We start from the raw sequence: 57,671 nt of genomic DNA, 5'->3' as shown, positions 1-57,671 counted from the left end.
CGCTATGATTGTGTTGTGCCTCTGCTTTTAATTCTTCTTTGAACGTTTCTATTGAGAAGGTCTCATCCACAATATGATGTGCCTTCATTCTAGGTAACATAATACCAACAAGCCATTCTAAATCATTGTTGTCGGATGTATGAATGATCGCTTCCGCAAAGTAATCAATGTCTTTCATACCTATTTCGTTCAACAAATTGTATAACTTTTGGCCGATATGAATATCGCCACCTTCTTGTGCTACAGTTTGCCATATCCACTGTATCGCTGTTTGATGTAGAGGTAGTTCATCTGCACCCGTACCGCCATTAATAGCATCACTTTCCTGAAAGCAGAATATACCTTCTGTTTTTAAAAAGTCCTTTAATATACGTAACGCTTGTACCACATCTGGTAAATACATGAGTACCCTTCTACCAATAATGACATCGAATTGGCCTAATGTTTCCGGTAATTGATAAATATCATGTTGTTGATAAGACACATGATCATATTGATTATTTTCAACTGTTTTTTCCAACAGTGTTTGATTCATATCAATACCAATCACTTCACCTTGTGATCCAACACGTTCAGCTACTAATTGAGTGACTTCCCCAGTCGCACATCCGATATCTAATATGCGCATGCCTGGTTTAATATTTGCTCTATCTAGCAACTTGATGATAACCTCATTACGTTCATTCATACATCTCTCTCCCTTTTTAAAAATCCCGTTTTCCTATAACCGTAGCGACTTTTATATAATTTAATAATTAAATTGATTTGAAATTTGAGTACTAACCATATATAATATGATATTAATATAACTACATGATTAGAAAGGATAAACATCATGATCAACACCCCCGCTTACTCTATGTCACTTCTATTATTTTAACAGTATTGAATCTTTTTATCGTTTATACGACCTTTTTCACTAATTTATTTAACAATTCTACATTCTCGTTCTGGTATTGGCCAGGCGCTATTCTCATTTTCATTACTATAATTATCCAATTAACCTTACTTTCAAAATGTAAACACAAATTAGTCACCAGTTTATTAGGTGTTTTAAATATCATCTTACTCATCCTATTTTCTACGCCACTCTTATTATCATAATATAAAAGGAGTAGCCTCTGATCATTCGTGCATCACGCAATCACTAGCTACTCCTATACATTCTTATTTAAGCTTCATTTAAATATGATGTTAATAATTCAATATAATAATCAACGAATTGATGATATGTTTCTTTATTTACATGTTCATTGACTTGATGTGGTACGGTACCTGGACCAAACATTAAGAATGAGAAATGTTCATCTTTATCACGTAGTAAATTAGATGCGTCAGTCACACCAACTGATGGTGTTGCAACGACATCCCTCTTGAAAATATGAGCTGCCACTTGTTGACCTAGCGCGATTAAACGATTTTCCCCTGTTGTAAGCACTGGATCTAAGTCTAGGTACATGTCTTCTTCCAGTTGACCGCCTTCGTTATTAATCTGTTCAATATGCTTTTTAAATAAAGCTTTCACCTGATCATTATTAAACTCTGGAACGGTACGAATGTTATAGTCTGTTGTTGCCATATCAGGCACAGAATTGACTTGATTACCACCTTGAATAATTGTATGGTTAATAACCAATCCATTAATGACGCGCTCGATTTCTTCTTCCTCAACTTTGTCGCCCACACGTCCTTTTATTCTCTCAATCACATGTTTGAAATCTAATTGTTCACACTGTAATTCTTTTCTAATGGCTTCGTATTCCTCATCAATATTTCGCACAAAATCTAGTAATGGCTTAATCGCATTTTGTCCGACCACAGGCATAGAACTGTGTGCTGCTTGTCCGCGAGATACAATTTGATAATCCATAGAACCTTTATGCGCATAGACAATACCTGATTCGGATGGTTCAGCAATGACTAATGCATCCACATCATCCATATAGCCTTCTTTATATAATTGTTCTGAACCTAGTTGTTGCATTTCTTCTCCAGCTGTCGCCATTAACTTGATAGTACCTTGTTTTAACGCGCCACTTTGATAGATTTCAATCATTGCAATGACTAGTGCAGCTAAGCCTGCTTTCATATCTGATGTACCACGACCATATAAATAGCCATCTTGTTCTGTTAATTCAAATGGTGGGAATTGCCAATTATTAGGATCGCCTTCTGATACCACGTCCATATGTCCTGAAATCGCCACGACTGGGTGACCTTCACCAATGGAAGCAATTAGGTTAGCACGATTGTCATGACCTTTAATTTCATCGATATCTGCTTTGATATCATGCTTTTCTAATAAATCTTTTAAATATTTTGCTACTTCTATTTCATTATCATTCACTGTTTTGATTTCTACGATATCTTTTAAAATTTGTAAATGGTCCTCTTTTGTAAATACACTCATGTCAAATACTCCTTTATAATTTTATTATTTTCTAGAAGTTTTTGTCTTATCTTTGATGAATAAACATAGAATAAATGCAATCACAATCAAGATGGTTGTAAATATAAATGCTGCATCTACACCATGTACAGTAGCTGCACGCATCATTTCAGTTTTAGACTGACTGGTATGACTACCTGCTAAATCATTTTTAGATACAATGGAAAGAATCGTAATACTCACTGCGGTACCCATTGCCCCAGCGATAATACGTAATGAATTCATAATTGCTGTACCATGAGAAATTTCTTCCGATTGTAATGCATTCAGTCCTGCAGTATTCAATGGCATGATTAATAAACCGACTGAGAACATACGAATCGCATAAATAACGACTACATACCAAAATGGCGTATCTGTTGATAAAAATGTATGAAGAATCGTCATAATAATCAACAGTGTGAAGCCAGGTATCACTAGGACACGTAATCCGAAACGGTCAAATACCTTACCTGTATAAACAGAAATAAATGCATTAAACACAGCACCTGGTAAAATCACAAGCCCTGATAATACTGCTGATAGTCCTAAACCTGTTTGTACATACATAGGAATGAGTAATGCAGGACCAACGATACCAATAAATAGCAACATAGATGCTACTGCTGATAAGGTAAATGTCTTACTTCTAAAGACACGTAAATTTAACAATGGATGGTCAATTTTTAACTGACGGAATGTAAAGATGGCAATCACGATTACACCTAATATAAATGTAATGATTACAGCTGGTGACGTGATACCCAACGTACTGATACTACTAAACGCGAATAAAATGAGGCCGAAACCAAAGGTAGAATATACAACAGAAATCTTGTCTAAAGCAGTATCTTTTGGAGAACTATGGTTTTCAACGAAGAAGTAACCAATCACGAAGGCAATAATAGCAATCGTTGCGACGACGTAAAACGGCATTCTCCAACTAAACGCATCAATGAGCAAGCCCGTTAACGTTGGTCCAATCGCAGGTGCAGATTGTGCGACTATACCTGTTAGTCCCATCGCAAATCCACGTTTTTCTACTGGGAATAAGGTGAACACTGTAAATTGCATGAGCGGTAATAAAATACCTGCACCAATTGCTTGAATCACACGAGCCACCATTAAAATACTAAAGTTTGGGGAAAGTGCTGCCACTAAAGATCCAATTAAAAAGGCAGCCATAGAGAAAATATATAAACCTCGTGTAGAATATCTATCCATTAAAAATGCAGTAAGTGGAATCATGACACCGTTAACTAACATAAATCCTGTAATCAACCATTGTGCTGTCGTTTCAGGAATACCTAAACCTGAAATAATCGCTGGTAAGGCAGTATTTAAAATGGTTTGATTTAACATAGCTACGAATGCACTGATTAACATCACTACTACAATCGTATTTCGTTTTGCTATTGTCATTTCACTACTCGACACGACACCCTACTCCTTTCTTAAAATTGTCCACGAAAAACTGTATCATTTTTAGTTAGCTTAGCAAACCATTTTACTTAAAAGACGCTAAATTATTCCTAACTGTTGAAAATATTTGTGTTTGTTGAAATAAAATGTGTGAAATTGAACGATATACATGGGAGACAATGACTAAATCTAATCTTTTGACTTATTTTATCTATGGATATATTATGTCTATAGAAGTAAAAGGAGATAACTTTAAAACTTATATGTTCTAACACTTATTAGTACATTGTTTTACTTTTCTTTCTTCTTTTTATTACATTACACAATAAAAATAGACCAACAAAAATAAAGGAGGTCTTTATATGAATAATAAAAAATTAATAGCAACATTGTTATCAGTAGGTATAGGTGCACATCAATTAAATACTTATTTTAAAAATAAACATATTGACGGGGCAGGTAAATACGCATTAATAACAGGTGCTTCAAGTGGTTTAGGTGAAGCATTTAGTGAAGCATTTAGTAAAACATTTGCACGACATCACTTTAATTTAGTATTAGTTGCAAGATCTGAAGATAAATTAAACCAATTGGCTCATCAACTAAAAGCACAATATGAAATTAATGTAATCGTCATTCCTGCAGATTTATCTAAAACTGAAGATATTTATCATTTATATGATAAATTATCCGAAAAAGGCATTGAAATAGAACAATTAGTTAATAACGCGGGATATGGAAAAAGTGGTAAGTTAGTGGATATCGGTACAGAACAATTAATTTCCAACCTTAAATTAAATATTACTAGTGTGACATTATTATCACGTTTATTCGGAAAAGATATGGTTGAACGAAACAGTGGAAAAATTTTAAATGTAGCATCTCTAGGGGCTATGACACCTGATCCTTATTTTAATGTTTACGGACCAAGTAGAGCTTATGTGATGAAATTAACCGAAACTATGTATGGCGAATTATTAGATACTAATGTTAATGTTAGTGTTTTATGCCCTGGGCCTTTAGATACCAATTGGGCTGCTAATGCCGGTAAATCTTCATCTGCCTTTGCAAGCAATCCACAAACTGTTGCTAACCATACATTCTATAAAATGCAAAATAATGAACTTGTGATTATACCAACACTATTACACAAAATAGAAAGACAGTTTTTAAATGTTGTTCCTAATAAAATGCTTGCTAAAATTATAGGTAATTGGCAACTACGCCTTATTAATAAATAAACTATAAGATGAGATATCCCCAATTGTTAATTGGATATTTCTTATAAATTTACCTGTTTCAATTTAGGTAATCATAAAACGCTATAACAATGATTCGGAGTGGCTCTATTTGATATCCACTCCTCTTTTATGTACATTTACTTTCAAAAATAATAATGCCGATTATAGTCTTTAAACAGATAACCGTGTATACTTGTCATATTACATACAAAGGAGTATTTAACTATGAAGACGTTACTTATTAACGCACACCCTGATTTTAATAATGACAGTACCTATACTGCTCAAATGAAAGCTATGTTTTTAGAAAAATATAATGAAGCATTTCCTAATGGAGAGATTGAAGAACTTAACTTATATGAAGGTTTATTACCTCGTCTTGATAGCGAGCAATTGTTAAACGTGTGGAATAAACTTGGCGCGGGTACACCGTTATCTGAAGAAGAGCAACAAGTTGCTGACAAATCTACATCTTTAGTACAACAATTTAAAGCACATCATCGTATTGTGATTTTGACACCATTACACAACTTCAATATCACATCTCGTTTAAAAGATTACATCGATAATATTATGATTCCTAGAGAAACATTTAAATATACAGACGATGGCTCAGTTGGACTAATGACAGATGATTATAAAGCATTACTATTACAAGCAAGTGGCGGTATTTATACCAATGAAGATCGTTATACACCACTTGAATTTTCATACCATTATTTAAGAGAAATGTTCAAAGAAGTTATGGGCTTTGATGAATTCTACATTGCACGTGCACAAGGTACATCCATTTTACCTAAAGAAGATATTATCAAAGACGCAGCTAAAGATATCGATCAAGTCTTTGACGCATTTTATTCATAATATATTAATGACCATATAAATCAAGCGTAGTACTTAACAATCATGTTCTGTACTACGCTTATTTTTTAGACTGCCTTAACACTTCCCTGTAGTTAAAAGGCTACTGTACCTATTAACATTGCAATAAGTAACAATACAATAGCAAAGCCCCATACCCAGAAGAAGGCATATTTAATATATGTGCCCATGTTGGCTTCGGCTAAACCAAGTGCAAGCCATACTGCTGGCGCAAATGGACTTACGAAAGTACCTATAATATTACCAATCACCATTGAATAAGCAGTAGACACTTGTGATACGCCAAATTCAGCGGCTGTTTGCTTAACAATAGGTAACAATGCGAAATAGTAAGCATCCGTACTTGTTAATAAATCAAGTGGTACACCAAAGATTCCTACAATAATGTGAATATACGGTCCGACTGGTTGCGGAATAATATGAATGAAACTTGTAGAGATTGCTTTAAGCATACCCGTCTCATCGAGAATACCTAAGAACATCCCTGCTCCTACAATGACAACAGCCATCATTAATGCATTAGGTGCATGTGCTTTTAAGCGATCCATTTGTTCGTCTACACTCTTATAGTTAATAATTAAAGCAATAGAAACACCTATCATAAATGCGAATTCTGGCGGAGCGATATTCGTTAACATGGCAACCATAACTAATAAAGTTAACAATGTATTAATCCACTTAATAGACCTATGCTCTCTGGCACGACCTCTTACTGGAAACTTAATATCTTGTTCATGTTCATAATGCGCAACAAGTTTATGTATATCAATATCTTGAGTTTGTTCAATTTCTCCCTTTGCAATCCCTTTTTGAATACGTTTCTTTTCTCTAAAACCTAAATACACTGCAAGTAACATAACGAGAATAAAACCAATTATTTGAATTGGTATTAAACCATACCATAATTCATTGACACTTTTAGCTTTTAAAACGGTTGCGACACGCGCCATTGGACCACCCCAAGGCACCATATTCATCACTGCTGCACTGAGCGCTAATAATAAAATGAGTAAATAGCGACTCATATTTAATGCTTTGTATAATGGTAATAAGGCAGGAATACATAATAAAAATGTCACCGCACCTGCGCCATCGAGTTGTGCAATCGTTCCAAGTAATGCCGTCATAATACAAACGACGACTACATTACCACGTGTCATCAGTAACAACCGCTTCACAAGTGGTTTAAACAGACCACTATCGTTCATAATACCAAAGAAAATAATCGCAAAAATGAACATAATGACAACGTTCATCACTTGCGCTAACCCTTTATCAAAGAACTTAACCAAATCGGCAACACTATAGCCTAAAATTAAAGCACCGATACATGGAATCAATGTCATACCCACAACCGGACTAATCTTCTTAGCAATTAGCAATCCTACAATTGAAATAATAATTGCTAAACCAACAATCGTTAACCACATACTATCCCCTTGCATGATTAACATCCCCCTTTAAATAATGAAACGACGATATTGCATTTGTTTACAAAATACTAAAATACCAAATCGTTTTAATTTTTAGAAAAATGTAAGCGCTTTAAAATATTTTATCATAACATGGTTTATGAGGAAATATGTAATTCGTATGGGAAATAGGTTGGATCATTACACATCTATATTAAAACAGTCTCGGACATAAATATATATTTCAAGTTACATTCATATTTAGGCAGTAGTTGACTGAAATGAAAATGTGCTTGTACCAAGCTTTTTCATTTCTAGTCACCCTTGCCGGGGTGGGACAACGAAATAAATTTTAAGAAAATATTATTTCTGTCCCTCTCCCTTGAACTCAAATACATCAATCTGTTGTTTAGAGACATAGTAAATTATTTAAAATAATGATATTTACAAGAAACAATAATTATTTCTGAATCATGTACTTTATAAACTAACCTATGTTCAAAATTGATTCTTCTACTATAATATCCTTTAAAATTACCTTTCAAAGCTTCAGGCTTTCCTTCACCTTCGAGTGGGCCATTACGATTTATACATTTTATCAAATGGTTAATCTTTTTTAATAATTTTTTATCATGAATTTGCCAATATTTATAGTCTTCAAATGCATCAGGTGTAAATAAAATATTTAATCTACTCATATGATTCTAAATCTACCTCTATTGTATTTCCACGCTCAGCATCTTCTATAGATTTAGCCAAGTGTTGGGCATTAGCAGGGGATTGTTGGAGGTATAATGTCTCCATCATCGCATTGTAATCTGACTCCGAAATCAGTACAGCATTGCTATCATTAGTTGTTATAGTCACCGCATCTGAATCATTGTTAACTTTATCTATTAAACTTCTAAAATTTTTTCTAGCTATTGAGTACGATACTATTGCCATAATCTGTACCTCCTTTTAATAAATTGTACAAAAAACTGTACAATAAGTAAAGCGTATTGTTACTCACCCCTACCTTTGTTTGATGGAACTTTAAGAAGTTGTAAAGAGAAATTTATATTACGTTCATAATCTTAATTTATGATGGGAGTGTCGTCGGATTTTCTGAAGTACGTTGTTAATCTGTCGGCATTTCATATTAAATGTTGCTCATAATCCAGATTTAACAGATAGAGGTGCTAATAACATGAAAAACAGAAAGAATTCTTATAGTATTCGTAAGTTAAGTGTAGGTGCATCTTCAATCATCGTTGCATCTATGTTATTTGTCGGAGCGGAATCTGCACAAGCAGCAGAAACTGAATCACAAGATCAAACTACTGTACAAAATGTTAAAGAAACAACTGAATCATCTAACTCTAATCAAACACAACAACAACCTTCAGAACCAACAAAAGCGAAAGATTCTGATACAAATAATACGAATGTTGAACGTCCTGAATCGAATTCGACACAAACATCAAATCAAGACACTGACAAAATGCAGGATACATCAACTAATCAAACAAACGAAAATTCTAAACATATTATTGATAAAACTAATGACGTTTCACATGAAACTACAAAGACAAATGATACAGATCAAACGTCATCTCAAGACAATTCAGAACAATCTCTTGAAGTCGACTCAAATGAGGCACCAGCTTCAAATGACAAATCAACTCCAACCAAACAAGAACCTACTAATTCAAAGCAAGATATTGATGAAACATCTAAACCTAATGAAGATTCAAAACTTGTACCATCAAAGTCAAATATAACATCTAAAGCAGATAAACAAGAACAGTCTTCTAAAGAACCTGTTGAGGATAATGCTCAAAAAGATAAACATGTATCACAAGAAGATTCATCTATAGAGAAACAAGGTACACAAGAGGTCCCGCAGACTGACACACATAAAGATGTCAATGTAACACCTTCAAAGTCATCATCAGAACAACAACTATCTACAACACAACACATTACAGCTAAAGATTCTAGTGCTTCACAAGAGGTGCCAGTTCATTCACTAGATTCATCTAAACAAGATCACACAACATCGACTGAGAGCCATATCAATTTAGATAACCTAGATAAACAAGCGACTAAAGATAGTACACCTACAGATAATGGCGATGATCAGTCTAAAGATGGTCTAAATACATTAACTAAAAATGCGGTAGCCATACATAACAACAAATCCAAAGCACAGGCTACTCAACCTACTAAAGATCAGACGAATAAGGTAGCGCCTCAACAACAATATAAAAATCATGACCCTATTATACTTGTACATGGATTTAATGGTTTTACAGCTGATAATGGACCTGGTTTAGGAGATAGTAATTATTGGGGTGGCGAACGTCTTAACATCACACAAGAAGCACGTGCAAAAGGTTATAACGTGAGTGAAGCTAGTGTAAGTGCATTAGGTAGTAATTATGATCGTGCGGTTGAATTGTACTACTATATCAAAGGTGGCACTGTAGATTATGGTGCGGCACATGCAGCTAAATATGGTCATGAACGTTATGGCAAGTCTTATGCAGGGGCCTATAGAGATTGGAAACCAGGCCAGAAAATTCATTTAATCGGCCATAGTATGGGTGGACAAACTGTTCGTTTATTAGAAGAAATGTTACGTAATGGAAATCCTGAAGAAATCGAATATCAAAAGCAACATGGTGGTGAGATTTCACCATTATATAAAGGTGGACAAGATAACATGATTTCTTCCATTACTACGTTAGCGTCACCTCATAACGGTACACACGCCTCTGATTTACTAGGTAATGAAGCGATTGTAAGACAAGCTGTTTATGATTTTGCGAAATCACAAGGTAATAAATTCTCTCGTGCCGATCTTGGTTTAACTCAATGGGGCTTAAAACAGAGACCTGATGAAACCTATATCGACTACGTGAAACGCGTTGAAAATAGTAGCTTATGGAAGACAAAAGATAATGGATTCTATGATTTAACAACTGAAGGTGCACAAGAGTTGAATAATCATACGTCACTCAATCCAAAAATAGTTTATAAAACATATACTGGCGAATCATCTGACCCAGATAAAAATGGTATCCATCATCGTAATAGTCATATGAATATTAAATATTTACCAACAACAAATGTGATTGGTAAATTAGACGATCAAGCTTGGCGAGAAAATGACGGCCTAGTATCAGTAATTTCGGCACAACATCCATCTAATCAAAAATATGTCGATGCTACAGATCAAATTCAAAAAGGCGTATGGCAAGTCACACCTGTCCAACACGATTGGGACCATGGCGACTTTGTCGGAACACAAAAAGATGAAAACGGCATCTCAATCGAGCAATTCCAAGGCTTCTGGGATAACCTATTAAACGATGCTATAAGAAACGAAAAAGTGACTGATCAATAGTGTGAGTTGTAGAAAGCCATAATTATAAAATAAATGCCAATCCACCTATCATTAAAGGTGAATTGGCATTTTTACTATTGCGCGTTATCTATGAGTTACTTTCTTTGATAGCCTCATATAATTCTACAAATTTTTTACCTTCTTTACGTGACACGTAATCAAATATCCAATTTTCATTATTGTTTTCGGTTATTACTATTCTATACGGACTAAATGATAAACCAAATTTCAAACTCTTTATTTCATTAAAGTGAAATTCGTTTTTAATCTCTGAACCTTTCAGTAATCCATCTGCTTCAAAATAAATCACGTCTTTTAGTAAATATAGTGTCCCGGGAACGCCTTGAGATGTAAGTAATTTCATTGAAACTTGAACTTTATACACTGGGTGCTCTAAATTAATTTCCATCCTATCTCTCCTATCATTAATTTATTAACTATGCTTAATAATATTCTGATCAGACTGAAATTTTAAACTATTTATGATTATTTGTTTCTTAATAAAACTATATCCTAAAATATATTTGAAATAGTCATTTTATATAGAAAAAAGGCAACTTCTATCTCATTCATAGAAATTGTCTTTGGTTCTCGTCCCCTTATCTTCGGGGTATTCTTCGATTTGCATCATTCACAAACCTTTTTAAATCAAGGTAAATACAAACATTTTAGTGTCTATAAACTTGACATTCACTATACATAATATAGCCAGCATGTCCTAAAATATGACAACTTTCTTATCATCTACCTATTAATGTAATTATACTATATTCTCTTTATTTTTTCCTGTAATATAAAAAATTGTATAGTGTTTTTTAATTCATTCTACTATTCATCCTTTTGTTTCAAGTTTATGCTTTAGTCAACTTCACTTTGTATATCTCCCCCCTTTGTGGTAATATCATTATGCGTAAAAATGCGAGATACTAATAAAGAAGAAGGTTTAAATATATTATGAAGGAAAATTTTTGGAGTGAATTGCCACGGCCATTTTTTATTTTGGCACCTATGGAGGACGTGACAGATATTGTCTTTCGTCATGTGGTAAGTGAAGCTGCGAGACCTGATGTGTTTTTCACTGAATTTACGAATACTGCAAGCTTTTGTCACCCTGAAGGGATTCACAGTGTGCGTGGTCGCTTAACTTTTAGTGAAGATGAACAGCCTATGGTAGCGCATATTTGGGGCGATCAACCTGAACAGTTCCGTGAAATGAGTATTGGTTTAGGGGAGATGGGATTTAAGGGCATTGATTTAAATATGGGATGTCCTGTTGCAAACGTTGCTCAGAAAGGTAAGGGTTCTGGCCTTATTCTTAGACCTGAAGTGGCCGCTGAAATTATTCAAGCAACGAAAGCGGGAGGTCTACCGGTAAGTGTTAAAACACGTCTTGGTTTCTATGAAATAGATGAATGGCGTGATTGGTTAAAACATGTCTTCGAACAAGACATCGCGAATTTATCGATCCATCTACGTACACGTAAAGAAATGAGTAAAGTTGATGCGCATTGGGAATTAATTGAAGCGATTAAACAATTACGTGATGAGGTAGCACCTAATACTTTATTAACAATTAATGGCGATATTCCAGATAGACAAACTGGACTTGAACTTGCCGAAAAATATGGCATTGATGGTGTGATGATTGGCAGAGGCATATTCCACAATCCATTTGCCTTTGAAAAAGAACCACGCGAACATACAAGCGAAGAACTACTAGGTCTATTACGATTACATCTATCATTATTCCAAAAATATGACAAAGATGAAGACCGACAATTCAAAAGTTTACGTAGATTCTTTAAAATTTACGTACGTGGCATTAAAGGTGCGAGCCAACTACGACATCAATTAATGAACACACAATCTATCGCTGAAGCACGCGAATTACTAGATGAATTCGAAGCACAAAGAGAAAAACGTACAGAATCATAATCAATTTCAACACATAACAATCCCCTGTTAATCATTTGGTTAACAGGGGGTGTTATATTTATAATACAATGATCATAAACTAAATTGATCTTTATTGAAATAGTAATTTTTATTAATCATTAATACTTTAGATACCTCTATTCATTTACAATAATATCACCTGGTTGGCAATCTAAATAATTACATATCGCTTCAAGTGTACTAAAGCGAACAGCTTTTGCTTTACCTGTCTTTAATATCGATAAATTAGCTATAGTCACATCAACTGCATTTGATAATTCAGTTAGGGAAATATCTTTTTCTTTTAATACTTCATCTAATTTAATCTTTATCATATTATCTTCCTATATTGTATAATCATTTTCTTCTTTTATTTTCTGACTCTTGGAATATATAGCAGATAAAACACCTAAAACTGAACCTGCAGTAAGTATAATTGTATTACCCATATTCTCACTATTTAATACATTAGTGTATTTCTCTCCTATATTTAGAAAACTATTAATATTGGTTAAAAGTGAATAGAACATTAATGAAAAGCTCAAAGAAACAATTATATAAAAGTTACCATTTGAAAAATTTAATTGCTTATGCGTGTTATGCATTAATTTTACTGCAAGTATATTTATTACACATAGTAAAATTGTTTGAGCAATATAAATAAGCGCATAAATCTGATAATTGATACTAACATGTAATAAGTTTGTTTCAAATAAATTATTATATCTAACTAAAGACCTTATAGAAACTCCTATAGATAGTAACATTATCCCTATACATAATATTTGTGTACCTTTTTCTAACCACATAGTATTTCTTTTGATGTCCATTATTCCACACCCTTTATTGTTATTCGATAAAATGATCGAAAATCAATAAAAAGATCATCCGTGTAAACGAATGTCCATCAATAACATTTATTTACTTTTAACAAATAAAAATTTATAGCTTAGATTAATTAAATAAGGCAATAAAAGAAACTGATGCTTGTTCCTTATCGAATTGTCTTTATGTTGTGATTAAAGATAAAGATCGTCACGTTAAAAGCGCTGACATGTATCAAAATAGACTTGAATGCTATCCAGATGACTACTGTCACCTACCAAAATCATTGATCTATAAATATAAGAAACAGTGGTTCGTTCTGAAGGGTGAATTGTGAAATCGTGTTTAGATGTTTGGAAAAGGAAGGATATTGTGAAACGAAAACAAGAAAACGTATTTATCTCACACTTTTGCTTGTAGATTTAATAACTGTTCTTATTGTTAGTGCTTTAACTAATATACCTTACAGTATTGAAAAATATTTCAGCATATTATTTACAATATTACTTACGCTTTATTGCTTAGTACCAAGCGACAAAAAAGATAATAATAATCATTGAAATCTGGGGATTCATCTAAATTCAGTTTCTTATAATTTCTAAAAAAAAGAGGGAGCTGTGCTTTCACACATACTTCCCTTTAAAGTAAATTCTATATTTTTTAGTTTAATCGATGGTAAATTTTCTTAAACAATACAATGAAATCGTCAAGATAAATATGCTTGCGACTAATAAAATAGTTTCTGTAGCATCACCATGTTCTACAATAATGATTCTCACAATCGCAGTAATACCGATATAAATAAAGTATTGTAATGAAAAATGATAATTATGTTTAAAATATTGAATAATCAATAAGATAAACTCAATATACATAAATGAGACTAATAAATCTTCAATAACTTGACTATATTTCAAATCTTTATCTTGTAAAAACAGGTTTTGAAAGAAACCAAAACACTCAGTAAATAAAAATATAACAAGTGTTATCGCAATGAGACCAATACAAACATTAACTGCTAACAATAATAAATTGGAAAATCGCTCACTTATCTTATCTGGTGTGATTTTTTCATCTGTTCTCTTTAAAAATACTATATATAAATAAATTCAACAATTTATTTTAGATAATTCTCATTTCTATTCAATTATTCTGAAGTAATAAAATCCAATTATATAAGGTTCCCGTTGACAATAAATATGAAAATCCTGTCAAAAATATGATGAAAAATAGACATACAAAGGTTTTCTCACATACTTGGGTTTTAATGATTATAAATCTAGAAATAAAATTTGAAGTTCTTTTTTCGATGTAAATAGCTAAAATTCTAAATAAAAATATGAAAATATAAAGTAAACCCAATAATAATATCAAAATCCCTAGTAAGGTGTAAGCTGTAAATCCAATGTCTATTATTCTATGCAAATTTAATTTATTAGGAACTTGAGACGCAATTTTTGGCAATAATTTATTTATATAATTGACGTATAATATATATATAATGCTAACTAACAAAAAATTTAATGTTGTTTTATATAAGCTTCGTGTTACAACTATTTTAAGTATTGTTATAAAAACTAACATAGCAATTATATCTAAAATAATAAATAATAATTTCTGAATGTATAAATAATTATCTTTGAATTGTTCTCCAAAATAAATGGTACCTATAAACCCTATTACTATGAGTATTATTAAAGTATCATTGTCATCCTTCTTATTTAATACTTTAATCTCACTATCTTTTTGATAATCTTTTTTTATTTTTGGTGCCCTTTCAATAGATAAAATTTTGTTATTGCTTTTATTGTTAATTGTATTATTTAGTAAAATAAATGGTCTTATCACTGTTACTATTTCTCTCAATTTATCGAATTTATTAATTAATTTCTTATATGCTGTTGTTAAAACCATTAATAAAAAAGCCGTTAATAAACCTGTAACGTAACTTTTGGGAATATCTTTAACACATTCCCAAAACCATTCAAAAATTCCTATAATATCATCTCCTTGATTCAAAATAATCAATTACTTAACACTATAATAATATTTAATTTGGACTTTTTTAATTCATCGATGCGTTTTCATTAATATAATCAATGATTTTCATGATTTGTCGTGCATCATCTTGATTATCCTTAAATAACTTAGTGACACTACCATATTGTCTGAATGGATCTCTTTTTAATTCGTTTTTATCTAAAATACCATTGTGAGATATGTATTCTATAATCTTTTTTACAAAATGTATTTGATTAACATTTAATCTGCCTTCTGTTAAAAACTCTGAAAATGCTTCATTAGCAGCTTGTTTATTTAAGCCCACTATTTCTCTTACCAAAACAGTAATAGGTTTTTCTGGATAGTTTTTCTCATATTGCTCTTTAGTACCTAATTCTTTCCATAATACTTCTTCTAAAAGTTCTATATCATTATTTGTTAATTTTTTATTATGGTAAAGTTTATATACTGCAACATGATCTTTATGTTCTTTTATATAATGATTTACTTTCTCTTTATAACTTTGAAGATCATTCACATCCATAATCGGTTCTCCTGATGTTTGTTCTATAATTTCGTCTTCAAAGTTAGTATAATAAATCTTTCTCTTTTCTTTTTCTATAAATTTAATTAAATCTCGTAAAGCTTCTCTAACATCTTCCAAACTTCTAATTGAAGGATTATCCCAAAATTCTTTATCTTGAACATCTTTTATTAAATTTGCATGTTTATTAACTTGTGGAATTGATCCTAATTTAGATAACTCATTTGCTGTACTCATTACTTTTTTAATAGGAGCAGCTGCATTATCTGATGTTAAAACCGCAAGTTCAATTGTTAACATTAATAGGTCGAATCGTTTAGCTAATTCCTCTTCTTCTGTAGCTTCAATTAATGGTGTAACGCGCTCTTTTATTTCATTAGTTTCAAGAACAGCTAGAGCATTCCAATTATCTTCATTTCGATATTTATCTACATACTGAATATTCTGTTTAACCCGAAAACTTTCTTGGTTTAACGATTTTACTTGTCCGCTTAATTCATCAATAAGTAGTTTTCTATATGCCTGTAAGTGTTCTTGTTGATATTTTAAATCTTGTAGTTCTCGTACAATATCTAAACGCATATTATAAATACGTTGCGTTAAATTCAAACCTATTGTAGATTCAACACCATTGGGATTTACTCTGAAAAATTCAAAATTATTTAACCAATCAAATATTAAGAAACCATCTTTATCAATTCCCTGCCCATATAAATTTTCACAGAGTCTAGTACCTCTACCAATCATTTGCCAGAATTTTGTTTTAGAACGTACTTTTTTAAAGAAGACTAGGTTTACGACTTCTGGAACATCAATACCAGTATCAAGCATGTCTACAGATATAGCAACTTGAGGATATTTATCAACTACTGAAAAATTATCGATTAAGTCTTGATGATAATTAATCGTATTATCGATAACTTCGGCAAAATGACTTCCTAAATTAGGATATTTCATATCAAATCTTTCCTTAATGACCATTGCATGCTTATGACTTTTAGCAAAGATAATGGTTTTACCTAATTTATCTCCACCTTCGACTTTTAATCCATGTTCAAATAATGATTCAATAACTTTATCAATAGTATTGGCATTAAATAAAAATTCGTTTATTTCACTACTATCAATGTCTCTTACTTCTTCCTCATCAAACATGTCTTCATAGTCTCGTTTTTCTACCTCACTTAATTCATCGTAAACTATACCTTCTTCTAAAAATTTCGTTTTAGATTCAAGTGTTTTATATTCAACTAAATATCCATCATCAACTGCTTGATTTAATTCATAAGCATATGTTGGAACACCATTTTCCAGCTCAAATAAAGAATAAGTATTACGATCAACTTCATCTTTAGGTGTTGCTGTTAACCCTACTAACATACTGTCGAAATAATCAAAAATACTTTGATACTTTTGATAAATACTACGGTGTGATTCATCAATGATTATTAAATCAAAATGACCTACTGTAAATAAACGTTCACCATTTTTAGACTTAATATTATCTATTGCATTCATCATAGTTGGATAAGTAGAAAATACCATTCTACTACTTTCTGGGTCAGCTTTTTTATCTAAAAGGTTACACATAGATAAATCTGGCATTAATGCATTAAAACTTCTCATTGCTTGCTTAACCAAAGCAGTTCTATCAGCAAGAAATAGTATATTTTTTACCCAATTATGTTTTCTTAGTACATCTACAATTGAAATAGCAGTACGTGTTTTCCCACTACCAGTGGCCATCACTAATAAATTTTTACGTTGTTTATTCATAAGAGCTTCACATATATTTGTGATTGCTTCTTTTTGATAATATCTATTTGTAATATCATTATTAATTTCATAATTTACTAAAGTTTTTTTAATAGTTCTTCTCTGAATCATTAATTCAATCTCATCTTTTGTATAAAAACCTGAAACCTCACGGGAAGGATAATCATCATGTAATATAAATGTTCTAAATCCGTTTGTATAAAAGATAACTGGTCTCAACCCTTGTTCTTGTGCTATCGCGTTAGCATATAAAGTAGCTTGATGTCTACCTGTTTCTGGGTCTTTAGTTGTTCTTTTGGCTTCTACCAAACCAATGATTTTACCGTTGTCCCCTCTTAAGACATAATCCACATATCCTTTTCCAGAATCATTTGGCATTCCATCTACTGGATACTCTGCTTGCATATTACGATTAAATACCCAACCAGCAAGTTTTAAATCTAAATCAATATACATTTTACGTGTATTCATTTCAGTTGGGGTAGCTGCTTCAAAATCATATGATTCAATATGTTCGCGACGTTGATTTGATGTATCTATTCTAATTTGATGATCTTGTACACGTTGTTCTATTAATGGTTTATCCTTTTTACCCATTGTCACTTCAATATCTATAGAAGATTCTGGTCCAGTACTTGATTTAAGAACATCTTGAGGAAGAATATTTTCTTGAAATGTTCCAGCAGTATATTCATCTGAATAACAATAATCAATCCATGAAATAAATTGGAACAAATTGTTCAATGATAAAACTGCTTCATCACGTGTAATTTGAACACTTGTATGAGCCGCTGAATTACCTAACTTAATAATAAATTTAATCATAGGTAATAAATCATCATCAATAATGTCAATAAATGATCTATTATGAATAAGACTTGATAAATTATCACGATAAGGAATCTTAACATCATCATCAAATCGATAAATCCATTTTACCGCTAATTCAAGCGCACGACGCGTTAACATCGCACAAGAACTTGGACTTATCATTAATGATTGTTCTGCTTCCAAGCAATTAGTGCAAAATCTTTATATTTTTTCTTTTGTGCAATAAAATCAAAGTTTCTCATCCAATTACCCCTTTGTTCAATTTACTCATTAAATAGTTCACCATTAAAAGCTTTATGTAACAATGTTTCATACAATTCTTCATAGTATTCCAAGCTTTTTTGACATTGTTTTTTCAGTTCTTCAATTTTTTCTATTTTCTCAGCAAATTCATTTTGTTTATTAACTTCTGGTAAATTCACACGAGACTTTAGATAATTTTTTTGTGAGATGTTTTTCATCGAACCACTTGTACCTGTTGCTATATTAGTAACATGTTTTCTAAAAGTAGACTCATTTAAAACATACCACAAATATATTGGATTAACTTGTTCTTTATCTAAAATAAGTTTCCAAATTCGATCAGGTATGGTTAAATTTTTAACTGAATCAAATACATATGAAACTGCACCTACTAACTCTGATGTATTCATTCTACTTACAAGTAATTCACCCTTATCTATAAAATGATTTTTGTTAGGAATATAATCATTAGGCAAATATTTAAATTCTGTTTCGTTAAAATATTCAAAAGAAACAGCACCTGTTTTAATAACTTTATAATTTGATGGTTCTTTACTTGCCAATGATTTACCTGCATATATATCATTTACAACATCACTTAATTTTATATTTTTAAGCTTTATTTTAGTCGCATTAAACAAACTCTCTCCTAATTCATCTAAAAGTTTTAGTTGTTCTTTTCTTTTTAACAACTGTTTATCTAACTTTTGAATAATTTTCTCTATGTTGTTTTGAATTGTTAAATTCGGTAATTCTATATTAAAGTTTTTCAGTGTTTTTAATGATAGATTGTTTATAATTGAACTATTCCCCATGTTCATTAATATATATATTTTACTCTGTAAATATTTGAAAAGATAATATTTATTAACATTTTTTTTTACTTTTATTTTCACAACCCTTTGATTTAATAATGCTCTAGGACCATTCCAAATTTTTAATTTAAAGTCGCCCGATAAACTCATTAATAAATCGCCACTATTAACAATATATTTTTCTTCATATTCTTTATCCCAATATTTAAATTCAGCTTCTTCGCTATTAACATTTTGTATTCTAATAATTGGCAATGCTCTTTCACTTTGAGGAGTATCTGTAAAATCTTTTGAGGTGAATGCTTTTCCGGATATAAATTGAGCTACATCTTCTAATTTAATTATCATTTTGATTTTGCTCCATTTCTAGTATAAAATCATTTATTTATTTCTTTAATTTCATTAATTATCTCTTTTGGATTACGATATTCTTTTTCTTCATATTCTATTTCTTTATATTTATTTATAGATAAATCCCAGTCATTTTCTTTTATTTCTTCAAAAGGTACGAAGAAAGATTGTTCTGTGCGTTTTCTTTCAACTTCTTTGTCTAAATTATGATAGCGTTCTATTATATCCGGTATATTATTTTCAGTAATAGGTGAACGTTTATCATCGAGAGAATAACCATCTGCTTTCATCTCATAGAACCAAACATTATCTGTTCCACCATCGTTAGTTTTAGTAAATATTAAAATTGCTGTAGAAACTCCTGCATAAGGTTTAAATACACCACTTGGCATTTTAATAATGGCTTCTAATTTATTATCTTCAACAATAGCTTTACGAACATCTTTATGCGCCTTTGAAGATCCAAATAATACACCATCAGGTACAATAACAGCTGCACGACCACCTGGTTTTAATATACGTAAAAATAAGTTGAGAAATAGCAATTCTGTTTTCTTAGTTTTAGAAATAGCTAATAAATCATTAGCAACTGATTCATAGTCTAAAGAACCTTTAAATGGTGGATTAGCAAGCACTAATGTATATTTATCACGTTCAACGTTTTCTTCCGAAAGAGAATCTCTATAAGATATTTGTGGTTCGTCCACGCCATGAAGCATCATATTCATTGCCCCAATACGTAGCATAGTATTATCCATATCATTACCAAAAAACATTGATTTATGGAAATGTTCATTAAGAGAGTGAACATTAAATAAATCATTATGATGTTTTCTTAAATATTCACTCGCTTGTACCAAGAAACCCGCTGTACCCATTGCTGGATCAATAATTGTATCTTCTGGTTTAGGTTGCATTAATTCTACCATCATCTCTATAATTTGACGTGGTGTTCTAAACTGACCATTTGTCCCTGACTGAGCAAGTTTAGAAAGTAAATATTCATAAATATCCCCTTTGGTATCATTATCTTCTGTAGGTAATTCATCAATCATACTTATAATTCTTTGTAATGTAGCTGGTTTGTTTATTTGGAACATAGCATCTTTCATATAAATAGAAAATGCAGAGTCCTCTTTACCACCTAATGATTTTATAAATGGAAATGCCTCATTTTGAATAATTGAGTACATTTGTTGAGCATCTCCAAGATTTTTAAACCTATGCCATCTAATATGTTGTTTATCTTCAGGAAAAATACCTACATAATCATCAATTCCCAAAAGTTCGTTATCTTGTTCTTTTTCAAGCTCTGATTCATCAAGACCCTTCATAAAAATCAAATATGTAAGTTGTTCAATATTAGTTAAAGGGTTAGTACTTCCCTCTGTCCATAATATTGTCCATATACGGTCAATCTTGTTTTTCATATCTCCAGTTATCATGTATAATCTCCTTTTTAAACTATGTAATAACTATATTTCATTCATCATTTATTATTAATATAACTAAAATTAATCAATTCTACATTATTTTCTATTAAATTCTCATAGAATAGTGTCAATTTATTCGAAGGTGATACATTCAAGATATATCTCCAATTCAATTCACACCTAAAACCATACCCCTTTGATTGTTCAAAATTATTCTCTAAACAAAATTTATTAATAGCTTTTTTTAAGAAAATACAGTTATTTTGTAAGTAATATATGAAGTATCTATAAAACCATAAATTTTTAGACATTCTGATAGTATCACTAGAATAAGAAACTACTGAATCCTCAAATAACTTATTAATAACTTTTAATAAATCATTAATCTTCCATTTATTATTTAAATAATGGATTGTAACTAGAATCAATGAAAAATCATCTGTATTATTATTGATAAGATTAATTGATATCTTTTTTGTTAAAATTTTTTTAACGCGAAATTCTATTATATAAATTAAATACTGATATAATTCTTGGTGAAAATGATTACTATTATAATAAGCTATATCCTTTCGTATTAATTCTTTATTTTTAGAAAAATATTTTTGAAATATTTTATTTATGAATTTTTCCTGTTTCACTATTGTTTTCAATTCATTTACGAAGGTCAAAAACCTATTTGTTAACTTTGAATCTTTTAATGATATATCTATCAAATATTCAATTAGATTAAATTCACTTATTTCATTTGTATATTGGAATATTTCCTTAATTTTTTTAGAGTTAATCTTTTTGTTTTTCAAAGTATTAATAATAGCAGGGAACATAAATTTTATCGAACCTTTATTTCCTTTACTTTCTTCGCTAATACATAAGTCTATAAAATTTCTTATTTCTTTTATCCAAGTTTTAACTTCCGAATTTTTAGTCAATCTATTAAAGTAATTAGAAATATTATACTTATTATTCAAATTTTCATATGGAAATCTATTTATTTTAGTTTTAGAATCATTGACTTTAAGTTCATATCTTATACAAATATTATTAAAATCCCTAATGAACTTTTCTCTACTATCTTCAATGGTGTAAGAATAAATAATGTCATCCACATACCTACTGTAAATATACCCACTATATTCCATTTCTTTGTCAATATAACACATATATAATTCAGTAATTATTCTACTAAGCATATTACCTGTAGGTATTCCATGTGTCTCGTCGTTTTGACATTTAGTAATTAATTTGTCTAATTGATTGGCAAAACCGCCTTTTTTTTTTCGCTTTTGCATTTTCTTTTCCCATTATCACCCACGGAATACTATGAGTATATAAAGAATGATAAAAATTAGATAAATCTATATTAAGTACATTGTCTCCCCCTTGTAACAAAGTTTTATTCATTTCTTGTGTGAAATTAAAGTTATATTCAAATAAATTAAAAAATTTAGACATTGAATGTTTATTATCAAGAAATATACTAATAAATTCATGCTTATTTTCTATCATATAAATAGCTAAGTCTATATAGCTATATATATTAGGTAATTTATATTGTCTTCTAGCATACTTTGATTTAGGGATTGTAAAATTTATCGGTTCGGTACAATTTTCATATCCTGACGTGAAGTAATTTTCTTTTATAATTTCATAATTAGCTGTTAAATACTTGGCTAAATTTTCAAAGTTAAAAATTCTAATATAAAAAGAATCTGATTGACCATAAGTATTTGCATTACTATTAAATTCATCTTGTTTTTCCTTCGGTGTGACATCAAAATAACCATATTTGATTAAAAAGTTAATATCAAAAATACTGTCATAAAGTTTTTCTAAATTATGCATAAAACTTACCTTCACTTTTAAAATTTATAATAAATAATACATATTAATTAATATGATTCTCATATTTTTCAATATTCATAAAATCCGTATTCGTACATGAAAATTTGTTATTCTATATTTTTTACCATCACATAGTAGACTTTTCAATACAAGTTCTGTAAATACAGTGTTATTGTTCCATTTTTGATTAAAACTAAAGTTAGATTTATATAGTTCTAATATATCAATAGAATTTCTTGTATAACGATAAATATTTAAATTTCCTTATCTAGACAAGTAATCCTCTACTCTATATATAGTATCAATAAATTTATTGATATCGAAAGCACATTCTACGAAATGTCTATGCGTTTCATCTTCTATATACAAACTATTATCGCCTATCATTATTAGTAAGTCATAATCTGTAATATCATCTAATAAAATATCTATTTTGGTAGTAAAACCACCAATTGAAGTTATATATTTTTTAATTGAAAATTTCTTAACATTCCAGTATTCAGCATAGAAGAACAGTATCTTGTTTTCCAATCTGCACATCAATCTAATAATAAAAATAATACTTTCTTCATTACATATTTATCTCACTTTATTAAAATATAATTGATGTCTAAGGTTACAAATATCTTTAAGAATTTTCCGACTATTTAATCTATACTAAATTTCCTAAAAGAAATGCAGAATCCAACATTTACTTACTAGAACGCTTATTCTTATACATTATTGTATCTCATGTATAATTCTATGTAAATATTGATACTTATAATCAAAAAATAATGAAGTAGAATATGTATTATTAATTTTTCAAAATCTATTTGACTATATCATAATAATAAGTAAACTTTTGAAATATCATTTATATAACACCTATTTTCACTCTCTAAGTTTTATTTCATTAGTTTCGTCTTTTACTTAGATCTAACTAATTAACCACCAAATAAAGCAGGTGACTTATATCATTAGTCGCCTGCTTTGTATTTAAGTATTCATTTTTAGTTCATTCTTACTCAAATTCGTTTAAAACAATAACTTTACCGAAGCTGTTTGTGCCTTCTAAATAATCGTGTGCTTAGTTTGAATACTTTCTCAGGTTTAACAGCAATAAGGTTGCTTTCTATATAATCAAAGAGTTCTTTTATCTTTATTTCATTAACATTTTCTGAAACAAAATTCGCTCTAGTTCATCCATTGTTTCAGCACTAGGCAAGTTCGAATTTATAAGATATTCATCTTGAAAAGTGGTTTTATATTTCATTATTTATACGCAATTTTACAAATCACTTCATTCGTAATTTTCTTCTTACTATTAATTACATCAAGAATTAGTTTTGTTGTTCCTTCGTTACTTCCATACCTTCAAGAGAAAGATTTTTAGCGATTTGTTTATTAACTATTGAATCCATTGTAATCATATTATCGCCTCCTGATGGTAATGTGATACCATAACCACTTTTATCTTATCTACATTCAATATTAGTAATAAATTAAATGCTTTCTTAATTAAGTTTAATAACTTTATAGCATCACTTATGATACGCTTCTCCCTACCAATGTTTTTACTAAAAAATTCCCTTCAAAGTTTTGATACTTTCTAATATCTACTTTGAAGGGAACCCATATTTTAAATATATAGATTTATGTAACTCTAGATTCATTCATTTTCTTTTTTAAAACTATCAAGTATTTCTTTTATATTTACATATTCATCAGTGTTAATTTCAAACTCTTTTCTCTCTATTTCATTAAATATTATTTTTAAATCTCCATTTGCACGACGTCTACCGCTAATTTGTCCGTTTTGATCAAAGCTACTCAATATTTGTTTAACTTGTTCTTTATTAAAATCTGATAAATAAGGTTCTATGAAAACATCGAATTTATTATTTGCAATATCAAAAGAGTGGCTGTTTCTAAATATATTTATTGATAAATCTAGAAATTCATTCAATGCGCCTTCATATTTACATATATTATATAAGATGGTTGCATATTCCATTTTCACTTCCTCATAATCACAATTACTTTCAAGTTCTTTTTCAATTACTTTCAAATGTTTAAACACATTATCGTTTAAGAAATAAGCTATAAATGTTAAATTCTCATCATTTTTTATATTATTTTTTAACATTTCCTTAGTAAAATCGTCAAAATTTTCAAAAATATTATTTTTTGCTATAAATTTAACAAGTAAGTTAAACTTATAGTTATGATCAAATGAAATATGTTCTTTACAATAATCTTCTTTTAACTCTCCAGATAATAAATTATTTTTTTGTTTAAATAAAATTTGTAATGTTCTATAGTTTATATCTCTATTAAGCTTACATTTTCTATTATCTAACTCAAACGTAAATTTCCAAAGTCCTCTAAAAACATTTTTAACTATATAATCATTAAAATATTGTAAATAATTTTTTTGAATATACTTTTCTAATTGACTATCATCTATTAAATAATCTTTTTTCTCATCTAAATCTTCAAAAAATTGATCTTCTACATCTTTTGTGAAAATAGATGGCTTTACAAAAAGTTGTTCTAGCATATTTCTTATTTGAGCTATTACGTCTTCTCGAGATGGAGATATCAACAAATCATTTCTATCTATCACAGGATGAGCAGATAAATTTCTTAGTATTTTTAAATGACTTATATTCTGATGAAGTAATACATCTATCAATTTTGTTTTTTCTTTTACTTTTTCTATTAATACTTTTTCCCATTCAGGACTATTAGGATTTCTACTTTGCATCTCTTGGATTTCATCTAAAATTTTTTTAGCTTTCTCATCATTAAATATTGAAACCATATCCTTAAGCTTATAAAGTATATCTGAAATAACGACAGAATATAACATTACCATTGCTGAACGGTAACTTCCATTTTGATATGAAATCAATACTTCTTTAAAATACTCTTGAGTTTCTTTTTTGTTTATATTTTCGTATAATGATTCAATTTGCTCCATTAGAAAACCCCACAATAATTATCTATTTATCAAATATTTTTTATTAAGTTACTTATTATACTAACAAATTCCAATAACAATATATAGGAATATTTTAAATTTTATTTATATCACCTAATCTTTATAGATTATTTGTTGCTATTAGATAATATCAGTTTTAAAATATTAACTTTCTAATTTAACTTTAATCACTGATAAAACATCCAATATATAGTAATTTAATACAGTCTTGATTGAATATCCATTATGCCATGCATCAACCTATTTCTATTTATATAAGAAGTATCTTTTATTTTATTATAATTGCTATAATATTCTTTAATTAATTTAATAGTAGTATGAGTAATAATACGTTCTAATTCTTTATCATTATCTCCTATGTCTTTATTTAAAACAGACTTAATACTTTTATAATTGGGCTCTCTTTCTTCTTGATATACATTATATATAGTTAAATAATCAATTACAGCTAAAGATAACATAGAAGCTTCTACGTAATGTTTTTTCAAAATTAGATAATATTAGATTTATATATGAATATTTAGGAAAGAAAAAATCATTATTCAATAAGTTATATTTAATATTTGAATAATGAAGTTTAAAATTCGTATAAATATCGACATCAGTTATTTGATCCTTTTCCACATATACTCCACAATAATCAGAAAAAAATTCTAATTTCATACTCATTTTATGTGTCTCAAAATAATATATAAAGTTTTTCAAACTTTCCTGTAACGATTCAACACTTTGTTTTAATTTATCCAAATCCATACTCGATGTTATCTTATTCATCAAATTAGTATATTGTTGAATATTTTCGTTTATTAAACTAGTCGTATTATTTATAGCTTCTCTTATATCCTTACTTATTTGTGGAAATTTTTAATAAAAAATAGTGCATCTCCATAACATAGAGAATGCACAATTTTTTATAATGTATTTACTAGTCTTTCAAGTTCATCAGTATTAACCAAAAATATATTCTTTAAAAATTTAGATATATCTATTTTCGAGAAATAGTTTCTTTTACTTCATTTGGTAAAATTCCCATAAAGTAATTTTCAATATTATCCCAAAACCACTCAGTATAATTTAGTGTTCTTTCTGTTACGGTTGCTCCAATCTGCTTTTTTGTAAATAAATACTTGAGCATCTCCACACTCGTATAATGTTTTGATTGAACATCTTGTAATATAGTATTTTGATAAAAATCACCTTGTTTAATTGCTTTTTCAAGAGGTGCTACCGAGTTCATTCTTAAATAAATTTGTGGTGTATTACCTCCTACAACTTGATAATTAAGTAATTTCCTAGCTTCACCAATACCTAAAGCAGCAATCTGCGCATCTATATTATTAGTTTTTGATCTAAGATGAAATGACGTTATAGTATCTTTATCTTTTACAAAATTATATTTAGGTGTCAATGCGCTTGTAATAGAATTCATTATAAAACTAGTGAAAATATCTCCATCCTGATTGAAAAAATATTTTTGATTATTTTCATTATTAATTCTTTCTGTTATAAACTTAATTTCTTTAATCTTCCCAAACTCAAAAGCAGCATTAATAATAGTTTGAGCAAATGCTCTCCCTTCAAATTTATCAGATATTTTTAATGACTTCATAAAATGATTACCTAGCTCTACAACTGTGAAGTGTTTATCAGTTATTTTTTGTTGATTCACAAATTTTTCGAAAGAATCTAAAATAATTTTATATTTTGATTTTATGTCTTCTATTGAATTATCGCTATTCATACTTACTTCAACACCTGAAGTATATATTAATTTTTCAAACAACTTACTATGCTTTAATTTATCTCTTTCTTTATCATTAAATAATGCATACTTGAAACTTGGATACGACATTTTTTTGTAATATTTTTCCCATATGCCGCTTAAATTCACTTGATAAATAGAACTATATGAAGGACTTTCAATATCATATTTTTTACTAAAGTATTTACCAAGATCAGATTTAATAAATGTAGACTCCATATCCGGAGTTACCATAATCATATCATTACCAAACAAACTTCTTGGTCTCGCAACAAACGGTGAATATCCAAGTTTATTAGGTGATGAAAAATCTTTTTCTATCATCAATAAAACAGTCTTAACTTTATTATCCAATGAATCTTCATCACGTTTATTTTGCACGAAAATATATTTAAAATCTTCGGGACTAATAATAACATTACGATTATTACCTTTTTCCTTATAGACTGACAATACTTTTTTCATTACTTCTAATATTTGAGATTTTCTTATAGATGACATTCCTTGTAATTTTTTCACTTCATTCATATCTTTCGATAGAAAATCTATTACTCCAAACCCCTTTTCAACTTTGTTTTTATCTCTTGCTGCACGTCCAATTTCTTGAATATAATCAACTACATTTCCTGTTGGCGCATAATGATAAACATTATTAATATCTGGAATATCTATCCCCATTCCGAACGCTTTAGTTGCTAGTACAAATTGTATATCTCCAGATTTATATTCCCTAAGAACCTCGTCTTTTTCTTCTTTTTGAAGTGTTCCATAATATTTACCTGTTTTCTTAGCAATCTCAGGTTCATTTAAATTAACAAAGTTATAAAAATCTAAAAGTAGCTTTACTGTTGGGAAATACAGCAAAGATTTTTGATTTAATTTTTTAGCCTGTTGTAAGTGTTTTAAAGCCAAGGCATTTTTTGTTTTTCTATAATCCCTTCCTTCAGCTTCCAAATCTTTCTGACTACTACGTACTTTCATTATTAGATCTTCTCTTCTCACATTACCAAAATATGATATAGGACTAATCATATTTAAACTGTTTCTAGTATCTAAATACATATCTTCACGTCCGCCATATATTGCAGTTGCTGTAAATGTTACAATTGGAAACTTATATTCTTTTCTTAACTTCGCTAAGTATATACCAAGATACCAATAGTCTGCTCTAAATGATTTACCCCAAGTGGTAACAATATGAGCTTCATCTATTATGACGATCCCAATATTTCTATCTCCAATAAGCATTTTAATATCACTACGTGCTTGTAGAGTTTCAGGAGATAAATAAAGAACATCAATTTTTTGGTTTTGAATGCCTTCTATTATATTCTCTTTTTCATATGGTGGTGTATTTCCATTTATAGTAGCAGATGAATTTACCCCTTTTCTGCGCATATTTTCAACTTGATCATTCATAAGTCCAATTAAAGGTGATATTACAAGTGTTAGTGGTTTGTTATCTTTATATTTATCGGCTAAATATAATGCGGGTACTTGGAACATTACTGATTTTCCTGCGCCTGTTGAAGCAGTAATATATATATCCCTAAATGCTTCTCCAAACATTGCATTTTCAGCCTGATTAACAATATCATCAACAATTTGTACTTGCGATATTGCAACTGTTTTTTTTGATTGATTTTCTATATTTTCATAAAATGCTATATCCCGAAATCCGTTATAACCATAAACATCTTTTAACACACTTTCGTAATTTTCCTTATTATCAATAACCTGTTTTTTTATAGACAATGTTGTAAAATAAAAATTTGCATTAGTCACATTACTAAGAATATTAATTCTTTCTAGATAATTATTCGGTAACTTATCGAGTGATCCAGATAAAATGAATACAATATTTTCGTTCTTTTCACTATTAATTATTTCATCTTGTAAATCTAAAAAAGGAATTTCATCATCTGACAACTCAATGCGTTTTGTATTTTCTGAAGGATAATTATCAGTTATTTGTATATTATATTCATGATTTTCATAAAGATTATAGACTTTTACATTTTCGTTAGTTTCTGGATATGTAACAAAATAGTTTCCCGACTGTTTTGAATAGTCTATCTGACCATAAAAATTTGAAACTACTTCAAGTATTTTCATTTGTTCCGGTTCCAATGTGTTATCTTCTTCAAAATAGAGATCATGATATATAGTTTCAACATTTGATAATGTATTTTTATATGGATACTGTTTTGCATAAAGATTATTTTTCAAAATAATTATAGGCATTTTATTTATAGAAAAATAATCCTTAAATATTTGATATTCTTCAATGGTCATCCATTTATAATCTTCATTAAACGTTCGGTTTAAAATAATTTCATCTACTACTTGATCTTTCAAAATATTTAATTCTACTTTATCATAATAGTCGATATTAAATGAAAAATATTTATTCTCTTCTGGCATTAAATTCTTATCTATACCTTCAAGAACTATGATACTGCTACCATTTTCACTAATAATCTCTTCTATCTTATTCTTAACCATAATAATAGTCGCCTAACCTTTCTTTAATTTTAATAAACTTCAATTTTTTTAAAGCTTTCGACTCAATCTGTCTAATACGTTCTCTTGTAACGCCAATTTCTTGTCCGATTTCTTCTAAAGTATAAATTCGTCCGTTTTCAAATCCAAAACGCATCAATAATACCTTAGCTTCACGCTCTGTCAACCTATTACTGAAAAGATTATCAATTTCTTTTTTTAAAAATAATTCTGCAACTTGATTTTCAATACTTATACTTTTTTCATCAGGAATAAAATCAATTAACAAACTATCTTCATCTTCTCCAATAGTTGTTTCTAGACTAGTTAAATTTGATATAGTTTTTATCTTTTTCATCGTTTCAATTTCATCTATTTCACATTCCATTTTTACTGCAAGTTCTCTATTAGTTGCTGTTCTACTATGTATATTAAAAAATTCATTTTCAATCTTTATAAGCTTAGTTATCTTTTCACGCATATGTACAGGTATTCGTATAGTAGTACTAAAGTCAGCAATTGATCTCGATATACTTTGTCTTATCCAATGTGTAGCATATGTTGAAAATTGAAATCCTTTTTCTACATCAAATCTTTCGACAGCTTTTAATAATCCTTGCATCCCAGCTTGAAACATATCATCTTCGTTAAATGATGAAGTAGACAAACCTTTGTATCTCAGCACATTTTTATAAACTAGCTTTTTATTTGCAAAGGTTAGTTTATCTAATAATTCTGACTTTTTTGCATGATCTTCTTTATGTTTTTCATAGTCACTTAAATATTCAATATTATGTCTTTGATTCACTATATCTTCTAAATTTTTAAGATTTTCTTTAAATTCATCATTATCTAAGAGATCATCTAATTCATCAGATTCTTCAATTTCTAATAGTTCTAAATCCTTATTTATAGCTTTTTGATTTATATTATTAATAATTCTATAATCCATATCTTTAAGTAATTTACGAATAGTAACTTGTACTTCAGAATTAACAACTTCTTCTTCAAACCACTTTAATAAGTCACTTTCTAACATTTCTTTATTTTCGTCAAACATAGAAAATAATTTCTTCAATTTATTTTTATATGAATTCTGGGACTCAATGATTATAATATCTAAAGATTTCAGTTCATCATAGACAATACTTTTTTCATCATTTTTTATAGCAAATTGATTAAATAAATTCTCTAATTTCTCCCGTTTGATTTCACTACCAAAGATTATATTATCATTGATGTAGTCAATGAATAATGACAAATTATCACTCATAACATTCCAACCCTTATATTTTGATCGATTAATTATCTTCATCATTGTAAAACAAATTACACCCTTTAAATTTGACTAAACTTAAATATTCACATAATATATTGATAACTTTATTATACTGCTCTTTATATGTAAAATCATTAATAGTTAAAAAGCTTAAAATATTTAACATTTTTGATTATTCCACGCTATTTTATCAGCTCTTTATCGCAATAAAAATAAACAAAACATTTAAATAATATAGCAATTATATTTTATAAAAATAAATATTTCGTTTTATGATAGACTTATTTTAATTAATGTTCTATTTTATAAAACATTTACGAGTCTAACAAGTTCATCTTTATTAATGTTGATACCATTAGATTAATATTTGCTAAATTAGTCGCTGACCACTTGTTAAGACATATATTTCAATAATCGGACATGTGTCATTAATGATAGGCATGATTTCTTCATCAAACCTCTTCGGTCCATGATTTGCACTGTAAATCATGACATGAAGTTTAATATCATTAACTATATTCATAGGAATTTTTCTTCTTTTTTTCTAGACAATACACACTGTTTTCCTACGACATTTGAAATTCCATTATTTTATCTTTTGACAATAACTTATAAAATTTCTCTTGTAAGTTTCGAAAGTTCATATACGCAACTGTACTCTTTATTATAATTAAATCCATCAATTTTGGATAAATTAATTCGACAGCTTTTTTGAGTTCTTTCTTATTTCCCATTAGAAGAGATACTTCAACTAATCTAGATATCACTGAGTCATAGTTACTAGCTTCACTATAATGTTCACAAATATAAACTAGGCTAGTTAGTAAAGACTGTGAAATCTCATATTTATTTTTAGCTATTTTCTTATCACCATACTCAAATAAGAAATCAGAGTATCTTGCTTTTAAAAATATATTATTTGTCTCATATAACCTTTTCTCATAATATTTAAGCTGTTCATCCCTAAATTTTTTTATATCTGGCCACTCAGTAACATTAACATCAATAAATGTTGCCATAAATCTTGGTTTATTTTTATTTTTTGATAAAATGGGAGTTTTCTCACATAAAGAGAAAATATCAATCTCATATTGTGCCAATTCCACTTCATTTTTTAGGTTTTCATTTTTAGCCCAATCTCGATTTTTTTAAAGCCTTCTATAAATTCTGAATAATATTTAGTAGTCTCAATTAATTCCAGTTCATTTACTTTTTCTTTAAATTTGTCCATATCTTACCTCATTGAATTTAAAATATATTAATCTTCACTCTCTATTTCATTATGTTGCGTAAGTTCTAAATAAGCTAATTGAATAAAAATTCTATATCTATAAACAAGATCATCGTCAAAAAGATAACCGCCATTCCTATCAATATCTCTAACTGTATGGTATATACTTTTAATAATTTTAGTTGGTTGATAGTTCTCATTTTGAAAGTCTTTTGTAAGAAATTCAAAAGCATTATATAAATGTTCAATAGTTTTAATATGACCATTTTTCGCTACTTCTTTAAAAACCTTTTCGGGTAAATTAATCAAAGAAAAGTACTCATTAAATTTATTATTTTCTTCTGCTGTATTCGGTCCTTCTCCTAAGTGAATATTATCTCTTGGATCTTTTCCACCTAAGTGACGAATTTGAAAACTTTCAGATGCTTCCATTGCATCTTTTAAACGACCAATTTCTGCTAATGAAACACTTACTTTACCTGCATTATTTTCAAAATTAATTTGACGAATCCTATTTAATAAATCTGAAATTTCTTTTCTAAATACTAAAATTACAATCAATAAAAGTAATGGAAAACTAAGGTGTTTATATAAATACGCTGAATATTTTAAAACTTGCTCTAAAATAATACTAAAATTTGATATTTCCAAGAACACACCTCATTTGTGTAAAATAATATAATGATAGAGAAGAACTAATAGATTTTTCATCAATCAAAAATTAATGATGCCAAAATAATTTATATATTGTCTTTACTTAAATGGTAAATATACACCCACCTACTTATGATAACTTTCCCCTTATTAGTTATTTTACTAAAAAAATGAGCCCGTTACCTGAGCTCATTTTAAAATAATTATATTAATAGCTGCCAATTTCTTCTTTATCAATAAAATTAAAAATGGTAGGCAAATCCCATGTTAGATTAATATTATCATACTTTTCAAATACTTCACTTTGTGAGCTTCCAAATAAAAAGTCAAATTGAGCTAGATAATTTTTACTACGAAATTTATTTATTAAAATATTAATAGTGCGTTGCTCAAGCATAGGCCACCTACTATACAACAGAGATCCATGCCACGTTTCATATTCACTCTGAATATCTTTTTTCATTAGACTTTCTGTATATAAAATCACATCTGCCTCTTGGACTTTTTTTAAATCTTTCCCTTCAAAGTATAATTCGGCTAACATTTTTTTGACATTAGTCTCATATGAATATTTCCTTGATAACGCCCGTGGGTATAAACTTAATATATAATAATTTGCTTCTCTTCTACTAAAGTTAAATTTAGCATTCAATAAATCTTTCAAAAATTCATTTGCTCCTAACGATAAAGATTCACTTACTAGTATAAGAAATGAAAAATAATTAAAAATCCTAGTCATTGGATTTTCAAATTCTTCTTCCGTAAGAGTTAAACACCTATTATAATGCTCTATAATTATTTCCCTAAAATAAAAGTTATCATTGTTTAACGCATAGGTAATAACTTCTTTCCAAGTATCAAAAATCTCTTTTAATTCCATTAAATCTTCTTTATTATAGTCCTCTATGCTATTTTCTATATTTTCTAAAGTTTTATAAATAATGTCTAAAGCTTCTTCAAAATTTCTCATTCTATTATAACTTTTAGATAAAGTTAATTTTTTTATCGCTTTTTTCAAGTCATTTTGGTCTTGATTATAATCGGGCACTTTACCAATTTTCGGTTTCTCAAATAATGGTTTATTATGTACTTTTCTTGCAATTTCTTCTGTTTTCTCTATATCTAATTCAATATCTGTCATATCAATAGCGAATCTAGTATTACAAAAAATTGGCAATGATGGTTTGCCATTACTTAAAATATCTAAAAAAACAGGTATAAACTTACTATCTTTTTGCTTATCATAAATTTGCGAGCTAATTATTGTGCTCTCTTTTCCAACTCCTCCCTCTCTATCATTTGCTCTATTACAGTACTGAAGATCGCTTAATATTATAACAAAATCAATAGTCTCATCATTTACCATAGACTCCATAAAGTGATTCAAATCATCACCTTCAGTACAATGCCATACATCTAAAATAACATCAATCCCATGATCAACTCTCAAACTTTCTGCTATTCTCACAACTCTATTCAAATGATCTCCATTTGTTCTAGAATAAGAAATAAAAGCTTTTTTTGTCATATTGTCCTTCCCCTTTTAAAAAAATAACTATCATATTATCGTCCGTTTTTATACAAAGCATATTTGTATATTTTTTCCAATGCATACTTGATATTCTCTCTGCTTTCAAATGAATGAGAAGGAATTTTCATCCCATAAAAACCAATCTCCATTTATTACTTTATCTCTAATGTATGAAGCAATCTCTTTATACTTAATAAAAATCATTCCTTTTTAAATTGGTTGGGTGAAGTTTCTGATAATTGGTTGTACTTATTATAAATCATATTACTTAAGATGAAAATACAATATCAAAGGAGATGTTTTATAGTGAGTAAGATTAAACAAAATGGTTATGCAAGATATGATTTAATGAAAGACTTGAATTACGAAGGTATACAACATGATCATCATGAATTATTAGAAAACTTCAATGATTTACCAGAAGATGACTACGCACCAAACTTGAATAGATATAGAAGATACTCAAGAGCAATTATTTTACCTGAAACAGAAGATATTTATTGGTTACCAACAATAACTAAAAATGATATAGAATATTCAGCTTACTTTCAAGGTAAATTTAATCCCGAACATCTAGGAGCATATAGAGAGTTTCAATCATTAGAAAAAATATACGAAGTAACAAATTATTAAATGAAATTATCAAAGCCAATTATAAAGAAACATTTTGGAGTGAAGAAGACAAATTTTCACCTATTCATGTAGGTGTACAATTTGTAAAACTTTACGTAGAAAAAGATGGTGATAAGGCAATTTCATCACCTGATTGCTTGCATCAAGATGGCGAACCTTTTACATTTGCACATTTAATTGAAAGAACAAATATAACTGGAGGAACAAATGCTATAGCAATTCCAGAAGTAGCTGGTAATAAGCCGGAAGAAGTCAACAATAATGATTTAATAGAAGTTTTTGAAATCACACAACCTTTAGAATCTTATGGTGTTTATGATCCCGATGTAAGTTATTACGTAAGTCCAGTTGAAAAAGGAAGTGGTAATAATATTGGTGTACGTTCAGTAATTCTGATTGACTACCAACAAACAGTTGTAGCAGATGTTGATGAATAATCTTAATTATAATAAATCAATTCACTTCGCATTTGGAATTACCATTTTCCTTTGGGCCTCCGCTTTTCCAGTAATTAAAATAGCACTAAATGATTTTAAAGCAGAACATTTATCTGCTTGAAGATTACTCATCGCTGCGATATTATTATGCATACTAGGAATTATAAAAAAATACCTCTTCCTCATATAAAAGACATACCTTTTATTTTATTATTAGGTTTTTGTGGTTGTACAGTTTATCACACTGCATTAAGTATCGGGGAGTACTATGTAAATGCTGGTGTAGCAAGTTTAATTGTTTCAACAACACTAATTTTTTCGGCATTACTTGCCACTTACTTGCCACTTATTTTTTAAAAGAGAAATTTTCAAAGTTAGCTTGGATAGGATCAATTATTGCATTTCTCGGTGTGGCCTTAATCTCATTAGGTAATGGAGATAAACTTAATGTCTTTATAATAGGTATTGTATTAGTCCTATTAGCTTCATTTGGCGAAAGTGTGTATTTTGCTTTTCAAAAAGAATATTTAGATAAATATGGTTTTATTCCGTTAACAATTTATACAATTATTACAGGTTCATTATTTATGATTATATTTTTGCCGGGAAGTTTTATTGAATTACAAACGGCAAATATGACATCGATATTATCTGTCATTTATTTAGGAGCATTCCCAACTGTTATACCTTAAATTGCCTTAGCTTATACGATACAAAAAGTAGGTGTATCAGATGCAACAACTTCTTTATATTTAACACCTGTCGTTTCTCTAATACTAGCCTATTTTATGCTAGACGAAGTACCTACTTTATTTGCTATTATTGGCGGTGTTATTACATTAATTGGCGTAACCATTACATCCACAAACGCTAAAGAAAGTGTAGATTTAAAATAAGAAGTTAAATATTTTATATTAGAGTCACAGTGCATTCTATTATTCAAAATCGCTGTTCTCTAATTTTTATGTAATACTATTTTGAAGAGGAGGATAAACATGTCGTTAAATTTTATCAGCGTTATTTGTGGACTTGTTTTTGGGTTACTGCAATGTATTTACGGAGTTAGAAGTTTTAAATTACAACAAAAGCAAGCTCTTGAACGAGACAGATCAAAAATGACTTCTATGAATAACAAAAATGAAGTAACTACAAATGGTAATAATAATAGCTACCAATCCATACAAGTAAATCATTATCATGATGAAATTGAACTTACTAATGACGAAATTTCACAACGTAAACCTCAAAAAATCACTATTTACATTGCATTAGGATTAATCGTTTTAGTTATTTTTACTAATAGCATATTACAACAACATGAAACCTCGAGTTTAGTTTTATTTTCGTTCATTTTAGATCCACTTTTGATTGCATTGGAAAACTTGCTTTACACTTTTGTTACAGGTGGTCTTATTACTTCAATAGTACTATTTACTTTGGGAATTAAACTTAAAAGTAAAATCACTTTATACACAGGAATTTTACATTTAATTAATTGTACCTGTTCATTTAATTTTCTCAAAACTATCAATATTAGACATGCAATTAATGCTTTACTTAATCCTAATAGAGGATTTTTATTAACTATACAGTCTATAACTATAATATCTTCATTTCTAATGTTATTATTTATATTTTGGTATATCACTAAAGTAAGTATTGATTATATCTCTGGTTATTCTAAAACATTAAATAATTCAACAGATTTAAAAATACTCACAATAAATGCAGAATTAAAACGTCTGATAATACCACTAATACCAATAATTATTATCGCTATATCTACTTTTCTTCTATATATGAACGGATTAGAGACAATTGGTGGGTTAATTTCAGACTTACTTGAAAAAATAGTTCATGAATTTAAAACAAAAGTTTTTAGTGAGTTTTAATTTTGTTTATACGACACCTTAAACTTTTTAAAATAGTGAAAATGACGAATAAGTAAAAAATATATATTCAAGAGCATTTCCTACTCCAAAAAGTGGGAAATGCTCTATTTATATTATTACTTCTTGAATTTGATATTAGTCTAGTCACATATTTATTATAATCTACCTAGATTATTAGCTTCTTTAATTCATATACCACTATTTTTTTATTATTACCATTCAATTTTAGTTTCATGATCCATAGATGTTTTAAGCCTATCTCATCAGCTTTAACTATAATAATCCTAGCTCCTGAGCCTGATTTATTATTTAAGTTAAATGACCATTTTGAACCATTATTTCCAGTTCTTAGAATTTAAATAAATCAGCTACCCTTACTTCATTAATATCTGAAATAGTTTAATCAAAAACATTATCACTAATTATACTCCATTATACTTGTTGTATCCAAAAATTCAACAGCTTCTAATATGCCTATGATGGTAATCGAATATAATATCACACCATTTTAAATTAATGCTTCCCAATATGAAAGGAAATTTGAAATCAATATTTAAACTAGTACATATTAATTTAACTGTAAACAGTTCATGTTAAATATATGAGACGAAAAACGGTCTTATATAACTATTCTTGCTTTTTTTGTTTTACATCAAATTGATATCTATAATAATTCAAAAAAACCCGCTCCTAAAGACGTGGTTAAATAAAAAGATTAATTACTAGTATGAGTTCAAGATTCATATATAAGTTGTAGCACACTATTAATAGATTATATCTTTTTTTACAGTTAAACATCTCCCAGTGACATGCACAAGTAATGTTTGTAACGAATAGCAAATAAAAGAATAGTATTTTAAATTATGTTGAATGTATTCTATTAAAAATTGAGGAATAAAGATGAATTACTTAATTCAACCCCTTATTTTAAGTCATTTTAGACAAATTAATTTAGTGAACAAAAACTAAATTGTATTCCAGATAAAAAACCAATAATTAAATTGCGAAAAATATTGTGATACAAACACCAAACTTTTAAAACTAATAAAATAATCCTTAAAGAATGGTTATTATATTATTAATATGATACTCTATATTTATAATATGAATTCAAACAATTTTGTGGTTAAAAGTTTGTTATCAGTTTTCATTTAGTTGGATAACTTATAATTTTAAGTATTAATGAAACTGTTAACTATTGGATTAAACTTAAAAATATACAAGCAGTAATATTTAGGAGGATCGAAAATGAATATCGTTGTTTATTGTGGTGCTAGTGAAGGTAATTTAAATATATACAAGCAAGAAACCATAAATTTAGGTGAATGGATAGCTGAGAAAGGACACACTTTAGTTTATGGAGGTGGAAATGTCGGATTAATGGGATTATTAGCAGACACTGTATTAAAAAACAATGGAAAGGTTATTGGTGTAATTCCTGAATTTTTAATTGAGAGAGAGCTCTCTCATCCTAATCTAACAGAACTACTTATTGTTAATACTATGTCTGAAAGAAAATCAAAAATGGTTGAATTGGGGCAAGCTTGTATAGCGCTACCTGGCGGTCCAGGGACGTTAGAAGAGATAACCGAAGTAGTATCTTGGGCACGTGTTGGCCAAAATGATAGCCCCTGTATATTTTATAATGTCAATAACTATTATAAACCAATTGAAAATATGTATGACGCTATGGTGAAAAATGATTTTTTAACTTCAACTGATAGAGAAAAAATACTTTTTAGTAACTCTCTAGACAGTATAGAGGACTTCATTATAAATTATGAAAAACCTACAATACGTAGTTATAAATAAAAAGCAGCGAGAATACTCGCTGCACTATATACTAAAACTAAGATATTTAAAGTGAAAGTAAAAATACAATTTAAATTAATTACATTCTTTTGTTAATTGTTTAAACTTAAGATTTATAGTTAGCAAAGCAATTACTATAAGCACTAACATAACTATAGTAAAAGACTCAGTGCCCAACGTTTTTAATAGCATACCTCCTATGAAGCCTCCGCTAGCTATAGACAGATTCCATGACGTTGCACTAATAGCCATAGCAGTATCTATTTTAGAACGTTCCACTATCTTAGATAAAATTGATTGTACTAAAGTTGCCGCCCCTCCAAAACTTAACCCCCAAAAAATTATAGCTATGATAACCAAAAAATCAGTTTGAAAAAAGGTTAGTATTAATGAGGCAAAAAAGAATAAAACTAAACTTATTATAATTAGCTTAATCAAATAAGAATCTATAAACACCCCTGTTAGTAAAATACTTACTATAGAAAAAAGACCGAATATGAATAAAGTCATACTTATCGATACACTTATATCTAATGCTTTTATATAAGTTGTTATGTATGTGTATAAAATACTGTGAGCTACTATCCAAGAGGTTGAAATTATTAAAATTGAAATCACACCAGGAATTTTTACCACATTTACTAAATTAGTTTTTTGTCTAGATTCATTACCTTTAAAGTTAGGAATTTGCACTATAAAGAAAAATATAAGTAGTATTATTAATATAGACAAAATCAAAAAAATTATTCTCCAATTCAATAGTACACCTAAATAACTCCCAACAGGCATGCCAATGCTAAGTGCAATTGGCGTACCTAACATAGCAATTGTCAATGCTCTGCCTCTCACATCAGGCGTAACCATTCTGCTAATATAACCAGCTAACAAACTCCATATTAAGCCTGATCCTATTCCTGCTACAAAACGACAAGCTAAAGTTAATATGTAACTCAGTGAAAATACTGTGATCGTATTCATCAAAAAAAATAACAATAATCCAAATAAAAAAAGAGGTTTTCGATTCCAAGATTGTGTTTTTAAAACTATAGGTACCGGTGAAATAAATGAACCTAATGCATAAAACGTAACAAGTTGACCTGCATATGAATTAGGTACATTAAGGTCCTCGCTGATCTCAGGAAGCAATCCAGATGGGAGTGTTTCTGTCATTACACAAATAAAACTTATTAAACTAAAAGCTAATAATTTAATTAATGGTAGTTTTGAATCAACCTTATTCAATAATCCCTCCCCTTTCTAAAACTCTGCTTGTGTTTTGGTTTAGTTGAACGTCAATACTATATCTTCATTAGCTTTAAAGTTAATAGTACAGTTGATAAATTTTTGAGGATTCTCAAAATGTTTTTTAAAAAATTTTGCGTAATATGAGGGTACATCTGTATTTATTAATAATTCATTAGTATTTATCCATTCTGGGACTACTTTTTCGGGTTCCCTAGTTTCAGTTTTTCCACTATATTCTAGAGCTTTGAACATAAAACAAACATTGTGACTATTATCAATTTGTGAAATAAAAGAAATCACTCCAATAATACATGGATTAAGAATAGTTACGCCTGTTTCTTCTCTCATTTCCCTAACAATTGCTTCTTCTAAAGATTCTCCTATTTCTACATGCCCCCCAGCCGGAATAAGCTTCATTAATGTGTGAGCTTTCTTTTTTACCCTTCTAATCATTAAATACTTTTCATCACTCTGCAATAAGCAGCTCACTTGAACTTTAGGTCGATTACTAATCATTTTCAATACCTTCCCACTTATTCAAATTTACTGTTAATGTTGTTTTGGCAGCAGATTTTAAATCTGGTTTTTGCCCCAACAAGTATTGTGTATTTTTAAAAGTAGCGTTCCATGTGGAATCTACAATACTTTCCGGTAAATAAAAAGGAGTATCAGCTAAATGAGCATCACTACGACTTTGATTTAAATTTTTGTAGATATTCTCGTTCTTTTCTTTAACTCTTATTGCTATTTCAAATATTGGTGATTGTCTTGTGTTAGGATAACTATCTAGTGGAGCAAAAGTCATAACCCACGATAATACTTGAGGTTTATCTTTTTTTGCTATATTAATTCTTAGTGGTATACAAATTTCGCTTTCATTATATAATACTGGTTTTTGCATAAAAACATATTGTGATTGTGAAATTAATTTTTTCACTAATTTTATAACTTCTACTTCTGTTGTTATATTAGGGAAAAGCAGACTAATCACTTCTACTTCTTCTCTAGATATAGATTCTTTAATTATTGTATCTATTTCACTAGTATGAATTGTATAAAAAACCTTTTTGTACCATCCATTTTTTTCCTCGTCTAATTTAGACAATTTTTGAGCAAAAACACAGCCATTTTGACCTTTAGAATGCCAATACTGGTGTATTTTCTTTACTAATTCTTCATTTTTAAACACTGATTCTCCATATGTATTAATAAAATCTTCTCTGTTAGAAAACTTCCGTTTTCCTATAATCTTAGACTTAGTTTTTGGCTTTAATTCCATATAATACATCTCCTTTAAAAATATAATCCCATATTATTGTTAAATCTTTTGATGAAAAAAACTTTTTTTCTGTAAATTGTCCATCATATTCCCAACTTAACGGTCTTTCTATATGAAATGCTTGCCAACTAGCATTTAATGCTGGTAAAATATCGTGATTTAAAGAATTTCCAATCATAATGTCTTCATTTGATGAATTCATGCTCCTATAAACTTTTTCATTTTTATGATCAACTATACTAATATCGTCAAAGATAGTATGTAGCCCCAAATCTTCAATTCGTTTTGTTTGTATATGTTTATCACCATGAGTCAATATTACAAATTTTGTTTTTTCAGGTTTTTCAGATTTTATTATGTCTAAAATACTTTTAGCATCAGCGTGTAATGGTATTTCCCTTTGAAAAACATCATTAGCTAAATCAAAAACATGAGTTTTTGAGAAAGAATTTTTAGGCATTAATTTTTCAAATGTCTCTACCCAACTACTACAAAATCTACTGGGCGAAAAAGACATACTTTCTATTTTTGAAATGTCTATCTTATTCATATAACTAAGAATCTCTGATTTTTTATAGTTAGTATTTTGTTCTATTAGTTTCGATAATTTGTTATTAACGTCCATGTACGCTTCTTGTGTTTGTATTAAAGTATCATCTAAATCAAAATAAACATTTTTCATTATATAATATTTCTCCTATTACTATATATTTTCTACTTTAACTTGTCGAATGCAACCTGTATCATACTATATAAATCATGAGAGTTTTGTTTACTTAAAAGTATTTCTGAACTCTTCATATAGTTAGAGTTTACATGAATCTATAACAAGATGAAACAAATAGAGTTAGATCCTCCAACTCATTATTAAGGCTTAATAAGTTTTTTTATTACTATATATCTGAGAAAAAGTAGCGTTTTCCTCACTCCCTCTCCCTATTTTTCTAAGTACACCTTTATTTTATTGATTATGTCTACTCTATTTTTTTCTCTTAATACTTCTAAAACATCTTCTATTTTACTCATACAATAAAATGGCAAGCCTAATTCAGTTTTAATATATGTAGATGCTTTTATAGTACTTTCAATGTAGTTTTCTTCTCTATCCAGAGCAACAAGAAAACCACTTAATTCTGCTTTATTATCCTTAATAATTTTAATTGTTTCTAACACGGTTTTCCCTGAAGTCAAAACGTCATCTACAGCTAAAACTTTTTTCCCTGTCATTAATGCCCCGACCATATTTCCTCCATCTCCATGACTTTTTGCTTCTTTTCTATTAAAAGCAAACTCTTTATTAATGTTATATTTATTTTTCAACATTAAAGATGTAGCTAAAGCTATTGGAATCCCTTTATATGCTGAGCCAAATATTAAATCACATTGGATGTTATTTTTGTAAATATAATCCGCATAAAATTCTCCTAGTTCTTGTAACATAGTGGAATTATTAAAACTACCAAAATTAAAAAAGTAAGGACTTTTTCTTCCTGACTTCAGCTGAAATTCACCAAATGTTATAATTTCTTTATCTATGACATACTTACTGAATAAATTCTTCATGTTGTGTCTCCCATACTTTTATATTATCTATTTCATTTAAAATTTTCTCTTTATCTTCTAGAATTTTTGTATTTTTTAACACCCAATTATCATCATAGATTTGATTCAAGTAATTAATCCCAGTATCTGGAATAATTGCAGTAGCAACTTTAACATCGGTGTGGTTCAGCATATAAATTGCACCAGCTAGTGATAGTCCAGAAGATCCTCCCAACATTAAACCATTGTTCTTAGCAAAATATCTACACAAAGATATAGCTAATGAATCTGTGACTTTAACACAATAATCTAAGCTATTAAAATTTAAATTTTGACTAGTCCAAGACAATCCAGCTCCATTAATAAGATATGGCTTTGATTCACCGCCAAATATTTTTGATCCTTCCACATCAACTCCAATAATTTTTACGTCTCTATTTTCCTTAATTTTTTTTCCTATTCCACAAATATGACCGCCAGTGCTAACTGCTGATATAATACAATCTGTCTCAATGTTCAAGAATTCATTACCTGTATACTTGTAATGATATTCGCAATTATCGGTATTTTCATATTGATTCGGCCAGTAATAATTATTTTCTTTATCAGAGCTTATAATTTCTTTAACTTTCTTAATTCTAACTTTTTGATAACTCCCGTTTTCATCAGGCGTGCTTACAGACACTACATTAGCTCCATATGCTTTATATATATTTAGCATTGAATTTTCTATTTTAGGATCAACCACTAAAGTAACTTTATACTTCTTAATAGCACCTATCATAGCTAATGATTTCCCTAAATTACCAGAGGTAGATTCTATTATATGCATCCCAGGATGTAATAATCCTTTTTCTTCAGCCTTTTCAATCAAGCCTATAGCGGTTCTATCCTTTATACTAAAATTAGGATTGTAATATTCTAATTTTAATTTTAAAACCTTATCTTCTGGAATTAAATTATTTTCTACAGTGATAATAGGGGTATTACCTATTAAACTTAAATTGTTTCTATATTCCAATTTAATCATCATCCTTTTCGATAACATTACCATTAGTTTTGTTTAATACAATATTCTTATTTTTTTGGATTAGCACTAAATCTTCTACATGGATAGCACCAACACCATATTCATAATAAGGCGTTTCAATACATAAAACCATATTTTCTTCAATCGTCTCTTCATTATATGGAGATAATACGGGGAGTTCATAAGGCTCTAATCCTATCCCATGACCAACATGTTGTCTTTTATAATGCGGTATACCATTTTTCCGAACATAATTCATGACGAATTTATACACATCTTTAGCTTTCATACCTGGCTTTATAAAATCTATCGCTTTTTTTTGTGCATTCAATAAAATACTATAATACTCTTTATTAACATACGCATTTTTATTTGTTGTTAATATTCTGGCAACGTCAGCCCAATATCCTTTATAGCTAATATCACAATCAAACCAAACAAAGTTATGTTCATTGAATATAATATTTTCTTTAGGTTGTCTTTGTCCTCCAACTGAATGTTCCCCAATTTTTATCATTGGCAAATTAGATATACCACCATTCTTCGCAATTGAAGTATTAAACGTTTTCACAATTTCTTCTTCATTAGTTGGAAGTTTTAATTCAGTAACATCTAATATAGCCTGTTCCAGTATATTAGAGCTCTTTTGCAACAACTTTATTTCATCATCAGTCTTAATACTTCTAACTTTTTTCAAATAATAAGAAGCATCTTTCATTTCATACACATTCAACTTCTCAGCTATTATTTTGTACTTAGCGTGAGTAAGTCCTTCCTCATCTATAAGGATTTTTTTAGAATGTAATTTTTCTAAAATGTTTTTCAATCCTTCAATTGCATTAGGATAATTGTTTTCCTCACTTGAAAATTCTTCTAATTTGACATCATCTATAGTCTTTCTATATTTATTTTCATCTTCTCTATAAAATTCGCCATAAGTATTAACAAACCCTACATCGCTATAGCTATCTAACACTTGATCTATCTCGCCTTTAGAATGGACTATATGAATTTTATTTGGTACACTTCGATGAACAATTATAAATACATCGCTTGTATAAGGTCTTAGTACTTTACAGACAGGGGAAAAGCCACTTAGATATTGAATATTTTCTTTTGTTGTTGCTATATAAGTATCATAATCCAGTTCTTTAAACATATTTTCCAATTCACATACGTTATACATTTACTACACCTTTTTCTATAAGTTTTACAATTTTAACCACTGCTGGCGCCATTAAATGCTTATCTTCTAAAGCAATCATCTTAATATCAGTAATTTCATTACTCTTAATTAAATTGTAGCTGCTGACATCGGAATGATAGCAATTCAAAATTACGGAATTCTGATTGTCTGGATAAGCAACATCTTCTATACTACAAACAAAATTAAAGGTTTCTTTTGACATCCTTATATTCAACTCTTCATTAAGTTCTCTAATTAATGCATCTAAGCTATTTTCATTTTTCTCAATTTTGCCTCCAGGTAAATAATATTTTTCGTTATTACGTACTTTTACTAAAAGAATGTAATTATTTTTTACATATAATAAATTCGCACAATTATATACTTTCAAGTAAATCCCTCACTATTTTTGTTAGCTTTTCTTTAGGGTATGCTAGATAATGCATAGCAGATAATCTCATTGGGTCTCCAGCATGGTAGTATTCATAAACTTTTTGACGTTGACCAAACGTTTCTCCTGTAACATCCCAACTTAAATTTAGTAATTTCGAACGATATTCAGATTCAACTAACGGTGATTTGAGACTCTCAATTAAAACATCTCTATTTTCATTATGATAATCTGACATAGATGGAACAGATAACATTGAGCCAGCAGCTAATTTTTGAATTAAGTCAACAGCTTTTTTATAAATTTGTGGAAGATGATATCTAACGGCTTGAATTGCATCAATATCCGGCGTTAAAACTCCTTCGTTTGTTAATTGAGCATTCTCTTCACAAAGTAATATGCCACCTTTTACTAACTCTATCGATGTAGTTAGATATCCCAATTCTTCTTGGATATTAACAAATTTACTCAAGCCTAACTTTTCTGCTAATTCTATAGCGATTCCTGATATAAATTCTAATTTAGCTAATCCTCTTGTAATATCTTGATGACCAGTATGGTGACGTATTTTAGACTTATCAAAGAAGCTATTTGATGCTTCAATATCTTTGAATACAAAAACATTATCCCAGGGTATACTTACATTATCGAAAATCACATATGCATCTATTTCTTCTAAAGAGTTAGAAAGAGGGTAATCTGCTAATGAATATCCAGGTTTATCATATGTTTTTCTTGTTATTACTTTTACCCCTTTTGTGTTTACCGGAGTTGAAAATGCAATAGCATAATTTTCATCTCCTTCTTTTAATCCCGGCATATTGAAAATTAATAGTTCATCTGCCAATGGAGCTAATGTAACAATCATTTTAGCACCTTGAACTAAAATTCCATTTTCATCAAAATCTTTAACATGAACTCCACTATAGTCGTTTTCTATTTCGCTAATTTTCTTAGATCTATCAATTTGGGGATTAATAGAGGCATGAGATACAAATAAATCTTTTTCACTAATATAATTGTAATAATTTATTGCATTTTGTTTGAAATCAGCGTATTCATTTCTCCCTAAAAAATCATTATGATATTTTAGACTCATTATTCCAGGGTTCATAAAATCAGGCGTTCTGCCTAACATACCATAAGACTCTTTAGCGATGTCATAATAAACATCTCTTTTTAACTTTAAATCTTCCTTGGTTTGAGGTTTTAAAAAAGTTGTAGATAAACTGCTTCCATAAATAGTATGATAATTTCTTTCCTCCTGGAGTTGGTAATATCTATTGATATATTTGTATGTGTTTTCAAAAACTTTGTGCTCCTCTAAAATATTGCTAACCCTTTTACCATTGATAAATATCTTTCTACCATCTTTTAAATTCATAGTTTTCACCTTTCTTCATATAAATAAATTGGCTCATTATAAAGTCGTAAGTTCTCTTCTATTTTTCTAATATAACCTAAATCTTTGTATTTGTTTTCCAATTTATAAAGAGGTAAGTTTACACACATAACTCTACCTGTTTTTATAGATACTTGAGTTACCCCGGCAGGTAAAACTTCTTTTTTTTTCACTAAAATCTTAATTTTCTGAAAATCGAGGGTCGGATATTTTATGTTTAACACCCCATCTTTGTCAGAAACTCCTCTCTCAAAAGATCTTTTTTTGTTTATCTCATTAACAAGCGTTTTGTAGTTTCCTAGACACTGATTATTATTTAATATATCTCCTAAACCATAAGCATATTGCTTATGTACGTCATTTACAATAAGAGTTGGTTCACTTTTAAAAATCTTCGTATCTTTAAAAAATTCAATGCTTGAATAATCATTTATATCCAAGTTATGTGTCCATGAATCAATGATAAAATCATTCTCATTAACTACTTGACATAATACATTATCATAACCTAAGTCCTTAATAACACTAGACCTGTGAGCTCCATCTAATACTAAATATTTATCTTCTGTTAAAGGAGTTACAATTACAGGGTTTTTCTGAACGGCATCATTTTTGATTTTTTCTTTTAATTTATAATATCTTTCAGATTCTATTTCTTCATGTTGATATAACGAATTACTATCTAATAACTTAATGACAGGCATATCCATTACCCTCCTTTATAAAAGCGTTTAAATAACGAACGAAAATTATATATTATTTCATTTCGTTCGTTTATAAGCTTATCAAATTTTAATATGAAAAAACAGACTTTTTAGATAACCAATCAAATGATATAATATAATTTTTAATAAAATTTTATATTTAGGGTTTATATAGATTAAAACAAAAATAAAATTCAGAAAATTCAGAAAACTTTACACTGATTTTTATATTAGTTAATAATAATAGTAAACTTATTAAGAAATTGTATCCCCCAGTATTTATTTCACTATAATAATGATGACATTTTAATAGAAAAAACATTCAAATCTCTTTGGAAAATTACTTTTTACCTTGAAAATGAAAAGTGTAATAAAAACAGAAATATAAACTATCGAACTATAAATATTATTTATAATAAATATAAAAATAAAATAAATCTTATATTAAAGGAAGACCATTTTCACAAATTTTTGCCAAGTGATATTAACTCTGAAAACTTTAGTCTATTGATAAAATTTATATCAAGACATAATTTATATAAAAATTTTAATGCCTCTACCCAGACATTTCTAAAAATTAATATTGAAAAGGAAATGACAGGAAAATATCAGTTTTTATCTTGTTTTTTAAGAGAAGACTTAGAAGATCAGTTAAAATTTATAAATAATAACGTCAATAATTGGATTTTTAATTATATTAGTGAGGATTTTAGTGAAATTTTATTCCAAGTTTATGAAAAAGAAGGTTTTATCCAAAGTTATTTGAATCAAGTTATTGAAATATTTAGTGAGAGTGATAGTTTTGATACTGCTAATTCTAATTTCAACCATTTCATAAAACCTTTTTTTAGGCACTTTAACAAATCTCAATTTCAAAAAATTATAAAAGCTTTTAATGATAATGGCCAAATAATCAGCCGATGGAGAGGTAAATCAGACCTAGAAATAGTTTTAAATGAAATGAAAAGTTATAATTTCAAATTGGATAATATACATGAGTATGAATATGTAAAAAAAATACTAGAGGAGAAGTAGCTATTATATATTAACAACAATACAAAAATTCAAACTTGAACTAAATAGAACTACAATGGCTAATAATGAGTAAAAAAATAAATTAATATAGCATCCCTCCACTCTACGGTGAAAGGATGCTATTATTATTTATCTTATTCTTTTACAGTTACTGGTTCTCCTAATGTTTCTGTTACAACTTTTTCTAATTCTTTTCCTAATGGTCCTTTGATTTGCAATGATCTTACACCACTGGAAATGATTAAACTAGAGCCCGCTATAAATATTGATCCCATTAATAACCCACCTACAGGAATAGAGAATACTGCTCCAGCTAGTAATACTTTACCTATTTGTCTAAATGGTTTACGACTAAACTTAACTTCTAACCCAATAACATTTTCAAACTTAGTTTCACCAATTATTATTTCATAATTACTATTTCTACCGTTAAAGTAGTAATAAATAATTTTAGCATTGTCCTTAAATATTTTTAATAACTCTCTATCAGTCTTACTAGAGTGCTTTAAAATATCCTTTTCTTTTAAAACCTCTTCTTTTTTACTAAACTTATGATCTTTATCAAGTGCTAATTGTTTTAATTTATCTTCAAATGTTTGTGAATTTTGATTATTATAAAATGTGAATTTCATGTTTGTCACCTATTTCTCCCATTTTTCAGTTTCTTCATTGTAAGAATATCCTCTTTCAATTAACAAAGTTCCTGCTGCAATGTAAGTATCATGGTCTCCTCCATCTTTATGAATCGCATAATATTCCATTAAATCTTTATCTGAACGATCCTCCAACAATTGTCTCATGGTTTGTCGATCTCCTGTTGTTTCATATAAAGCACTTATTGCTGCTCCAGCTACTATTAATGGTACAGCAGCTACTTTACCAGCACCTATACCAACTTTTTTTAAAATTTCTTTCATCTTTTTATCTCCTTACTTTATTGATTGTCTTAAATATACACTTACTATATTTTCTAAATATTCTATGAATTTATCGGTTAATGCTTGAGGACTCACTAGTCTGACTTGTGGGCGTCGAAGACGGTTATCATCAATTAGAAACTTATAAAATGCGTGTTCCACAATTATTTACATTTAACGAAGTGCTTATTACAAGTGATGGTATTAATACAAAAGCTGGTTCACTAACTGCGAACTATGATCGTTTTATGACTTGGCGTTCTAAGGATGGAGAAACCGAATCGCCCTCAAGTTTAGCTAGTTTAGATGTGCTGATTCATGGGATGTTAAATCCAGAAACCTTACTTGATTTAATTCGATATTTTGTAATATTCCAAGATGATGGTAAAGGACATATCAGTAAAATTCTGGCAGTGTATCATCAATACTATGCCGTTAATAAAGCTGTTGATAGAGCTTTATTAGCCTCATCTGGGCAAGGTGATGGTAAAGGTGGCGTTATTTGGCATACCCAAGGGTCTGGTAAAAGTTTAACAATGGTCTTTTTCTCTGGAAAATTAATTCAAATACTGAATAACCCTACCTTAGTCGTTGTAACAGATCGTAATGACTTAGATAACCAACTGTACAGTACGTTTGTTAAATCGAAAGGACGGTCTGGTAAAGGTTTATTAAGACAAACGCCAAAACAAGCTGAAACAAGTAAAGAATTAAAATCGTTATTATCTGTTGAATCGGGCGGTATTGTATTTACAACGATGCAAAAATTTGAACCTGAACAAAACGAAACGACCATGGCTGCTCTAACAGAACGTAAAAATGTGATTGTTATGGCAGATGAAGCGCATCGTACACAATATGGCTTTAATGCAAAATACGATGATAAAGGCGAAGGCATTAAATATGGTTATGCGAAGTATTTAAGAGATGCTTTACCGAATGCGACGTTTGTAGGTTTTACGGGTACACCCGTAGCTTCAACGGATAAAAATACGCAAATGGTCTTTGGGAACTATATCGATGTTTATGATATGACACAAGCCGTAGCTGATGGAAGTACAGTTAAAATTTACTATGATAGTCGCGTAATTCCATTAAATTTACCTCAAAATTTAGATTTAGATGAAGCATATAATGACATTACAGAAAATCAAGAAGAGGATGTAAAACAGCGTTTAAAATCAAAATGGTCCCGTATTGAGGCCTTAGCAGGTGCAAAACCTCGTGTAGAAGCCCTAGCCAAAGACATCATCCAACATTTTGAAACACGTCAGCAAGCGATGAAAGGTAAAAGAATGATCGTAACGATGAGTCGTCGAATTGCTGTTGATTTATACGATGAAATCATTCGTCTAAAACCGGAATGGCATTCGAATGATGATGATAAAGGTGTTATTAAAGTGGTAATGACAGGCTCATCTAGTGATCCTGCTTCTTTCCAAAGACATATTGGTCCTAAAAAACGTCGTAATTTATTAGAAAAACGTATGAAAGATGTGAATGATGAATTACAACTCGTGATTGTTCGAGATATGTGGCTGACAGGATTTGATGTCCCTTCTATGCATACGATGTATATTGATAAACCGATGAAAGGCCATAATTTGATGCAAGCAATTGCCCGAGTTAATAGAGTGTTTAAAGATAAACCAGGTGGATTGATTGTCGATTATGTGGGTATTGCCGAAAGTTTGAAAGAGGCACTTAAAGAATATACAGAATCTGACCAAGCTCAAACGGCAATAGATACAGATAAAGCGGTTGAATTGATGTTATTGAAGTATGATGTGATTCAAGATATGTTATATAATCTTGATTATTCTAAATTTAATTCAGAGAAAAATTCTGAACGTTATTATACTATTTCAGATACGATGGATTATGTGATTGGTTTAGGCGAAGATGAACACCAACGTTTTATTAAAACGGTCACAGAGTTAGGGAAAGCCTTTGCTCTTTGTGCGACTGAATCTACATCCCAAGAACTCAATGATGAAATTGCTTTCTTTAAAGCGGTTAAAGCAGGACTTGTTAAATTGTTACAACCGTCAAAAGAAGGAAAAAAACGTAAAACGCCTGCAGAAGTTGAAGCAGAGATTAATCAACTTGTGTCACAATCTGTTGTGACTGAAGATGTCATTGACGTTTATCAAACACTAGGTCTTGAACAACCCGATTTATCAATCCTATCAGATGATTTCTTAAAAGATGTCGAAGGATTGAAACAAAAAAATGTAGCTGTAGAATTATTAAATCGATTACTCATAGGGCAAGTTAAATCATTAATGAAAACGAGTGTGACAGTATCTAAGCGCTTCTCTGAGATGTTAGGAAATTCGATTAATAAATATAATAGCCGTTCTATTGAAACATCAAAAGTGATTGAAGAACTCATTCAACTTGCCAAAGATATTAAACAAGAACAACAACGAGGAAATGAATTAGGCCTAAATTCGTATGAGATTGCGTTTTACGATGCTTTAGTTTCACATGAAACAGCGAAAAAAGCGATGGAAGATAAAGAATTATGTGCGATTGCTCATGAATTAACTAAAACAGTGAAAGAAAATATGGGGGTTGATTGGTCTAAACGTGATAGCGCCAAAGCTAAAATGCGCGTAGCTGTTAGACGATTGCTTAAGAAATATGGCTATCCACCAGATTTACAAAAAATGGCTGTAGAGCAGGTCTTAGAACAAGCAGAACTTATGGCAAGTAATCAATAAAAAAATAAACTAAAAGAGCATCCCTAACTGCAAAGTGAAGGATGCTCTTATATTAATGACCTTTATGTTTTTCTTTAGCCTTTATCACTTTAATTTTTCGCTTTCTTTTTTTGTCTGCTTCTTTTTGGAGCTTGTTTTTCTTTTTAGACAACTTCCTTTTAAGCTCTTGTTCTTTTTTTAAAGCCTGTTGAGATTGTGTTGTTATCGGATGTTTTTTTTGCTCTTTTGCAACTTTACGCTGTAATTTTTTAGGATTAATTTTATTCTTAGATTTCTTAGTTTTGGTTGAAGCTTTACTATTGTCAATCAATTTTAATAGGCGTTGGTTAATAAACTTAAAAATAGTTTTACTATCTGGTTCTGTTCCGAATACATACTTTACAAAAAATGATTTTTGTTGCTGCTTATATTCAATTAACCCTACAAAAAATTGACCGTCATGAAAAATCGTGAGTTTCATGTTGTCCCTCCTCTTAATTTCTATGAAATGAAGGACGACCTGAGGAGGAAGGTTACTGACAAATACTACATTTGCATTGGGACTACCAACCCAATTGTGTTTTTACATTTCACACCTATATATTAGCAGATATAAGCATATCTTCCAAAATAGAATATATTTTAGAACTAGCTAATAATAATTTTTTAGAAAAAAATATAAGAGCATCCCTCACCACAAAGTGAAGGATGCTCTATTTTTATTGAAATATACATTTCATTTTGTTAAATAGCGATTAATAATATTTTGAAAATCATTGTTAAGTACCGTTGTTATAGAGTCATCATTCATAAAATCATCATAGATTTTATCAAGTATTTCCTCGTCATCGATCGCTGTGAAATGATGTACTAAACCTTTTACTATTGATACATAATTTTGTGATGCTAAACAACTAGCAATCGTTTTCCAATCTGACTGTGTAGTGTCATCGTTCATAGATAATCCTCCTTTATTTTAGTGTCCATTTTTGACGTGCTTTAGGATTGAGTGGATGCATGATTTCGTTCGTTACTGGATTCATGAGTCTTTTGACTTTCTTTTTATGAGGTTTTAACATTTCCATCACTTGCTCAACACGTTCGACGACAACCGGTCGCTTTGCATAAGCACCATAGGCTAAAATCACTGTTTCACTTTCACTAATCGCTTTCATCAAGTGGATGTCTGTGTGTTTATCATAAGGTTCTTTGATATGTTTAAGGTTTTCAGGTGTTTTAATATTAGAGAATAGATTTACAAGATATACAGCACCATATCGTTCTGAATTCGCTAATTGATTGAGGATAAGAACAGTTGTGAGATCGAGTGATAATACACCATCTAAATGAGGATACATCGTTATCACTGTACAAGCGGGTTTCTTTTCATCCCATGTTTTCTTCAGTAAGTAGCGATGTTGTTCATCATTGCTAAATATCGCTTCTGTGTATATTGTACTTTTAATCGTATTCATACAGGTCACTCCTTTTAATATTCTTCTGACAAAAGCATTACATAATAAAAAGCGTCTACGTCATCTTCACGAATGACATAGACTTTCTTAGGTAATGCATTTTGATTTTTTACATAGTTTGTATAGTGATATTCCAATTTGTATACGGGTTGTTCTTGCTCATGTATGATTGACAGTATATTCTTATTTTCTTGCAGTCTAAAAATGTGTAGGTAATCTGTCTGAAATTGATTGTCCCGTTCTTTTACCATATTCCAAAGTAAGATTTGAAGGTCTAGAGATAAATGTTCACTAACACCTCTTGTAATATATCGATTGATTTTCATACTATTTTCCTCCGTTTTGTTTTTCTTTCATGATGTCGATGACTTCGTTGATGACTGTGACGGATAATTGGGCAACCTTGATCCAGTTCATATTACTTCCCTCCTTTTGGTAATAAGTAGCGTTCATCAATAATAATTTGATGAGTATCATTTAAAAATATAAAGTCTAAATCAAAATTATCTAAATAACCTATTGCTACTAATTCCTTATCTAGATAACATAAAAAAGGGTAAATGCTGATTTCATGTAATTCATCATTGTAATAGGTAAAAGTATTTAAAATTTTATGTTCAAGTGGACTATTTTTAATATATTTTTCAGGTAATACATCTTCAGCCACCGCATCTACGGTTTCACAAGCCCAAGTTTCTTGATAATTTAATTTAAATCGTTCAGTAATATACGTTTTAAGTTGTTTGCTTAGCGTCATTATAATGACCTCCTTAATTAATAATGTGTACTCCATAAATAAAATATATATTTATAAAATGTTTCAAAATCCCTCCACTTTTGTCACTCTAAAAAAGTGGTAAAAGTGATAAATTTTCGACCCTATTTTCATTTGTGACATTTATCACAAAGTTAAATTTAGGCATAAAAAAATCCCCACAATCCTTTTTAATGGATTGTGGGAGAAGAGATTCATCTATTTTATATTTAACCAGTTTTACTTGTTTATCTGTCGTAATTTCAATTGAATCAATTAACATTTTCATAAGTTGATTTTTAGCTTCGGGTGTAGCCTTTCTTAAGTACACGCTGAATCGTGTTATCATCAAAATGAGTCGTCCTTTTAATTTATCAAAATTAGGTATTTCATCCTGTGATTGATTTGCTTGTTGCGCTTCTTTAATTTGTTGATCTAATACTTCTAACTGTTGATTCATTTGACTTTGTTTAGCTTTTAACATTTCGCTATCCATCTGATCATCTAAGAACAATTCTAACAATCGTTCTTGTTGTGTTTTAAGCTTAGCTTTTTGTTTTTCTAAACTATCAATGTCATATTTAATTTCTGTTTGGTTACTATGCTTTTGTTTCAGTTCTTCTATCACATTTGACGCAATCTGCTTGATAATATCTGGTTGAGACAGAATACGATTCAAATGAACATTAATTACACGCTCGACGACTTCAGCATTGATGGAATTACTGTGACATGCAGAACTCCCTGAACGATTGAATAAGGAACAAATGTAATAACGCTTGATTGTCCGTTCTTTGGACTTTTTCGTTTTATAATACGTCCGTCGACATACCATATTATTTCCGCATTCTGGGCATTTAATAAGACCACGTAAGTAGAAATCTCCACCAATAGGTCTGCCCGGTTTAAAACTTTTAGAAGCTAATTTTTCATGAACTTTGTCAAATACCTCTTCACTTATAATGGCTTCATGTTTACCTTTGACCAATATCACATCATTTTTATCACTTTTGCCACTTCTTCGCTGTACAGCCCAGTTTTGATGGTTATTGAATCTGACATAGCCTTTATAGACTGGATTATTCAAAATGTATTTAACACCATACACTGAAAATGGCTTTTGATTAATAGTACGATACCCCTTTTGATTAAGTACGGTTGTAATGGCTTTGAGGCCTTTATTATGATTCAAATATAAATCGAAAATTTCACGTACAATATTAGCTTCATTTTCATCGATAACCAAATCATTTTTCTGTGTAAGTGGATTAAGTGATAATTTGTAGCCTAAAACACGACCGGTGATTGCCTCTCCGCTCCTTGCCTTAGCATTCATAGAAAGTTTCACATTGGAAATCAAAGTCTGGCGTTCTATAGATCCTATTAACCCAAACATTGTAACGAGTACTTCTCCAGAAGCATTGGATGTATCAATATTCTCAGAAATCGATTTATACCCTACGTCATGTTCTTTGAATTCATGAATAATATTAAACACGTCTCTCATTGATCGTGAGATACGATTCAATTTCCAACTTAATACCATTTCTATTTTATTATCCTTAACATCTTGTAATAGACGTTTCATTGCCGGACGACCTTCAATATTTTTACCTGAAATGCCTGAGTCAGTATATGTCTCATAGTCATAACCTGGGAAATTTTTCACAACTTCTTTGATGAGTACTTGTTCCTGCTCCTTTACAGAATAACCATGTTCTGACTGCTCAGACGTACTAACACGTGAATAAAGTGCAATTTTACCCTTCATATCATACCGTTCTCCTTTTATTAGATTATTGCTACAGACTATCGGTCTTGTAACAACATATAGATAATATATATTTATAATTTCGTTTCATTTTTATCACTTTTACCACTTAATTATATGAGTACTACAGGCAGTTGCCTG

Annotated in this window: 50 protein-coding genes and 4 pseudogenes (1 of these 54 cut by a window edge); 10 read left to right on the top strand and 44 right to left on the bottom strand. The window is 29.4% G+C overall.

Annotation, left to right across the window (positions count from 1 at the left end):
- The 3 genes from ACZ267_RS07010 to ACZ267_RS07000 all read right to left on the bottom strand — a co-directional run.
- A protein-coding gene (locus ACZ267_RS07010; RefSeq protein ID WP_463680298.1) for a class I SAM-dependent methyltransferase crosses the window boundary here: on the bottom strand, positions 1–688 show its 5' portion. 47 nt of this gene lie to the left of the window's left edge; only the first 688 of its 735 coding nucleotides appear in the window; it begins with the start codon at positions 686–688; its stop codon lies off the left edge, out of view.
- A 483-nt stretch (positions 689–1,171) separates the two neighbouring features.
- Entirely contained in the window at positions 1,172–2,410 is a 1,239-nt protein-coding gene (locus tag ACZ267_RS07005) for an ArgE/DapE family deacylase (RefSeq protein ID WP_047210566.1), read from the bottom strand.
- 24 nt (positions 2,411–2,434) lie between these two features.
- Positions 2,435–3,865, bottom strand: a complete 1,431-nt coding sequence (locus ACZ267_RS07000) for an MDR family MFS transporter (RefSeq protein ID WP_047210567.1) — start codon at positions 3,863–3,865, stop codon at positions 2,435–2,437.
- Positions 3,866–4,212: 347 nt separating this feature from the next.
- Here ACZ267_RS07000 and ACZ267_RS06995 point away from each other — a divergent pair, with 347 nt between their 5' ends.
- Both ACZ267_RS06995 and ACZ267_RS06990 read left to right on the top strand, forming a co-directional pair.
- Positions 4,213–5,091, top strand: coding sequence for an SDR family NAD(P)-dependent oxidoreductase (locus ACZ267_RS06995; RefSeq protein ID WP_052772689.1), 879 nt, complete (start codon positions 4,213–4,215; stop codon positions 5,089–5,091).
- A 225-nt stretch (positions 5,092–5,316) separates the two neighbouring features.
- Positions 5,317–5,955 carry an FMN-dependent NADH-azoreductase gene (locus tag ACZ267_RS06990; protein ID WP_047210568.1) on the top strand — a complete coding sequence of 213 codons (639 nt, stop codon included), beginning with the start codon at positions 5,317–5,319 and terminating at the stop codon, positions 5,953–5,955.
- 92 nt (positions 5,956–6,047) lie between these two features.
- Here ACZ267_RS06990 and ACZ267_RS06985 read toward each other — a convergent pair whose 3' ends face one another.
- The 3 genes from ACZ267_RS06985 to ACZ267_RS06975 form a co-directional block, all read right to left on the bottom strand.
- Positions 6,048–7,418, bottom strand: a complete 1,371-nt coding sequence (locus ACZ267_RS06985) for a CitMHS family transporter (RefSeq protein WP_047210569.1) — start codon at positions 7,416–7,418, stop codon at positions 6,048–6,050.
- Positions 7,419–7,810: 392 nt separating this feature from the next.
- On the bottom strand, positions 7,811–8,083 hold the full coding sequence (locus ACZ267_RS06980) for a Txe/YoeB family addiction module toxin (RefSeq protein ID WP_047210570.1): 273 nt from the start codon (positions 8,081–8,083) through the stop codon (positions 7,811–7,813).
- Positions 8,076–8,330, bottom strand: a complete 255-nt coding sequence (locus ACZ267_RS06975) for a type II toxin-antitoxin system Phd/YefM family antitoxin (protein WP_002466398.1) — start codon at positions 8,328–8,330, stop codon at positions 8,076–8,078. Before ACZ267_RS06975 ends, ACZ267_RS06980 begins: the two co-directional genes overlap by 8 nt.
- Before the next feature lie 244 nt (positions 8,331–8,574).
- Between ACZ267_RS06975 and lip the strand changes: the two genes are divergently transcribed.
- A complete protein-coding gene (gene lip, locus ACZ267_RS06970) occupies positions 8,575–10,776 on the top strand; it encodes a YSIRK-targeted triacylglycerol lipase (protein ID WP_047210571.1) in 2,202 nt (733 codons plus the stop codon).
- An 88-nt stretch (positions 10,777–10,864) separates the two neighbouring features.
- On the opposite strand, the gene ACZ267_RS06965 is transcribed toward lip, so the two are convergent.
- Positions 10,865–11,185 carry a hypothetical protein gene (locus tag ACZ267_RS06965; RefSeq protein WP_047210572.1) on the bottom strand — a complete coding sequence of 107 codons (321 nt, stop codon included), beginning with the start codon at positions 11,183–11,185 and terminating at the stop codon, positions 10,865–10,867.
- Between the two features lie 545 nt (positions 11,186–11,730).
- On the opposite strand from ACZ267_RS06965, the gene ACZ267_RS06960 reads away from it, so the two are divergent.
- Positions 11,731–12,711: a tRNA dihydrouridine synthase gene (locus ACZ267_RS06960; RefSeq protein ID WP_058714271.1), complete on the top strand. Its 981-nt coding sequence runs from the start codon at positions 11,731–11,733 to the stop codon at positions 12,709–12,711.
- A gap of 137 nt (positions 12,712–12,848) precedes the next feature.
- On the opposite strand, the gene ACZ267_RS06955 is transcribed toward ACZ267_RS06960, so the two are convergent.
- From ACZ267_RS06955 to ACZ267_RS06865, 19 genes and pseudogenes are all read right to left on the bottom strand, one after another.
- The gene (locus tag ACZ267_RS06955; RefSeq protein WP_047210574.1) at positions 12,849–13,046 is read right to left on the bottom strand and encodes a helix-turn-helix domain-containing protein; all 198 of its coding nucleotides are present in this window, start codon (positions 13,044–13,046) and stop codon (positions 12,849–12,851) included.
- A gap of 9 nt (positions 13,047–13,055) precedes the next feature.
- Positions 13,056–13,541, bottom strand: a complete 486-nt coding sequence (locus ACZ267_RS06950) for a hypothetical protein (RefSeq protein ID WP_052772690.1) — start codon at positions 13,539–13,541, stop codon at positions 13,056–13,058.
- Positions 13,542–14,201: 660 nt separating this feature from the next.
- Positions 14,202–14,561 (bottom strand): phosphate-starvation-inducible protein PsiE, encoded by a 360-nt coding sequence (locus ACZ267_RS06945; RefSeq protein ID WP_251509935.1) that lies wholly within the window; start codon positions 14,559–14,561, stop codon positions 14,202–14,204.
- 118 nt (positions 14,562–14,679) lie between these two features.
- Complete coding sequence (locus ACZ267_RS06940) at positions 14,680–15,555, bottom strand: hypothetical protein (protein WP_124747933.1); 876 nt, start codon at positions 15,553–15,555, stop codon at positions 14,680–14,682.
- Between the two features lie 46 nt (positions 15,556–15,601).
- Positions 15,602–18,871, bottom strand: a complete 3,270-nt coding sequence (locus tag ACZ267_RS06935; protein ID WP_463680297.1) for a DEAD/DEAH box helicase family protein — start codon at positions 18,869–18,871, stop codon at positions 15,602–15,604.
- An 80-nt stretch (positions 18,872–18,951) separates the two neighbouring features.
- Positions 18,952–20,094, bottom strand: coding sequence for a restriction endonuclease subunit S (locus ACZ267_RS06930; protein ID WP_052772691.1), 1,143 nt, complete (start codon positions 20,092–20,094; stop codon positions 18,952–18,954).
- 29 nt (positions 20,095–20,123) lie between these two features.
- Positions 20,124–21,542 (bottom strand): type I restriction-modification system subunit M, encoded by a 1,419-nt coding sequence (locus tag ACZ267_RS06925; protein WP_079449221.1) that lies wholly within the window; start codon positions 21,540–21,542, stop codon positions 20,124–20,126.
- 44 nt (positions 21,543–21,586) lie between these two features.
- Positions 21,587–22,822: an RNA-directed DNA polymerase gene (locus ACZ267_RS06920; RefSeq protein ID WP_251509936.1), complete on the bottom strand. Its 1,236-nt coding sequence runs from the start codon at positions 22,820–22,822 to the stop codon at positions 21,587–21,589.
- Complete coding sequence (locus tag ACZ267_RS06915; RefSeq protein ID WP_251509938.1) at positions 22,764–23,375, bottom strand: hypothetical protein; 612 nt, start codon at positions 23,373–23,375, stop codon at positions 22,764–22,766. Before ACZ267_RS06915 ends, ACZ267_RS06920 begins: the two co-directional genes overlap by 59 nt.
- 264 nt (positions 23,376–23,639) lie before the next feature.
- Positions 23,640–23,906, bottom strand: a complete 267-nt coding sequence (locus ACZ267_RS06910; protein ID WP_052772692.1) for a type 1 glutamine amidotransferase family protein — start codon at positions 23,904–23,906, stop codon at positions 23,640–23,642.
- 1,120 nt (positions 23,907–25,026) lie between these two features.
- Positions 25,027–26,340, bottom strand: a complete 1,314-nt coding sequence (locus ACZ267_RS06905; RefSeq protein ID WP_079449224.1) for a hypothetical protein — start codon at positions 26,338–26,340, stop codon at positions 25,027–25,029.
- Positions 26,341–26,558: 218 nt separating this feature from the next.
- The gene (locus ACZ267_RS06900) at positions 26,559–26,822 is read right to left on the bottom strand and encodes a hypothetical protein (RefSeq protein ID WP_124747934.1); all 264 of its coding nucleotides are present in this window, start codon (positions 26,820–26,822) and stop codon (positions 26,559–26,561) included.
- Between the two features lie 524 nt (positions 26,823–27,346).
- Positions 27,347–30,628 carry a DEAD/DEAH box helicase gene (locus ACZ267_RS06895; RefSeq protein WP_079449207.1) on the bottom strand — a complete coding sequence of 1,094 codons (3,282 nt, stop codon included), beginning with the start codon at positions 30,626–30,628 and terminating at the stop codon, positions 27,347–27,349.
- Entirely contained in the window at positions 30,621–31,898 is a 1,278-nt protein-coding gene (locus ACZ267_RS06890) for a sigma-70 family RNA polymerase sigma factor (protein WP_171991411.1), read from the bottom strand. Before ACZ267_RS06890 ends, ACZ267_RS06895 begins: the two co-directional genes overlap by 8 nt.
- A gap of 376 nt (positions 31,899–32,274) precedes the next feature.
- Positions 32,275–32,427 carry a hypothetical protein gene (locus ACZ267_RS06885; protein ID WP_251509941.1) on the bottom strand — a complete coding sequence of 51 codons (153 nt, stop codon included), beginning with the start codon at positions 32,425–32,427 and terminating at the stop codon, positions 32,275–32,277.
- Between the two features lie 43 nt (positions 32,428–32,470).
- The gene (locus ACZ267_RS06880; protein ID WP_079449209.1) at positions 32,471–33,004 is read right to left on the bottom strand and encodes a hypothetical protein; all 534 of its coding nucleotides are present in this window, start codon (positions 33,002–33,004) and stop codon (positions 32,471–32,473) included.
- 158 nt (positions 33,005–33,162) lie between these two features.
- Positions 33,163–33,786, bottom strand: a complete 624-nt coding sequence (locus ACZ267_RS06875; protein ID WP_079449210.1) for a hypothetical protein — start codon at positions 33,784–33,786, stop codon at positions 33,163–33,165.
- A 211-nt stretch (positions 33,787–33,997) separates the two neighbouring features.
- A complete protein-coding gene (locus ACZ267_RS06870) occupies positions 33,998–35,317 on the bottom strand; it encodes an SEFIR domain-containing protein (RefSeq protein ID WP_072519895.1) in 1,320 nt (439 codons plus the stop codon).
- A gap of 113 nt (positions 35,318–35,430) precedes the next feature.
- Positions 35,431–35,524, bottom strand: a pseudogene (locus ACZ267_RS06865) (hypothetical protein); the annotation flags it as partial.
- 69 nt (positions 35,525–35,593) lie between these two features.
- Between ACZ267_RS06865 and ACZ267_RS06860 the strand changes: the two are divergent.
- From ACZ267_RS06860 to ACZ267_RS06845, 4 genes and pseudogenes are all read left to right on the top strand, one after another.
- Positions 35,594–36,390 (top strand): annotated as a pseudogene (locus ACZ267_RS06860) (2OG-Fe dioxygenase family protein).
- Positions 36,383–37,286 (top strand): annotated as a pseudogene (locus ACZ267_RS06855) (DMT family transporter). Before ACZ267_RS06860 ends, ACZ267_RS06855 begins: the two co-directional pseudogenes overlap by 8 nt.
- A gap of 99 nt (positions 37,287–37,385) precedes the next feature.
- Positions 37,386–38,282 carry a hypothetical protein gene (locus tag ACZ267_RS06850; protein ID WP_072519896.1) on the top strand — a complete coding sequence of 299 codons (897 nt, stop codon included), beginning with the start codon at positions 37,386–37,388 and terminating at the stop codon, positions 38,280–38,282.
- A gap of 1,248 nt (positions 38,283–39,530) precedes the next feature.
- The gene (locus tag ACZ267_RS06845; protein ID WP_072519897.1) at positions 39,531–40,094 is read left to right on the top strand and encodes an LOG family protein; all 564 of its coding nucleotides are present in this window, start codon (positions 39,531–39,533) and stop codon (positions 40,092–40,094) included.
- Positions 40,095–40,169: 75 nt separating this feature from the next.
- Here ACZ267_RS06845 and ACZ267_RS06840 read toward each other — a convergent pair whose 3' ends face one another.
- From ACZ267_RS06840 to ACZ267_RS06795, 10 genes are all read right to left on the bottom strand, one after another.
- Positions 40,170–41,336, bottom strand: a complete 1,167-nt coding sequence (locus ACZ267_RS06840; protein ID WP_072519898.1) for an MFS transporter — start codon at positions 41,334–41,336, stop codon at positions 40,170–40,172.
- A 39-nt stretch (positions 41,337–41,375) separates the two neighbouring features.
- The gene (locus tag ACZ267_RS06835) at positions 41,376–41,855 is read right to left on the bottom strand and encodes an NUDIX hydrolase (protein WP_079449211.1); all 480 of its coding nucleotides are present in this window, start codon (positions 41,853–41,855) and stop codon (positions 41,376–41,378) included.
- Positions 41,848–42,618, bottom strand: a complete 771-nt coding sequence (locus ACZ267_RS06830) for a hypothetical protein (RefSeq protein ID WP_072519900.1) — start codon at positions 42,616–42,618, stop codon at positions 41,848–41,850. Before ACZ267_RS06830 ends, ACZ267_RS06835 begins: the two co-directional genes overlap by 8 nt.
- Positions 42,596–43,300 (bottom strand): HAD family hydrolase, encoded by a 705-nt coding sequence (locus ACZ267_RS06825; RefSeq protein WP_072519901.1) that lies wholly within the window; start codon positions 43,298–43,300, stop codon positions 42,596–42,598. Before ACZ267_RS06825 ends, ACZ267_RS06830 begins: the two co-directional genes overlap by 23 nt.
- A gap of 254 nt (positions 43,301–43,554) precedes the next feature.
- A complete protein-coding gene (pyrE, locus tag ACZ267_RS06820) occupies positions 43,555–44,181 on the bottom strand; it encodes an orotate phosphoribosyltransferase (protein ID WP_072519902.1) in 627 nt (208 codons plus the stop codon).
- Positions 44,162–45,181, bottom strand: coding sequence for a cysteine synthase family protein (locus ACZ267_RS06815; RefSeq protein WP_371913831.1), 1,020 nt, complete (start codon positions 45,179–45,181; stop codon positions 44,162–44,164). The genes pyrE and ACZ267_RS06815 overlap by 20 nt, the downstream gene beginning before the upstream one ends.
- A gap of 1 nt (position 45,182) precedes the next feature.
- Positions 45,183–46,349 carry a M24 family metallopeptidase gene (locus tag ACZ267_RS06810; protein ID WP_162162858.1) on the bottom strand — a complete coding sequence of 389 codons (1,167 nt, stop codon included), beginning with the start codon at positions 46,347–46,349 and terminating at the stop codon, positions 45,183–45,185.
- Between the two features lie 19 nt (positions 46,350–46,368).
- The gene (locus ACZ267_RS06805; protein ID WP_072519905.1) at positions 46,369–46,767 is read right to left on the bottom strand and encodes an NUDIX hydrolase; all 399 of its coding nucleotides are present in this window, start codon (positions 46,765–46,767) and stop codon (positions 46,369–46,371) included.
- A complete protein-coding gene (locus ACZ267_RS06800) occupies positions 46,754–48,151 on the bottom strand; it encodes a 4-hydroxyphenylacetate 3-hydroxylase N-terminal domain-containing protein (RefSeq protein WP_072519906.1) in 1,398 nt (465 codons plus the stop codon). Before ACZ267_RS06800 ends, ACZ267_RS06805 begins: the two co-directional genes overlap by 14 nt.
- 5 nt (positions 48,152–48,156) lie before the next feature.
- Positions 48,157–48,873 (bottom strand): ParB N-terminal domain-containing protein, encoded by a 717-nt coding sequence (locus tag ACZ267_RS06795; RefSeq protein WP_171991412.1) that lies wholly within the window; start codon positions 48,871–48,873, stop codon positions 48,157–48,159.
- Positions 48,874–49,467: 594 nt separating this feature from the next.
- On the opposite strand from ACZ267_RS06795, the gene ACZ267_RS06790 reads away from it, so the two are divergent.
- Entirely contained in the window at positions 49,468–49,908 is a 441-nt protein-coding gene (locus ACZ267_RS06790) for a hypothetical protein (protein ID WP_124747936.1), read from the top strand.
- A gap of 134 nt (positions 49,909–50,042) precedes the next feature.
- On the opposite strand, the gene ACZ267_RS06785 is transcribed toward ACZ267_RS06790, so the two are convergent.
- Both ACZ267_RS06785 and ACZ267_RS06780 read right to left on the bottom strand, forming a co-directional pair.
- The gene (locus tag ACZ267_RS06785; RefSeq protein ID WP_072519925.1) at positions 50,043–50,540 is read right to left on the bottom strand and encodes a hypothetical protein; all 498 of its coding nucleotides are present in this window, start codon (positions 50,538–50,540) and stop codon (positions 50,043–50,045) included.
- Between the two features lie 9 nt (positions 50,541–50,549).
- A complete protein-coding gene (locus ACZ267_RS06780; RefSeq protein WP_072519909.1) occupies positions 50,550–50,825 on the bottom strand; it encodes a hypothetical protein in 276 nt (91 codons plus the stop codon).
- Between the two features lie 107 nt (positions 50,826–50,932).
- Between ACZ267_RS06780 and ACZ267_RS06775 the strand changes: the two are divergent.
- Positions 50,933–53,551 (top strand): annotated as a pseudogene (locus ACZ267_RS06775) (type I restriction endonuclease subunit R); the annotation flags it as partial.
- Positions 53,552–53,603: 52 nt separating this feature from the next.
- Here the strand turns inward: ACZ267_RS06775 and ACZ267_RS06770 are convergent.
- From ACZ267_RS06770 to ccrC, 6 genes are all read right to left on the bottom strand, one after another.
- On the bottom strand, positions 53,604–54,011 hold the full coding sequence (locus ACZ267_RS06770) for a DUF2992 family protein (protein WP_072519910.1): 408 nt from the start codon (positions 54,009–54,011) through the stop codon (positions 53,604–53,606).
- A gap of 255 nt (positions 54,012–54,266) precedes the next feature.
- Positions 54,267–54,488: a hypothetical protein gene (locus tag ACZ267_RS06765; RefSeq protein ID WP_053037130.1), complete on the bottom strand. Its 222-nt coding sequence runs from the start codon at positions 54,486–54,488 to the stop codon at positions 54,267–54,269.
- A gap of 13 nt (positions 54,489–54,501) precedes the next feature.
- Positions 54,502–55,005 (bottom strand): DUF1643 domain-containing protein, encoded by a 504-nt coding sequence (locus tag ACZ267_RS06760; RefSeq protein ID WP_079449215.1) that lies wholly within the window; start codon positions 55,003–55,005, stop codon positions 54,502–54,504.
- 14 nt (positions 55,006–55,019) lie between these two features.
- Positions 55,020–55,331 (bottom strand): DUF960 domain-containing protein, encoded by a 312-nt coding sequence (locus ACZ267_RS06755; protein WP_079449216.1) that lies wholly within the window; start codon positions 55,329–55,331, stop codon positions 55,020–55,022.
- A gap of 92 nt (positions 55,332–55,423) precedes the next feature.
- The gene (locus ACZ267_RS06750; protein WP_079449217.1) at positions 55,424–55,762 is read right to left on the bottom strand and encodes an SAUGI family uracil-DNA glycosylase inhibitor; all 339 of its coding nucleotides are present in this window, start codon (positions 55,760–55,762) and stop codon (positions 55,424–55,426) included.
- A gap of 88 nt (positions 55,763–55,850) precedes the next feature.
- Complete coding sequence (gene ccrC, locus ACZ267_RS06745) at positions 55,851–57,530, bottom strand: cassette chromosome recombinase CcrC (protein WP_079449218.1); 1,680 nt, start codon at positions 57,528–57,530, stop codon at positions 55,851–55,853.
- Between the last annotated feature and the right edge of the window lie 141 nt (positions 57,531–57,671).

The organism is Staphylococcus sp. AC872 (assembly GCF_979255425.1).
The sequence above is the reverse complement of the archived record's forward strand: the minus strand, read 5'-3'. Positions and strand labels throughout refer to the sequence as shown.

Coding starts and splice junctions, on each gene's coding strand:
- ACZ267_RS07005 (WP_047210566.1), bottom strand. CDS start 2,410: ATGAGTGTATTTACAAAAGAGGACCATTTACAAATTTTAAAAGATATC.
- ACZ267_RS06995 (WP_052772689.1), top strand. CDS start 4,213: ATGAATAATAAAAAATTAATAGCAACATTGTTATCAGTAGGTATAGGT.
- ACZ267_RS06990 (WP_047210568.1), top strand. CDS start 5,317: ATGAAGACGTTACTTATTAACGCACACCCTGATTTTAATAATGACAGT.
- ACZ267_RS06985 (WP_047210569.1), bottom strand. CDS start 7,418: ATGCAAGGGGATAGTATGTGGTTAACGATTGTTGGTTTAGCAATTATT.
- ACZ267_RS06980 (WP_047210570.1), bottom strand. CDS start 8,083: ATGAGTAGATTAAATATTTTATTTACACCTGATGCATTTGAAGACTAT.
- ACZ267_RS06975 (WP_002466398.1), bottom strand. CDS start 8,330: ATGGCAATAGTATCGTACTCAATAGCTAGAAAAAATTTTAGAAGTTTA.
- lip (WP_047210571.1), top strand. CDS start 8,575: ATGAAAAACAGAAAGAATTCTTATAGTATTCGTAAGTTAAGTGTAGGT.
- ACZ267_RS06965 (WP_047210572.1), bottom strand. CDS start 11,185: ATGGAAATTAATTTAGAGCACCCAGTGTATAAAGTTCAAGTTTCAATG.
- ACZ267_RS06960 (WP_058714271.1), top strand. CDS start 11,731: ATGAAGGAAAATTTTTGGAGTGAATTGCCACGGCCATTTTTTATTTTG.
- ACZ267_RS06955 (WP_047210574.1), bottom strand. CDS start 13,046: ATGATAAAGATTAAATTAGATGAAGTATTAAAAGAAAAAGATATTTCC.
- ACZ267_RS06950 (WP_052772690.1), bottom strand. CDS start 13,541: ATGGACATCAAAAGAAATACTATGTGGTTAGAAAAAGGTACACAAATA.
- ACZ267_RS06930 (WP_052772691.1), bottom strand. CDS start 20,094: ATGATAATTAAATTAGAAGATGTAGCTCAATTTATATCCGGAAAAGCA.
- ACZ267_RS06925 (WP_079449221.1), bottom strand. CDS start 21,542: ATGATAACTGGAGATATGAAAAACAAGATTGACCGTATATGGACAATA.
- ACZ267_RS06920 (WP_251509936.1), bottom strand. CDS start 22,822: ATGCAAAAGCGAAAAAAAAAAGGCGGTTTTGCCAATCAATTAGACAAA.
- ACZ267_RS06915 (WP_251509938.1), bottom strand. CDS start 23,375: ATGCATAATTTAGAAAAACTTTATGACAGTATTTTTGATATTAACTTT.
- ACZ267_RS06905 (WP_079449224.1), bottom strand. CDS start 26,340: ATGGAGCAAATTGAATCATTATACGAAAATATAAACAAAAAAGAAACT.
- ACZ267_RS06900 (WP_124747934.1), bottom strand. CDS start 26,822: ATGTTATCTTTAGCTGTAATTGATTATTTAACTATATATAATGTATAT.
- ACZ267_RS06895 (WP_079449207.1), bottom strand. CDS start 30,628: ATGGTTAAGAATAAGATAGAAGAGATTATTAGTGAAAATGGTAGCAGT.
- ACZ267_RS06890 (WP_171991411.1), bottom strand. CDS start 31,898: ATGAGTGATAATTTGTCATTATTCATTGACTACATCAATGATAATATA.
- ACZ267_RS06885 (WP_251509941.1), bottom strand. CDS start 32,427: ATGAATATAGTTAATGATATTAAACTTCATGTCATGATTTACAGTGCA.
- ACZ267_RS06870 (WP_072519895.1), bottom strand. CDS start 35,317: ATGACAAAAAAAGCTTTTATTTCTTATTCTAGAACAAATGGAGATCAT.
- ACZ267_RS06850 (WP_072519896.1), top strand. CDS start 37,386: ATGTCGTTAAATTTTATCAGCGTTATTTGTGGACTTGTTTTTGGGTTA.
- ACZ267_RS06845 (WP_072519897.1), top strand. CDS start 39,531: ATGAATATCGTTGTTTATTGTGGTGCTAGTGAAGGTAATTTAAATATA.
- ACZ267_RS06835 (WP_079449211.1), bottom strand. CDS start 41,855: ATGATTAGTAATCGACCTAAAGTTCAAGTGAGCTGCTTATTGCAGAGT.
- ACZ267_RS06830 (WP_072519900.1), bottom strand. CDS start 42,618: ATGGAATTAAAGCCAAAAACTAAGTCTAAGATTATAGGAAAACGGAAG.
- ACZ267_RS06825 (WP_072519901.1), bottom strand. CDS start 43,300: ATGAAAAATGTTTATTTTGATTTAGATGATACTTTAATACAAACACAA.
- pyrE (WP_072519902.1), bottom strand. CDS start 44,181: ATGAAGAATTTATTCAGTAAGTATGTCATAGATAAAGAAATTATAACA.
- ACZ267_RS06810 (WP_162162858.1), bottom strand. CDS start 46,349: ATGTTTAAAGAACTGGATTATGATACTTATATAGCAACAACAAAAGAA.
- ACZ267_RS06800 (WP_072519906.1), bottom strand. CDS start 48,151: ATGAATTTAAAAGATGGTAGAAAGATATTTATCAATGGTAAAAGGGTT.
- ACZ267_RS06795 (WP_171991412.1), bottom strand. CDS start 48,873: ATGCCTGTCATTAAGTTATTAGATAGTAATTCGTTATATCAACATGAA.
- ACZ267_RS06790 (WP_124747936.1), top strand. CDS start 49,468: ATGACAGGAAAATATCAGTTTTTATCTTGTTTTTTAAGAGAAGACTTA.
- ACZ267_RS06785 (WP_072519925.1), bottom strand. CDS start 50,540: ATGAAATTCACATTTTATAATAATCAAAATTCACAAACATTTGAAGAT.
- ACZ267_RS06780 (WP_072519909.1), bottom strand. CDS start 50,825: ATGAAAGAAATTTTAAAAAAAGTTGGTATAGGTGCTGGTAAAGTAGCT.
- ACZ267_RS06770 (WP_072519910.1), bottom strand. CDS start 54,011: ATGAAACTCACGATTTTTCATGACGGTCAATTTTTTGTAGGGTTAATT.
- ACZ267_RS06765 (WP_053037130.1), bottom strand. CDS start 54,488: ATGAACGATGACACTACACAGTCAGATTGGAAAACGATTGCTAGTTGT.
- ACZ267_RS06760 (WP_079449215.1), bottom strand. CDS start 55,005: ATGAATACGATTAAAAGTACAATATACACAGAAGCGATATTTAGCAAT.
- ACZ267_RS06755 (WP_079449216.1), bottom strand. CDS start 55,331: ATGAAAATCAATCGATATATTACAAGAGGTGTTAGTGAACATTTATCT.
- ACZ267_RS06750 (WP_079449217.1), bottom strand. CDS start 55,762: ATGACGCTAAGCAAACAACTTAAAACGTATATTACTGAACGATTTAAA.
- ccrC (WP_079449218.1), bottom strand. CDS start 57,530: ATGAAGGGTAAAATTGCACTTTATTCACGTGTTAGTACGTCTGAGCAG.